The sequence below is a fragment of the Streptomyces bullii genome, from assembly GCF_042657145.1.
Taxonomy (GTDB): domain Bacteria; phylum Actinomycetota; class Actinomycetes; order Streptomycetales; family Streptomycetaceae; genus Streptomyces; species Streptomyces bullii.
The window spans coordinates 330357-387207 of record NZ_JBHSNY010000008.1 but is presented as its reverse complement, the minus strand read 5'-3'; the positions used below and the strand labels follow the sequence as shown (position 1 = coordinate 387207).

The window sequence follows — 56851 nt, the reverse complement described above, 5'->3', positions numbered from 1 at the left end:
GGAGGTCTCCAGCCACGCCCTAGTCCTCGGTCGCGTCGACGGCTGCGTCTTCGACATCGGCGTCTTCACCAACCTCAGCCCGGAACACATGGAGTTCCACTCCGACATGGAGGACTACTTCCGGGCCAAGGCGCAGCTGTTCACACCGCAGCGCAGCCGACTCGGCGTGGTCAACGTCGACGACGAGTACGGCCGCCGCCTCGCCAAGGAGGCCGGTGTCCCGGTCGTCACCTACTCCGCCGAGGGCCACCCCGACGCCGACTGGCGTGCCGAGGACGTCGCGGTGGGCCGTCTGGACTCGACGTTCACCGTCATCGGCCCCCAGGGCGAGCGGGTCAGCGCCAAGTCCCCGCTGCCGGGCCCGTTCAACGTGGCCAACACCCTCGCCGCGATCGTCGCCCTCGCCGCCGCCGGCCTCGACCCGCAGGCCGCCGCCGACGGTGTGGCCGCCGTACCGGGCGTGCCGGGCCGTCTGGAGCGCGTGGACGCCGGGCAGCCGTATCTCGCGGTCGTCGACTACGCCCACAAGACGGACGCCGTCGAGTCGGTGCTCAGGGCGCTCCGCAAGGTCACCGAGGGCAGGCTGCACGTCGTCCTCGGCTGCGGCGGCGACCGGGACCGGACCAAGCGCGCGCCGATGGGCGCCGCCGTGGCCCGGCTCGCCGACACGGCCGTACTGACCTCCGACAACCCCCGCTCCGAGGACCCGCTCGCGATCCTGGCCACCATGCTCCAGGGCGCCGCGTCCGTGCCCGCGCACCAGCGTGGCGAGGTGCAGGTCTTCGAGGACCGGGCCGCCGCGATCGCCGCCGCCGTCGCCCGCGCGCAGCCCGGCGACACCGTGCTGGTCGCGGGCAAGGGCCACGAGCAGGGCCAGGACATCGCCGGGGTGGTCCGTCCCTTCGACGACCGCCAGGTGCTTCGCGAAGCAATCCAGAAGACCCAGGGATGAAAATCCAGAAGACCCAGGGGATGAACTTGTGATCGCCCTCTCCCTCGCCGAGATCGCAGCAGTCGTCGGCGGGCAGACGCACGACATACCGGATCCGTCGGTCCAGGTGACCGGACCGGTCGTCCGGGACTCCCGCGAGGTGGGGCCCGGCAGCCTCTTCGCCGCCTTCGTCGGCGAGCGCGTGGACGGCCACGACTTCGCGCAGGCGGTCGTGGACGCGGGCGCGGTCGCCGTGCTCGGCTCCCGCCCGGTCGGCGTTCCCGCGATCGTCGTCGAGGACGTCCAGGCGGCCCTCGGCGCCCTCGCCCGGCACGTCGTCCAGCGCCTCGGCGCCACCCTCGTGGCCCTCACCGGCTCGGCGGGCAAGACCAGCACCAAGGACCTCATCGCGCAGGTCCTCCGGCGCAAGGCGCCGACGGTGTTCACGCCCGGCTCGCTCAACAACGAGATCGGGCTGCCGCTCACCGCGCTCAGCGCCACGGAGGAAACTCGTTTCCTCGTCCTGGAGATGGGCGCCCGCGGCATCGGCCACATCCGGTACCTCACCAGCCTGACGCCCCCGAGGATCGGGCTCGTCCTGAACGTCGGCAGCGCCCACATCGGCGAGTTCGGCGGCCGCGAGCAGATCGCCCAGGCCAAGGGCGAACTCGTGGAGGCGCTCCCGGAAGACGGCACCGCGATCCTCAACGCGGACGACCCGTTCGTCAGGGCCATGGCCTCCCGTACGAAGGCGAAGGTGCTTCTTTTCGGAGAGTCCGGCGAAGCGGACGTTCGCGCCGAGAACGTGCGACTCACGGACACCGGACAGCCCTCGTTCAGGCTTCACACACCCTCCGGTGCAAGCGATGTGACCATGCGCCTGTACGGTGAGCACCACGTGTCGAACGCGCTCGCCGCGGCCGCCGTCGCCCACGAGCTGGGCATGTCCGCAGACGAGATCGCCGTCGCGCTCTCCGAAGCGGGCTCCCTCTCCCGCTGGCGGATGGAGGTCACCGAGCGCCCGGACGGCGTGACGGTCGTCAACGACGCCTACAACGCGAACCCCGAGTCCATGAAGGCCGCTCTGCGCGCGCTGGCGGCGATGGGCAAGGGGCGTCGCACATGGGCGGTGCTCGGCAAGATGGCCGAGCTCGGGGACGAGGCGCTCGCCGAGCACGACGCGGTCGGACGGCTCGCCGTCCGGCTCAACGTCAGCAAGCTCGTCGCGGTCGGCGGCAGGGAAGCCGCCTGGCTGCAACTGGGCGCATATAACGAGGGTTCGTGGGGTGAGGAGTCGGTGCACGTGTCCGACGCACAGGCGGCGATCGACCTGTTGCGCAGCGAGTTGCGCCCGGGGGACGTCGTACTCGTGAAGGCGTCCCGTTCGGTCGGACTCGAGAGCGTTGCCCAGGCGCTGCTCGAGACCGGTGCCGAGGGTGAGGTTGCCGCCCGATGATGAAGCAGATCCTGTTCGCAGGAGTCATTGGCCTCTTCCTGACGCTGGTCGGCACCCCGCTGCTGATCAAGCTGCTCGCGCGCAAGGGCTACGGCCAGTACATCCGCGACGACGGCCCGCGTGAGCACGCCAGCAAGCGCGGTACGCCGACCATGGGCGGCATCGCCTTCATCCTGGCGACGATCGCGGCGTACTTCCTGGCCAAGGTGATCACCAGCGCCCTGGACGAGGAGGCCGACGCGGCCCCGACCTACTCGGGTCTGCTGGTCCTCGGCCTGATGGCGGGCATGGGTCTGGTCGGCTTCCTCGACGACTACATCAAGATCGTCAAGCGGCGTTCGCTGGGTCTGCGGGCCAAGGCGAAGATGGCCGGCCAGCTGATCGTCGGTATCGCCTTCGCGGTGCTTTCGCTGCAGTTCGCGGACGCCCGCGGCAACACACCGGCCTCCACCAAGCTGTCGTTCATCACGGACTTCGGCTGGACCATCGGCCCGGTGCTGTTCGTCGTCTGGGCGCTGTTCATGATCCTCGCGATGTCGAACGGCGTGAACCTCACCGACGGTCTGGACGGTCTGGCCACCGGTGCCTCCGTGCTCGTCTTCGGCGCCTACACCTTCATCGGCGTCTGGCAGTTCCAGGAGTCGTGCGCCAACGCCAACGACCTGACCAACCCCAACGCTTGCTACGAGGTGCGCGACCCGCTCGACCTCGCGGTCGTCTCCGCCGCGCTGATGGGCGCCTGCCTGGGCTTCCTGTGGTGGAACACCTCACCGGCCAAGATCTTCATGGGCGACACCGGTTCGCTGGCGCTCGGCGGTGTGCTCGCGGGTCTGGCGATCTGCTCCCGCACCGAGCTGCTGCTCGCCATCCTCGGCGGTCTGTTCGTCCTGATCACCATGTCGGTGGTGATCCAGGTGGGCTCCTTCCGCCTGACCGGCAAGCGCGTCTTCCGGATGGCGCCACTCCAGCACCACTTCGAACTCAAGGGCTGGTCCGAGGTCCTTGTGGTGGTCCGCTTCTGGATCATCCAGGGCATCTGTGTGATTGTCGGACTGGGCCTCTTCTACGCGGGATGGGCAGCGGACAAGTGACCTCCTCGGTGTCTTCGGAACGTCCTGAGTTCCAGGGCAAGCGCATCACCGTCGCCGGGCTCGGCGTCTCCGGCGTCCCGGCGGCCAAGGTGCTGCACGGCCTCGGCGCGCACGTCACGGTCGTCAATGACGGCGACGACGAGCGCGCCCGGGCCCAGGCGGCCGAACTGGAGGCCCTCGGCGTCACCGTCCGCCTCGGCGACGGCGACACCCTGCCCGAAGGCACCGAGCTGATCGTCACCGCGCCCGGCTGGAAGCCCGACAAGCCGCTGTTCACGGCCGCGGAGAAGGCGGGCGTGCCCGTCTGGGGCGACGTCGAGCTGGCCTGGCGCCTGCGCGGCCCGGACGCCGCCCCCTGGCTGGCCGTCACCGGCACCAACGGCAAGACCACCACCGTGCAGATGCTGGCCTCGATCCTGAAGGCGGCCGGACTGCGCACCGCCGCCGTCGGTAACATCGGCGTCTCGCTCCTGGACGCGGTCCTCGGCGACGAGCGGTACGACGTCCTGGCCGTGGAGCTGTCCAGCTACCAGCTCCACTGGGCACCCTCCCTGCGCGCCCACTCGGCCGCCGTGCTCAACCTCGCCCCCGACCACCTCGACTGGCACGGCTCCATGGAGGCGTACGCACGGGACAAGGGCCGCATCTACGAGGGCAACCGGGTCGCCTGCGTCTACAACGTCGCCGACAAGGCCACCGAGGACCTGGTCCGCGAGGCCGACGTCGAGGAGGGCTGCCGGGCCGTCGGCTTCACGCTCGGCACGCCGGCGCCCTCCCAACTCGGCGTCGTCGAGGGCATCCTGGTCGACCGCGCCTTCGTCGAGAACCGGCAGAAGAACGCCCAGGAGCTCGCCGAGGTTTCCGACGTCAACCCGCCGGCCCCGCACAACATCGCCAACGCCCTTGCCGCGGCGGCCCTCGCCCGCGCCTTCGGCGTGCCCGCCGCGGCCGTACGGGACGGTCTGCGGGCCTTCCGCCCCGACGCCCACCGGATCGCGCACGTGGCGGACGTGGAGGGAGTGGCGTACGTCGACGACTCCAAGGCGACCAACACGCACGCCGCGGAAGCCTCCTTGGCAGCGTACGAGTCGATCGTGTGGATCGCGGGCGGACTCGCGAAGGGCGCCACCTTCGACGAGCTCGTCGCCAAGTCGGCGAAGCGCCTTCGCGGGGCCGTGCTGATCGGCGCGGACCGTGCCCTGATCCGCGAAGCCCTCGCGCGACACGCGCCGGAAGTACCCGTCGTCGACCTCGACCGGACCGACACTGGGGCGATGCTCCAGGCAGTCCAGGAGGCGAAGCGGCTCGCGCAGCCCGGTGACACGGTGCTGCTGGCCCCGGCCTGCGCCTCGATGGACATGTTCGCCAACTACAACAAGCGCGGTGACGCGTTCGCGGAGGCGGTTCGCGAACTCGGCGCCTGACCCGGCCGCTCGCGCCGGGCGACCTTGGGAGGGACCCGTGGGACCCTTGAGGCCGACGTACCCGGTGAGGCCGACGTGCCCGGCGGCGGCGTTTTCGCTGACACCGACGAGCCACGGAGACGCCGATGCCCGGTAGCCGTACCGGTCGGCCGCCCGTGCAGCGGGCCGCACGCAGGCCCGCCGCGCCCCGGCCCGCGCGCGAGAACCCCGTCCTCGGCTTCCACACGCGCGTGCGCAGGGCCTGGGACCGCCCGCTGACCGCCTACTACCTGATCCTCGGCGGCAGCCTGCTGATCACCGTGCTCGGACTGGTGATGGTCTACTCGGCCTCCCAGATCACCGCGCTGCAGATGTCGCTGCCCGGGTCGTACTTCTTCCGCAAGCAGCTGCTCGCCGCCGTGATCGGCGCCGTGCTGCTGTACGCGGCCTCCCGGATGCCGGTGAAGCTGCACCGCGCGCTGGCCTACCCGATCCTGGCGGGCGCCGTCTTCCTGATGATCCTGGTGCAGATCCCGGGGATAGGGATGGCGGTCAACGGCAACCAGAACTGGATCTCGCTAGGCGGCTCCTTCCAGATCCAGCCCAGCGAGTTCGGCAAGCTGGCGCTCGTGCTGTGGGGCGCCGACCTGCTCGCCCGCAAACAGGACAAGAAGCTGCTGACGCAGTGGAAGCACATGCTGGTGCCGCTCGTGCCGGCGGGCTTCATGCTGCTCGGGCTGATCATGATCGGCGGCGACATGGGAACCGCGATCATCCTCACCGCGATCCTGTTCGGCCTGCTCTGGCTCGCCGGCGCCCCCACGCGGCTGTTCGTCGGCGTGCTGTCGATCGCCGCGCTGGTCGGCGCGGTCCTGATCACGTCCAGCTCGAACCGCATGGCCCGCCTGCAGTGCCTCGGCGCCACCGAACCCCAGTCCGGACCGGTCGACTGCTGGCAGGCCGTGCACGGCATCTACGCGCTCGCCTCGGGCGGAGTCTTCGGCTCCGGGCTCGGTGCGAGTGTGGAGAAATGGGGCCAACTCCCCGAAGCCCACACCGACTTCATCTTCGCCGTCACCGGTGAGGAACTGGGCCTGGCGGGGACGCTGTCAGTGCTCGCCCTCTTCGCGGCTCTAGGCTATGCGGGTATCCGCGTGGCCGGACGCACGGAGGACCCCTTCGTGAGGTATGCCGCGGGAGGCGTGACCACCTGGATCACGGCCCAGGCCGTGATCAACATGGGTGCGGTGCTCGGCCTGCTGCCGATCGCCGGCGTCCCCCTCCCGCTGTTCTCCTACGGGGGATCCGCCCTGCTGCCGACCATGTTCGCCATCGGGCTGCTGATCGCCTTCGCGCGCGAGGAGCCCGCTGCGCGGGCGGCGCTTGCGATGCGGCAACCCCGCTTTGGTAGAAAGCGGGGGGCCGGAGGCTCAGCGTTTAATCGGAGCCCTCGGAGATGGAACACGATGCGACGGCGCGCCTCGGCGGCGCGCTCGTCCGGAGAGCGGTGAATTTCGGTGCATGTCGTACTCGCCGGCGGAGGAACCGCGGGCCACATCGAGCCCGCGCTCGCCCTCGCGGACGCCCTGCGCAGGCAGGATCCGACCGTGGGCATCACGGCCCTGGGCACGGAGCGCGGCCTGGAGACACGTCTCGTACCCGAGCGTGGGTACGAACTCGCGCTGATCCCCGCGGTCCCGCTGCCACGCAAGCCCACCCCCGAGCTGATCACCGTCCCGGGCCGGCTGCGCGGCACCATCAAGGCGACCGAGCAGATCCTGGAGCGCACCAAGGCGGACGTCGTGGTCGGTTTCGGCGGCTACGTGGCCCTGCCCGGCTACCTCGCGGCCAAGCGCCTCGGCGTGCCGATCGTCATCCACGAGGCGAACGCCCGCCCGGGCCTGGCCAACAAGATCGGCTCGCGCTACGCCAGCCAGGTCGCCGTCTCCACTCCCGACAGCAAGCTGCGAGGCGCCCGCTACATCGGCATCCCGCTGCGCCGCTCCATCGCCACCCTGGACCGGGCCGCGGTGCGGCCCGAGGCCCGCGCGGCGTTCGGCCTCGACCCCAACCTGCCGACCCTCCTGGTCTCCGGCGGCTCGCAGGGCGCCCGCCGCCTCAACGAGGTCGTCCAGGCGGTCGCCCCCTACCTCCAGCAGGCCGGCATCCAGATCCTGCACGCGGTCGGTCCGAAGAACGAACTGCCGCAGGTCCACCAGATGCCTGGGATGCCCCCCTACATCCCGGTAAGTTACCTGGACCGGATGGACCTCGCGTACGCCGCGGCCGACATGATGCTCTGCCGCGCGGGCGCGATGACCGTCGCCGAGCTCTCCGCCGTCGGACTCCCGGCCGCCTACGTCCCGCTGCCCATCGGCAACGGCGAGCAGCGGCTGAACGCCCAGCCGGTGGTCAAGGCCGGCGGCGGTCTGCTGGTCGACGACGCGGACCTCACCCCGGAGTGGGTGCAGCAGAACGTCCTGCCCGTGCTCGCCGACCCGCACCGGCTGTACGAGATGTCCCGCGCCGCCGCCGAGTTCGGCCGCCGGGACGCCGACGACCTCCTCGTCGGCATGGTGTACGAGGCGATCGCCGCCAGTCGTGCACACCGCTAGGCACGTATGACGGAAGGCAGGCAGCGTGGCCGGATCGACGACCGCGGAGCGCGGTGAACGCCAGCAGGAGTCGTCCGGCCCGCCGCCCGTACGGCGGCGGTCCCACCTCCGTACGATCTTCATCCTGGTGCTCGCCCTGGTCTTCCTCGGGATCCCGACGGTCTGGCTGCTGTACGGCTCGAGCTGGCTGCGCGCCGAGCATGTGTCGGTGTCGGGGACACGCGTGCTGACACCCGCTCAGGTCCGCGAGGCCGCCGACGTTCCCCTGGGACAGCCGTTGATTTCCGTCGACACGGGCGCGATCGAGTCACGACTGCGGCAGAAATTGCCCCGAATTGACACGGTTGACGTGACCCGTTCCTGGCCGCATGGAATCGGGCTGAAAGTGGTGGAACGTACTCCGGTTCTCATTGTCCAAAAGGGCGGAAAGTTCGTCGAAGTGGACGATGAGGGTGTCCGTTTCGCTACGGTTTCTGAGGCTCCGAAAGGCGTGCCCACCCTGAAATTGACGCTGTCGCGGTCCGGCTCCGCCGCCGCGAGCCTGCGCCGCTTCGGTGAGGCGCGGCTCGTGCGCGAGGCGGTGCGGGTCGCCCGCGCGATTCCGGCCGCGGTCGCCCGTGACACCCGGACCGTCAAGGTGCGCTCGTACGACGCCATCTCACTGGAGCTGGGCGGCGGCCGTACCGTGGACTGGGGAAGCGGCGAGAAGGGCGCGGCCAAGGCGCGTACGCTCACCGCTCTGATGAAAGCCGCGCCGGGTGCGCGGCACTTCGACGTCAGCGTCCCCACCGCGCCTGCGTCATCAGGGAGTTGACGCACATCTGCGCAGGCCAGCACCCTGGTTGGGCGGCGCTACGGCTGATCACATAGGGTGAAAAGAAAAACGGGAGGTTCGGCGTGTTCGTTGAACGGGCGCCACTTGTCGACTTAGTGTCCTGTTCAGAAGACTTCAGGGAACAGGCACACTGGTAACCCTAAACTTCAGCGTTAGGGTTCGGGTCGGCGATACGGACCGTCCCATTCGGCATCAGTCGTCGGGTCGCGGGGCGCAGCGGCGTCACGGTGATTCGGCGACACGTAACTCGAGGCGAGAGGCCTTCGACGTGGCAGCACCGCAGAACTACCTCGCAGTCATCAAAGTCATCGGTGTCGGCGGCGGTGGTGTCAATGCCATCAACCGGATGATCGAGGTCGGTCTCAAGGGCGTCGAGTTCATCGCCATCAACACCGACGCGCAAGCTCTGTTGATGAGCGACGCCGACGTCAAGCTGGACGTCGGCCGTGAACTCACCCGCGGACTCGGCGCCGGAGCCAACCCGGCCGTCGGCCGCAAGGCCGCCGAGGACCACCGCGAGGAGATCGAGGAGGTCCTCAAGGGGGCCGACATGGTCTTCGTGACAGCCGGTGAAGGCGGCGGCACCGGCACCGGCGGCGCGCCCGTCGTGGCCAACATCGCACGCTCCCTCGGCGCCCTCACCATCGGCGTGGTGACGCGCCCGTTCACCTTCGAGGGACGGCGCCGCGCGAACCAGGCCGAGGACGGCATCGCCGAGCTCCGCGAAGAGGTCGACACCCTCATCGTCATCCCGAACGACCGGCTGCTGTCCATCTCGGACCGCCAGGTCTCGGTCCTCGACGCCTTCAAGTCGGCCGACCAGGTCCTGCTCTCCGGTGTCCAGGGCATCACCGACCTCATCACCACGCCCGGCCTGATCAACCTGGACTTCGCCGACGTCAAGTCGGTCATGTCCGAGGCCGGTTCGGCCCTCATGGGCATCGGCTCGGCCCGCGGCGACGACCGCGCGGTGGCCGCGGCCGAGATGGCGATCTCCTCGCCGCTGCTGGAGGCCTCCATCGACGGCGCCCGCGGCGTGCTGCTCTCCATCTCCGGCGGCTCCGACCTCGGCCTGTTCGAGATCAACGAGGCCGCCCAGCTGGTCAGCGAGGCCGCCCACCCCGAGGCCAACATCATCTTCGGCGCGGTGATCGACGACGCCCTCGGCGACGAGGTCCGGGTCACCGTGATCGCCGCCGGATTCGACGGCGGCCAGCCGCCGGCCCGCCGGGACAACGTCCTCGGCTCGTCCTCCGCCAAGCGCGAGGAGCCGGCCCCGGTACGGCAGACCGAGTCCCGCCCGTCCTTCGGCTCGCTCGGCAGCGTTACCCCCAAGGAGGACCCGGAGCCCGCGCCGGAACCGGTGAACGACATCCCGGTCGCCCCGCCGGTCACCCCCGCGCCGCGCACCTACTCGGACAGCGCGGCCGAGGAGCTGGACGTACCGGACTTCCTCAAGTGATGCTCCTGACGTGATAGGACAGCGCGAGAACGTGAGCGGCGCGCACTTCGCCTTCACCGACCGGTGGGGCGGGGTGAGCGCCGCTCCGTATGAGGAGCTCAATCTCGGCGGCGCGGTCGGCGACGACCCCGGTGCCGTGCGGACCAACCGGGAGCTGGCCGCCAAGTCGCTCGGTCTCGACGCGGGCCGGGTGGTCTGGATGAACCAGGTGCACGGAGCGGATGTGGCCGTGGTCGACGGTCCCTGGGGATCGTCGTCGCCGATCCCGTCGGTCGACGCGATCGTCACCGCCCGGCGCGGGCTCGCCCTCGCCGTGCTCACCGCCGACTGCGTGCCCGTGCTGCTCGCCGACCCCGTCGCGGGGGTCGTCGCCGCGGCGCACGCGGGCCGGCCTGGCATGATCGCCGGTGTCGTCCCGGCGGCGCTACGCGCGATGATGGAACTGGGTGCCGATCCGTCCCGGATCGCCGCCCGCACCGGACCGGCCGTGTGCGGCCGGTGCTACGAGGTGCCGGAGACGATGCGCGCCGAGGTGGCCGCCGTGGAGCCGGCGGCGTACGCCGAGACCAGCTGGGGCACTCCGGCGGTCGATGTGCGCGCCGGTGTGCACGCGCAGCTCGACCGGTTCGGGGTGCGCGACCGGGCGCAGTCGCCGGTGTGCACGCTGGAGTCGGGCGATCACTTCTCGTACCGCCGCGACCGCACCACCGGGCGGCTCGCCGGCTATGTCTGGCTGGACTGATGGGGCATGACGGACCGTAAGGACGAACTCGCCGCGAACCTGGCGAAGGTGGAAGAGCGGATCACCGCCGCGTGCGGGGCCGCCGGACGCGCGCGTGAGGACGTGACCCTGATCGTGGTCACCAAGACCTATCCCGCGAGCGATGTGCGGATCCTGTCGGAGCTCGGTGTGCGTCACGTCGCCGAGAACCGCGACCAGGACGCCGCCCCCAAGGCGGCGGAGTGCTCGGATCTTCCCCTTACTTGGCACTTTGTTGGTCAACTCCAGACCAACAAAGTGCGATCGGTGGTCGGTTACGCGGATCTTGTGCAATCCGTCGATCGTTCCCGACTTGTCACGGCCTTGTCGAAGGAGGCCGTCCGGGCCGGGCGCGAGATCGGGTGTCTCATCCAGGTCGCGTTCGACGCCACAGCGAGCGGACGAGGGGAGCGGGGTGGAGTGGCCCCCGAGGGAATCGAAGAGTTGGCCGATCTGGTCGCCGCGGCGCCGGGGCTGCGACTCGACGGGCTGATGACCGTCGCGCCGCTCACCGGGGAGTACGCGGGACGCGAACAGGCGGCGTTCGAGCGGTTGATGGATTTGTCGACTGACCTGCGCAGGGGTCATCCGGCTGCCACCATGGTCTCGGCAGGGATGAGTGCGGACCTCGAACAGGCCGTGGCCGCCGGGGCGACACATGTGCGCGTCGGCAGCGCGGTACTCGGAGTCCGCCCCCGGCTCGGGTAACGTCGCCAGGAAGTCGGACCACAGCAGAAAATATGGTCATTGCCGCCGAATAGCGGACTTGACGACCACGTGGATCGCGGGCACTTGGCAGTCGTCAGCCGATCCACCACAGAGCGGAGGACTCAGAGAATGGCCGGCGCGATGCGCAAGATGGCGGTCTACCTCGGCCTCGTGGAGGACGATGGGTACGACGGCCGCGGATTCGACCCCGACGACGACTTCGAACCGGAACTGGACCCGGAGCCCGAACGGGACCACCGGCGGCACGACCCGTCCCACCAACCGCATGTCTCACATCAGCCTCAAAGGGACGAAGAGGTGCGAGTCGTACAGCCGCCCGCGCCCCGCGAACCGGTCGCCCGTGCCGCTTCGCTGCCCGCGGAATCGGGCCGCCCGGCGCGCATCGCGCCCGTGGCATCCATCACACAAGAACGCGCAAGTCTGGAGAAGAACGCACCGGTGATCATGCCCAAGGTCGTGTCGGAGCGAGAGCCTTACCGGATCACCACGCTTCACCCGCGGACCTACAACGAGGCCCGTACCATCGGGGAACACTTCCGTGAGGGCACCCCGGTGATCATGAATCTGACTGAGATGGATGACACAGATGCGAAGCGACTTGTCGACTTTGCTGCCGGTTTGGTGTTTGGTCTTCACGGCAGTATCGAGAGGGTGACGCAGAAGGTGTTCCTGTTGTCTCCTGCTAACGTCGATGTCACGGCGGAGGACAAGGCCCGCATCGCAGAGGGCGGGTTCTTCAACCAGAGCTGAGACGCAACACCGGAAACAGAAGTACACAGCAGGGCACTGGGGAGAGGGAAGCGCAGGTCATGAGCGTGGTTCTGGATGTCATCTACATCGCGCTGATGTGCTTCCTCATCGTGCTCATCTTCCGGTTGGTCATGGACTACGTCTTCCAGTTCGCCCGCTCGTGGCAACCCGGCAAGGCGATGGTGGTCGTTCTGGAGGCCACCTACACTGTCACCGATCCACCGCTCAAGCTTCTGCGGCGGGTCATTCCGCCGCTGCGTCTCGGGGGCGTGGCGCTCGACCTGTCCTTCTTCGTACTGATGATCATCGTCTACATCCTGATCTCGATCGTGAGCCGGCTGTGAGCGATGTGAACTACGGTCTTGCCGAATGCCGACGACTACGTTGAGGTGAAGAGATGCCGTTGACCCCCGAGGACGTGCGGAACAAGCAGTTCACGACCGTCCGCCTCCGAGAAGGCTATGACGAGGACGAGGTCGATGCCTTCCTCGACGAGGTCGAAGCCGAACTGACCCGCCTGCTCCGAGAGAACGAGGATCTGCGCGCCAAGCTGGCCGCCGCCACGCGTGCCGCCGCGCAGAACCAGCAGAACATGCGCAAGCCTCCGGAGCAGCAGCAGGACCAGCAGCATCCTCAGCAGCAGGGCATGCGAGGTCCCGGGGCGCCCGTTCCCGCCGGCATATCGGGCCCGCCGCAGCAGCAGATGGGTGGCCCCATGGGTGGTCCGCCCCAGCTGCCGAGCGGTGCGCCGCAGCTGCCCGCCGGCCCCGGCGGACAGGGGGGCCCGCAGGGTCCCGGCGGCCCGATGGGGCAGGGTCCCGGCCCGATGGGCCAGGGTCCGATGCAGGGGCAGATGGGTCCGGGCCCGATGGGCGGTCCCATGGGTGGTCCCGGAATGCCCGGTCAGGGCCCTGGTGGCGACAGCGCCGCCCGTGTCCTGTCGCTGGCCCAGCAGACCGCCGACCAGGCGATCGCCGAGGCCCGTTCCGAGGCCAACAAGATCGTCGGCGAGGCGCGTTCGCGAGCCGAGGGTCTGGAGCGTGACGCCCGTGCCAAGGCGGACGCGCTGGAGCGGGACGCGCAGGAGAAGCACCGTGTCGCGATGGGCTCCCTGGAGTCCGCCCGCGCCACGCTGGAGCGCAAGGTCGAGGACCTGCGCGGCTTCGAGCGCGAGTACCGCACGCGGCTGAAGTCCTACCTGGAGTCGCAGCTGCGCCAGCTGGAGACGCAGGCGGACGACTCGCTCGCCCCGCCGCGTACGCCCGCGACCGCGTCCCTCCCGCCGTCCCCGGCGCCCTCCATGGCACCGGCCGGCGCGGGCGCCCCGTCGTACGGCGGCAACCAGACGATGGGCGGCAACCCGTCGCAGTCCGGTCCGTCCTACGGCGGTCAGCAGCAGATGTCGCCCGCGATGACCCAGCCGATGGCGCCGGTGCGGCCGCAGGGGCCGTCGCCGATGGGGCAGGCTCCCTCCCCGATGCGCGGCTTCCTCATCGACGAGGACGACAACTGACGGCCATGAGTACGGCGTAGACGTCGGCAGCGTTCAGGGCGAGGCCCCGGGTGAATCCCGGGGCCTCGCCCTTTGTTGCCACGCGCGTTCGGGGACGCGTACGCAACGCCGAAGGCCCGGCCCCACCAAGATTTTTGGCGGGACCGGGCCTTCGGCGTGTGCGCTACGCCCTGCGCAGGCGGAACGTGAGCGACAGGCCCTCGTCGGTGAAGGGCTCGCCGTAGCCGCCGTCCGCCTCGCCCTCGGCGAAGTCCGTCGCCAGGACCTCGTCGGCGATCAGGCCAGCATGCTCGGTCAGGGCCGCGGTCGTCGCCGGGTCGGTGGCCGTCCAGCGCAGGGCGATGCGGTCGGCCACGTCCAACCCGCTGTTCTTGCGGGCCTCCTGGATCAGGCGGATGGCGTCCCGGGCCAGGCCCGCCCGGCGGAGCTCCTCCGTGATCTCCAGGTCGAGCGCCACCGTCGCACCCGCGTCGGACGCCACCGACCAGCCCTCGCGCGGGGTCTCCGTGATGATCACCTCGTCCGGAGCCAGCGTGATCGTCTCGCCGTCGACCTCCACCGACGCGGTGCCCTCACGCAGGGCCAGCGACAGGGCGGCGGCGTCCGCGTTCGCGATGGCCTTGGCCACGTCCTGGACGCGCTTGCCGAACCGCTTGCCCAGCGCGCGGAAGTTGGCCTTGGCGGTGGTGTCCACCAGGGAACCGCCGACCTCGCTCAGCGACGCCAGGGACTCGACGTTCAGCTCTTCCGTGATCTGCGTGTGCAACTCGGGGTCCAGCGTGTCGAAACCCGTGGCGGCGATCAGAGCGCGCCGGAGCGGCTGGCGCGTCTTGACGCCCGACTCCGCGCGCGTGGCGCGGCCCAGCTCGACCAGGCGGCGCACCAGCACCATCTGCCGGGATAGCTCCGGGTCGATCGCCGACAGGTCCGCCTCCGGCCACGAGGACAGGTGCACCGACTCGGGCGCGCCCGGGGTGACCGGCACGACCAGGTCCTGCCAGACCCGCTCGGTGATGAACGGGGTGATCGGCGCCATCAGCCGGGTGACCGTCTCCAGCACCTCGTGCAGGGTGCGCAGCGCGGCCTTGTCGCCCTGCCAGAAGCGGCGCCGGGACCGGCGTACGTACCAGTTCGACAGGTCGTCGACGAACGCGGACAGCAGCTTGCCGGCGCGCTGGGTGTCGTAGCCCTCCAGGGACTGGGTGACCTGGTCGGTCAGCGCGTGCAGCTCGGACAGCAGCCAGCGGTCCAGCAGCGGGCGGTCGGCCGGGGCCGGGTCGGCCTCGCTCGGGGCCCAGCCGGACGTGCGGGCGTACAGGGCCTGGAAGGCGACCGTGTTCCAGTAGGTCAGGAGCGTCTTGCGGACGACCTCCTGGATGGTGCCGTGGCCGACGCGGCGGGCCGACCAGGGGGAGCCGCCGGCCGCCATGAACCAGCGGACCGCGTCGGCGCCGTGCTGGTCCATGAGCGGGATCGGCTGGAGGATGTTGCCCAGGTGCTTGGACATCTTCCGGCCGTCCTCGGCGAGGATGTGGCCGAGGCAGACCACGTTCTCGTACGACGACTTGTCGAAGACCAGCGTGCCGACCGCCATCAGCGTGTAGAACCAGCCGCGGGTCTGGTCGATGGCCTCGGAGATGAACTGCGCCGGGTACCGGCTCTCGAAGAGCTCCTTGTTCTTGTACGGGTAGCCCCACTGCGCGAACGGCATCGAGCCCGAGTCGTACCAGGCGTCGATGACCTCCGGCACGCGCGTGGCGGTCTTGCCGCAGTTGTCCTGCGGGCAGGCGAAGGTGACGTCGTCGATGTACGGGCGGTGTGGGTCGAGGCCCGACTGGTCCGTGCCGGTCAGCTCGGTCAGCTCCGTGCGGGAGCCGACGCAGGTGAGGTGGTCGTCCTCGCAGCGCCAGATCGGCAGCGGGGTGCCCCAGTAGCGGTTGCGGGACAGCGCCCAGTCGATGTTGTTGTTGAGCCAGTCGCCGTACCGGCCGTGCTTGACCGTCTCCGGGAACCAGTTGGTCTTCTCGTTCTCCTGGATGAGGCGGTCCTTGATCGCCGTGGTGCGGATGTACCAGGAGGGCTGCGCGTAGTAGAGGAGCGCGGTGTGGCAGCGCCAGCAGTGCGGGTAGCTGTGCTCGTACGGGATGTGCCTGAAGAGCAGACCGCGCTGCTGGAGGTCCTCGGTGAGTTTTTCGTCCGCCTTCTTGAAGAAGACGCCGCCGACGAGGGGGACGTCCTCCTCGAAGGTGCCGTCCGGGCGGACCGGGTTCACGACGGGCAGACCGTAGGAGCGGCAGACCTTGAGGTCGTCCTCACCGAAGGCGGGGGACTGGTGGACCAGGCCCGTACCGTCCTCGGTGGTGACGTAGTCGGCGTTCACGACGAAGTGCGTGCCGCCCTCAATCTCCGGGAACTCCACCAGTTCGAACGGACGTTGGTACGTCCAGTGCTCCATCTCGGCGCCGGTGAAGGTCTGGCCGGTGGTCTCCCAGCCCTCGCCGAGCGCCTTGGCGACCAGCGGCTCGGCGACGACCAGCTTCTCCGAGCCGTCCGGGCCCTTCGTCGCGACGACGTAGGTGACCTCCGGGTGCGCGGCGACCGCCGTGTTGGAGACCAGGGTCCAGGGCGTGGTCGTCCACACCAGGAGCGCGGCCTGGCCCGCGAGCGGACCGGAGGTGAGCGGGAAACGGACGTAGACGGACGGGTCGACGACCGTCTCGTAGCCCTGGGCCAGCTCGTGGTCCGACAGGCCGGTGCCGCAGCGCGGGCACCAGGGGGCGACGCGGTGGTCCTGGACCAGCAGGCCCTTGTTGAAGATCTCCTTCAGCGACCACCAGACGGACTCGATGTACTCGGGCTCCATGGTCACGTACGCCTCGTCGAGGTCGACCCAGTAGCCCATGCGGGTCGTCAGCTCGGAGAAGGCGCCGGTGTGGCGGAGCACGGACTCGCGGCACTTGGCGTTGAACTCGGCGATGCCGTACGCCTCGATGTCCTTCTTGCCGGAGAAACCGAGCTCCTTCTCGACCGCCAGCTCCACCGGGAGGCCGTGGCAGTCCCAGCCGGCCTTGCGGGCCACGTGGTAGCCGCGCATGGTGCGGAAGCGAGGGAAGACGTCCTTGAAGACGCGGGCCTCGATGTGGTGGGCGCCCGGCATGCCGTTGGCCGTGGGCGGGCCCTCGTAGAACACCCACTCGGGGCGCCCGGCGGACTGCTCGAGGCTCTTGGCAAAGATCTTCTGCTCGCGCCAGAAGTCGAGCACCGCGTGCTCGAGCGCGGGCAGGTCGACCTGGGCGGGCACCTGGCGGTACTGCGTCATCGATCTTCCTCCGGCGGACATGTTGCCTTCCGTCGGAGGGACGAGAGCTACGTCATTCCCTACGCCGCCTTCGGCGCGCTCCCGCGGTACCACCCTCCTTGGCCCTCCGGCGCCTGGTGCGCACCGGTGAGCCCCCTCATTGGGGTCGCGATGCCGGTTCTACTCACCGCGGCCGGTCCCCCACGGGGTTGCCTGCGGCTTTCTTCCGGCGGCTCCGGGGTGATCTTCACGTCGCGCTCGCCCCCGGGCTCACACCGTCCCCGGGTCGCTCTGGGCTGCGTACGCCGCTACTCGTCCCCATCCACGCTTTTCGCTCCGCCCAGTGTACGGCGCCGCGCGGACAGCGGCCGACCGGATTTCGGCGGGCCGGGGGCGGGCGTGGCGTATGGCGCTGGATGACCCGAATGCCACGGTACGCGTGTTCGGATCCTGGGACGTCGGGCTCGGCGGATTACCCGGCGGGGAGCTGGGCACAACGGATGCATGCTGGCCGCGCGGCATGCGCGAGGCGGGCGAATCGGGCGGTGTGCCCCGTTGCCGCGGGACTCGAGTCGATTTATCGTCCCAGCACGATTCGCGAGCAAGATCACAATATGTGAAGGGGCCGCGGCCATGGTGGCGAAGAAGACCGCCGTACAGCAGTCGGTGTCCGGCGGGTCCGGGAGCGCGGAGGCCTCCGGCGGTGTTCGGGGGTCCGGTGGTGTTGTTCGCGGGGCCGGTGGAGTTGGCGGTGCCGGTGGTGCTGCCAAGGGGGCGGACGGGAAGAAGAGCACGCAGGGAGGCGCGGCGGCGACTCGGGCGGCCCGGGTGGTGAAGACGGTGCGGGGGGCTGCGGCCCGGGGGAAGGGAGCGAAGGGGGCCGGTGAGAAGGGGGCGGTTGGGGGGAGCGTTTCCAAGGGGGCTGCGGCCATGGTGACTGGGCTGGTGAAGAGTGCGGCCAAGAAGGCGGCTGCCCGGAAGGCGGCTGCCGAGAAGCCGGATGTCGAGAAGCGGGGCGTGGAGGCCGCCGCCGAGCGGGCCGTCGGCGGGAAGTCGGCGGTGCGAGAGGCGGCGGCTGAGAGGCGGACGGCTGTGCAGGCGGCGGTCAAGAAGACGGCGGCTCGCAAGGCGAGCACCAAGGGGACGGCGAGCGCCAAGAAGGTGGCCAGCGCCAAGAAGGCGGTGCTCGGCAGGGCGGCGGCTGCGCTGGAGGCGGCGGCTTCTGAGGCGGTTGCTTCGAAGACGGCGGCGGGGAAGACGACGGCGGGGAAGGCGGCGGCGGGGAAGACGACGGCGGGGAAGGCGGCGGCGGGGAAGACGACGGCGGGGAAGGCGGCGGCTCCGAAGCGTGCTGCGGGCAAGAGGGCGGCCGGGAAGGAGATGGCCGGTGGGGGGATGGCCGCCACGGTGGCGGCTGGTGAGACGGTGGTTTCGAGGGAGGGTGCCAAAAAGTCGGCGGCCAAGGAGGTGGCGGCCAGGAAGGCGACGGCCACCGGGGCGAGCGCGAAGAAGACGGCTGCCGCGAAGGCTCCGGCTGAGAAGCCGGTGGCCGAGAAGTCGACCGCCAAGCAGTCGGCTGCCTCCAAGCCGGCTGCTCAGAAGGCACCGGCCGCGAAGGCCACAGCGACAAAGGCCGCCGCCAAGAAGACCCCGGCTGCCAAGGGCACCGCCAAGAAGGCGGCGGCCACGAAGGCGGAGGCCACGAAGGGCACGGCAGCCACGGCAACGGCAGCCAAGGCCGCGGCCACCTCCGCAAAGGCGCCGGTCAGAAAGGTCACAGCCAAGACGGCCACCCCAGCCAAGGCCGTGACCGAGCAAGCCACAACCGCAAAGGCCGCTGCCAAGGGGGCCAAGAAGACGCAACCCACAAAGGCCACGGTCGCCACGGCCACGGCCAGGAAGGCCACGGCCGCCAAGGACACGGCCAAGAAGGCGCAACCCACAAAGACCACGGTCAAGAAGGCCACGGCCACCACGCCCACAGTCACCGAGGACACGGCCGCCAAGCCCACGGCCAAGAAGGAGCGGGCCACGAAGGCCGTGGCCAAGCAAGCCACAACCACGAAGGTCACAGCAAAGAAGGAAGCGGCCGCCCGGAAGAGGGCGGCCGGGAAGAGCGCGGTCGCGAAGAGCACCACCAGGACCAGCGCGGTCACACAGGACAAGGCCGTGAGCAGGACGGCCGAGAAGGCGGGCGCGGCCGAGGCCGCGCAGCAGACGGGAGCGACGACGGTGGTTGCGAAGAAGACTCCTGGCACGGCCACGGCGGCGAAGACCGCCGTTCCGAAGGCACGGGTCGCCGCGGCGGAGCCGGGCGAGCTCGCCGTACGCCCCGGCGAGGACCCCTGGACCGCGGAGGAGGTCGACGAGGCGCGGTCCGAGCTGATGTCGGAGGAGACGCGGCTGCGCGAGGAGATCACGTCGTCGGAGCGGTCGCTCGCCGGTCTGATGCGGGACTCCGGGGACGGCGCGGGCGACGACCAGGCGGACACCGGCACCAAGAACATCACGCGGGAGCACGAGCTGGCGCTCGCGGCCAACGCGCGGGAGATGCTCACCCAGATCGAACGCGCCCTGGAACGCCTCGACGCGGGCACCTACGGCCTGTGCGAGAACTGCGGCAACCCCATCGGCAAGGCCCGCATGCAGGCCTTCCCCCGGGCGACCCTGTGCGTGGAGTGCAAACAGAAGCAGGAGCGCCGGTACTGATCAGCCGCCGGATGCCTCCTGAGCACGAGGGGCGCACAGGGTGTGCCGTACCCTCGTCCTCAGTCAGGTACCTAGGTTGAGGGACTCACGTGGCAGAGGCGGAGCGCATCATCGGTACGCCGGACACCCCGGACGCGGCACGGGCGGGGCAGGAGCAGCCCGGCGAGAGCGCGGCGTCGGGTGAGCGGTCCGGCGCCGAGCAGGCACAGACCCCGGTCGGCGGGTCCGGCGCCGATGAGACGACCGAGCCCGAGGCGGCGGCCGGGCAGCCCCGGGGCAGGCGCCGTATCGCCGTGCTGTTCACGGTCGCCGCGTTCGCGTACACCCTCGATCTGATCAGCAAGATCATCGTGGTCGAGAAGCTGGAGCACCACCCGCCGATCGAGATCATCGGGGACTGGCTGAGGTTCGAGGCGATCCGCAACGCGGGCGCGGCCTTCGGGTTCGGCGAGGCCTTCACCGTGATCTTCACCATGATCGCCGCGGTGGTGATCGTGGTGATCGCCCGCCTCGCCCGCAAGCTGTACAGCCTGCCCTGGGCGATCGCGCTCGGCCTGCTGCTGGGCGGTGCGCTCGGCAACCTCACCGACCGGATCTTCCGTTCTCCGGGTGTGTTCGAGGGCGCGGTCGTCGACTTCATCGCGCCCAAGCACTTCGCCGTCTTCAACCTGGCCGACTCGGCGATCGTGTGCGGCGGCATCCTGATCGTGCTGCTGTCGTTCCGGGGCCTGGACCCGGACGGGACCGTCCACAAGGACTGAGCGCGCGTACGGCCGTGTCGGAGGCGTCCGGCATACTCGACGGGTGAGCACGATTCCCGAGATCCGTACCCTGCCCGTGCCCGACGGTCTGGAGGGCGAGCGCGTCGACGCCGCCATCTCCCGCATGTTCGGCTTCTCCCGTACCAAGGCCGCCGAGCTGGCGGCGGCGGGGAAGGTCACGGTCGACGGGTCGGTGGTCGGCAAGTCGGAGCGGGTGCACGGCGGCGCCTGGCTCGAGGTGGAGATGCCACAGGCGCCCGCGCCGGTGCAGGTGGTCGCGGAGCCGGTCGAGGGGATGGAGATCGTCCACGACGACGATGACGTGGTGGTGATCGTCAAGCCCGTCGGGGTGGCCGCGCATCCGTCGCCGGGCTGGACCGGGCCGACCGTGATCGGCGGGCTGGCGGCAGCCGGCTACCGGATCTCGACGTCCGGCGCGGCCGAGCGGCAGGGCATCGTGCACCGGCTGGACGTGGGCACCTCCGGGCTGATGGTGGTGGCCAAGTCGGAGTACGCGTACACGTCGCTCAAGCGCCAGTTCAAGGAGCGCACGGTCGACAAGCGTTACCACACGCTCGTCCAGGGCCACCCGGACCCGACCAGCGGCACCATCGACGCTCCCATCGGCCGGCACCCGAACCACGACTACAAGTGGGCCGTCACCGCCGACGGCAAGCCCTCGGTCACGCACTACGACCTCATCGAGGCCTTCCGCGCGGCCTCGCTGCTCGACGTGAAGCTGGAGACCGGCCGCACCCACCAGATCCGCGTCCACATGGCCGCGCACCGGCACCCCTGCGTCGGCGACCTGACGTACGGCGCCGACCCCACGCTCGCCAAGCGTCTCGGCCTGACCCGCCAGTGGCTGCACGCCGTGCGGCTCGGCTTCGAGCACCCCGGCAGCGGCGAGTGGGTGGAGTTCGCCTGCGACTATCCGGAGGACCTCCAGAAGGCCCTGGACCAGGTCCACGAGGAGACGTACGCATGAGCCTGCCGCCGTCGTCGCCCTCGCCGTCCTCGTCGTACGTCGTGCGCGTCGCCGAGGACCCCGCCGACCGTGAGGCGTGCTTCGCGGTGCGCAAGGAGGTCTTCGTCGGCGAACAGGGCGTGCCCGAGGACATCGAGTACGACGCGTATGACGCCGGTGCCGTGCACGTGCTGGCGGTCCGGGAGGGGGTGGCGCTCGGCACCGGGCGGCTGCTGTACGGCGAGGCGGCGGCCGCGCAGAACGGCGGCGACCGGTCCGTCGGGTCCCTCGGGCGGCTCGCCGTGGCGAAGAGCGCGCGGGGCCTCGGCGTCGGGGCCGCGCTGGTGCGGGCCATCGAGGAGGCGGCACGCGCGCGTGGTCTGAGGGCGGTGGATCTGCACGCGCAGACGCACGCACTGGGATTCTACGAGCGGCTCGGGTACGAGGCGTACGGGCCGGAGTACCTGGAGGCGGGCATCCCGCACCAGGCGATGAGGCGTGCGCTGTAGCGCCGCGGCGCGCGTGCCGACAGGGCCGGAACACCGGTGAACAGCGCGGCGTGGCAGGCTTGAGTTCCGTTCTGTGCCCGCCTGACCTCCCGGAGCGCTGACCGTGGATCAGTTGGCCCTGCTGTTCGTGCTGTTGGTCGGGGCCGTGGTGAGCGTGCCGGTCGGGGACCGGCTGAAGCTGCCGGCGCCGGTGCTGATGACGCTGCTCGGCATCGTCCTCGCGCTGCTGGACTTCGTACCGAACGTCGATGTTCCGCCGGACCTGATCCTGCCGCTGCTGCTGCCGCCCCTGCTGTACGCGGCGGTGCGGCGGACCTCGTGGCGGCAGTTCGCGGCGAACAAGCGGCCGATCTTCCTGCTGGCGGTGGCGCTGGTCTTCGTCACGACGGCGTGCGTGGCGGTCGTGGCGAACGCGATCGTTCCGGGACTGCCGATCGCCGCCGCCGTCGCGCTCGGCGCCCTGGTCGCGCCACCCGACCCGGTCGCGGCGACCGCCGTCGCCGGGCAACTGGGGCTGCCCCGGCGGCTGGTGTCGATCCTGGAGGGCGAGGGGCTGTTCAACGACGTGACGGCCATCGTCCTGTACCACGTGGCGATCGCCGCCGCGGTCAGCGGCACCTTCTCGCCGTGGCGGGCCGGACTGGACCTGGTGCTGTCCGCCGTGGTGGCGGTGGCGGTCGGGCTCGCGCTCGGCTGGGGCGCGAACAAGCTGATGGACCTGCTCGGCGACCCGACCCTGCAGATCGGACTGACCCTGCTGGTGCCGTACGCCTCGTACGTGCTGGCCGAGGAGCTGCACGGCTCGGGGGTGCTCGCGGTGCTGACCACCGCGTTGTTCCTCACGGACTACGCGACCGACGCCGACGACGTCATGACGCGGCTCGCCGGGCACACCTTCTGGAACATCGTCGACACCCTCGTCACCGGCGTCGCGTTCGGGCTGGTCGGGCTGGAACTGCACAACGCGGTCCGGACGGCCTCCGGACGATGGGGCGAACTGCTCGGCTGGGCGGCGGCGGTCGTGGGCGTCGTGATCCTCGTACGGCTGCTGTGGCTGCTGCCGGCGACCTGGCTGACCCAGCGGCTGCACGCGCGGCGGGACCACGACGAGGACATCCCGATGAGCGCGCGCGAGACCGTGGTGATGTGGTGGTCCGGGATGCGCGGGGTGGCCTCGGTGGCGCTGGCACTGGCGATCCCGCTGGAGACCGACGACGGGGGCGCCTTCCCCAGCCGGGACGAGATCGTCTTCATCGCCTTCGGCGTGATCATGGCGACGCTGGTGGTGCAGGGGCTGACGCTGCCGTGGCTGGTGCGGCGGCTGGGGGTGCGGGCCGACACCGAGCGGGAGAAGGAGTTCGAGAAGCAGCTGGCGGTGCGGGCGGCCAAGGCGGCGAAGCGCAGGCTCCGCGAGATCGAGGCCGTGGAGGAGCTCCCGGAGGAGCTGTCCGAGCAGATGCTGCGGCGGGCCTTCGACATCGGGCTGCGGATCAGTCCCGACCTGGCGGAGGAGGAGCGGCGGGAGGCGTACCGGCAGCGGGCCCGGCGGCTGAAGCGGGTGCGACGGATCCAGGGGGAGATGCTGAGCGCGGCGCGCCACGAGGTGCTGGCGGCGCGCGGTGAACCGGGGGCCGACCCGGAGGTGGTGGACCGGGTGCTGCGCCATCTCGATGTGCGGAGTCTGCGGTGATGTGCGGCGTTCGCGGTGACCTTCCCGCCGTGGCGGTTGTCCGGCCGTAGGGTTTGATCATGACTCGCAACGTCGTGATCAGTGGTGGAGGAACGGGAATCGGGCTTGCCGCGGCGCAGGCGTTCGCCGCGGACGGGGACCGGGTGCTGCTGCTCGGGCGGCGGGCCGAGGTGCTGGAGCGGGCGGGCGTGCCCTACGCCCTCGTCTACGCGGCGGACCTCAGCAAACCGCGCGCTGTGCGCGGGGTGGAGCGGTTCGTGGCCAGGGAGTTCGGCACCGTGGACGTGCTGATCCACAGTGCCGGGGGCGCCGGGTACCTCGAACCGAAGGTGGACAGCGACGAGCCCCTCGACGTCGTCCTGCACAACTGGACCCTCAACTTCGGACTCAACACCCTGACCGCGGTCCTGCTCACCGAGGCACTGAAGGACCGGCTCGCCGACCCCGGCGGGCGGGTGCTGTTCCTCAGCTCCATCGCGGCGTACCGGGGCTCCGGGAGCGGGGCGTACGCGGGGTCCAAGGCCGCGCTGCACCCGTACGCCCACGATCTGGCCCGGCAGTTGGGGCCGCGCGGCGTCACCGTGAACGTGGTCGCGCCCGGCTATGTCGAGGACACCGAGTTCTTCGGGGACGTGATGGACGAGGAGCGGCGGGCCCGGCTCGTCGCCGAGACCTCGACCGGGCGGGCCGCGACGCCGGGGGACGTCGCGGCCACCCTGCACTGGCTCGCGTCCCACGCGGCCTCCCACATCACCTCGCAGATCATCCAGGTCAACGGCGGAGCCGAACGCGGCCACTGACAGCCGGTCAGCGCTCCGGACGCGGCGGCCCGTGGTAGCGGCGCTGGGCGGGCACGCCGTCCGGGGACGGGCGGTCGCCGTCGCGGCCCGGCGGCAGCACCGCGTCGGCCGTGTTGACCCGGGGCAGGGCGTACGGGTGCTCGTCGGCCAGCCAGCGGATCATCTGCTCGCGGACCGCGACCCGCACCGTCCACAGGTCGTCGGCGTCCTTGGCCGTCACAAGGCCCCGCACCTGCATCGTGTTCGGGGTGGTCTCCGTGACGGACAGGTCGTAGGCGCGGCCGTCCCAGGCGGGGCAGGCGCGCAGGACGTCGCGGAGCTTGTCGCGCATCGCGTCCAGCGGGGCCGTGTGGTCGAGGTGCCAGAAGACGGTGCCGGTCATCTGCGGGGTGCCGCGCGACCAGTTCTCGAACGGCTTGGACGTGAAGTACGACACCGGCATCGTGATGCGCCGCTCGTCCCAGGTGCGCACGGTCAGGAACGTCAGCGTGATCTCCTCCACCGTGCCCCACTCGCCGTCCACCACGACGGTGTCGCCGATGCGCACCATGTCGCCGAAGGCGATCTGCAGCCCGGCGAACATGTTGCCGAGCGTGGACTGCGCGGCTACACCGGCGACGATGCCGAGGATGCCGGCCGAGGCCAGCAGCGAGGCACCGGCCGCGCGGAACGTCGGGAACGTCAGCAGCATCGCCGCCACGGCGACCACGCCGACGATCGCGGAGACCACCCGCCTGATCAGCGTCACTTGCGTGCGCACCCGGCGGACCCGGGCCGGGTCCCGGTGGGAGCGGCCATTGGCGTACCGGCTGTAGGACGTCTCCACTATCGCGGCCGCGATGCGGATCACCAGCCAGGCGGCCGACCCGATCAGGACCAGCGTCAGCGTCCGGCCGAGGCCGACGCGGTGCTCCCGCAGCAGAGGGACCTCTTCCAACGCCCCTCTCAGCAGGGCCGCGCACAGGACGAGCTGGTAGGGGATGCGGCCACGGCGCAGCAGACCCCACAGCGGGGTCTCGTGGTGCCGTTCGTCCGCTTTGCGCAGCAGCAGGTCGGTGGCCCAGCCGATCACCAGCGTGAGCACGACCGAGCCACCGACCACGATCAGCGGTCGTAGCAGGTTCTCCATGCCTCGGAACCTAACCGGCACCCGGCGACACGAACATGTGACTTCGGGAACGTTCCGGGTAGTGCAACCGACCTGCGCTGTCACACCCGGCTGGCACCATGGCCTCATGAACATCATGCTCTTTCACTCGACCTATGGCCTCAGGCCCGCGGTGCGTGGGGCCGCTGACCGGCTGCGATCGGCCGGACACGAGGTGTGGACGCCTGACCTGTTCGACGGACGGACGTTCGAGACGGTCGAGGAGGGCATGGCGTACCAGGAGGAGATCGGCAAGGACGAACTGCTCAAGCGGGCCGTGCTGGCCGCCGCCCCCTACTCCGAGCGCGGGCTGGTGTACGCGGGGTTCTCGTTCGGCGCCTCCGTCGCGCAGACCCTCGCCCTCGGCGACGACAAGGCGCGCGGGCTGCTGCTCCTGCACGGCACGTCGGACATCGCGCCCAACGCGCAGGTGGACGACCTGCCGGTGCAACTGCACGTCGCCGAGCCGGACCCGTTCGAGACGGACGACTGGCTGACCGCCTGGTACCTGCGTATGGGCCGGATCGGCGCCGACGTGGAGGTCCACAGATACGCCGGGGCCGGTCACCTGTACACCGACCCCGACCTGCCGGACTACGACGAGGAGGCCGCCGAGGCCACCTGGCGGGTGGCACTCGGCTTCCTGGAGACCCTCTAGGCCCGGCCGGCCCCGGGCACCGGGCGGCCGGAGCGCGACCGGGCCGTCATTGGCCGAAAAACGTCACTGACTCGGCGTGGTCACACGGGGTCGTAGGAGCGCTCGATCTTCTGGGTGCCGCTGCGCGTGCGGTACGAACGGGCCCATGACGAGCCGGCGTCGCGTTTCGTACGGTCGGACAGGACGTAGTAGTCCATCTGCGCGCGCTCGGCGGTGAGATCGAGGACGCCGTAGCCGTGCCGGTCGGTGTCGACCCAGTGGACGTGCCGGTTGGCGGCGCGGATCAGCGGCGCGGCGACGGCCGAGACGGTCCCCTCGGGCGCCTTGACCATGTCGTCGAGGTTGTCGGAGGTGACCGAGGTGACGACGAACTCGGTGGCGGCGGAGGCGGACAGCGGGTACGTCCCGGCGTCCACCGGAACGTCGTTGGCCCACGCCATGTGGATGTCGCCGGTCAGGAAGACCGTGTTGCGGATGGCGTGGGAGCGCAGATGGGCCAGCAGCTCGCGGCGGTCGTCGGTGTAGCCGTCCCACTGGTCGGTGTTGAGGGCGAGGCCCTCCTGCGGCAGGCCCAGCAGTTTGGCGAGGGGCTTGAGCAGGTCGGCGGAGAGCGAGCCGATGGCGAACGGCGAGATCATCACCGAGTTGCCGACCAGCCGCCACGTGGTGTCGGACGTCTTCAGGCCGGCCTTCAGCCAGTCCAGCTGGGCGCGGCCGGTGAGCGTGCGGTCCGGGTCGTCCACCTCGCCGTTGCCGACCTTGACCTGCTGCGAGCGGAAGGAGCGCAGGTCGAGCAGGGACAGGTCGGCGAGCTTGCCGAAGCGCAGCCGGCGGTAGGTGGTGCCCGCGACCGCCGGACGGACGGGCATCCACTCGAAGTAGGCCTGCTTGGCGGCGGCCTGGCGAGCGGACCAGGCGCCCTCCGCGCCCTCCGTGTGGTTCTCGGCGCCGCCCGACCAGGCGTCGTTGGCGAACTCGTGGTCGTCCCAGATGGCGATGACCGGCGCCTTGGCGTGCAGCGCCTGGAGGTCGGGGTCCGTCTTGTACGTGGCGTGCCGGACGCGGTAGTCGGCGAGCGTGAGGATCTCGTGCGTGGGCGCGTGGGGGCGTACGACGGTGCCGCGGGTGCCGTACTGGCCGGTGCCGTACTCGTAGACGTAGTCGCCCAGGTGCAGCCAGGCGTCCAGGTCGCCGCGGGCCGCGAGGTGGCGGTAGGCGGCGAAGTGGCCGGCCTCCCAGTTGGCGCAGGAGACCACGCCGAAGCGGAGGTTGGCGACGGAGGCGCCGGCGGCCGGGGCGGTGCGGGTGCGGGCGGCGGGGGAGTCGGTGCCGCCGGCGGAGAAGCGGAACCAGTAGTCGGTGGCCGGTTCCAGGCCGCGGATGTCCGCCTTGACGGTGTGGTCGGAGGCGGCGGTGGCGACGGTGGAGCCCTTGGCGACGACGGTCGTGAACGCCTTGTCCTTGGCGACGACCCAGCTGACCTCGGTGTCCGGGCCGAGCCCGGAGCCGGGTATCGCCTCGGGCGTGGGCGTCACGCGGGTCCACAGCAGGACGCCGTCGGGCAGCGGGTCGCCGGAGGCCAGGCCGTGCAGGAAGGCGGGGGCGGCGGTGGCGGCCCGGGCGGGGAGGGCGGCGGCGAGCGGGCCGGCCAGGACGGCGGTCGCCGCCGCGGCCTTGACGACCGAACGGCGGCGCGGGGAGAGCGGGTTGGCTCTCGGAACGGGTGAGTCGGTGTGCTCGGGTGATCTGTATCGACTGGTCACGGCCGATCAGGTTACTGATCGGTATGGGCGAAGAGCGGGCGAACTCGCCAAAGTTCGCCCGCTCTTCGCCCGGGGGTTGACGCGGTGTCGGCTCAGCCCTTCAGCGCCGCGTCGATCACCGTCTTGAAGTCGGACGCCGTCATCGGCGGGTTGCCCTGGGCGGTCTGGAGCGTCTTGCCGTCCATCTTCAGGGTCGGGGTGCCCTGCACCCCGCTGTCGTCGAACTTCTGGGACATCTCCAGCGCCCACTTGTCGTAGGTGCCGTCCTTCACGTCCTTCTGGAACCGCGCGTTGTTCTTCAGGGCGCCGACCGTGTTCGCCACCTTGATCAGGTAGGCGTCGTCCTTGAACTTGTCGTCCGTCTCCTCGGGGTGCCACTGCGCCGAGTACAGCGCGGACTTGTACTGCAGGAACGCCTCCGGGCTGACGTTCAGCGCGGCGCCCAGGGCGCTGAGGGCGTTGCGGGATCCCTCGCCGTTCGTCGACCTGTCGATGAACGTGGCGCCGATGAACTGGACCTTGTACTTGCCGTCCTCGACGTCCTTCTCGACGGTCTTGCCGACGCCCTGCTCGAACTGGGCGCAGATCGGGCAGCGCGGGTCCTCGTACAGCTCCAGGGTCTTCTTCGCGTCGGCCTTGCCGATGACGACCGTGGTGCCGTTCTCGCCGCTGGTGTGGGCCGGCTTGACGAGCTTGTCGTCCTTCGCGGCCTCCCAGTAGCTCGGCTTGTTGGCCTGGACGACGGCGTAGCCGACGCCGCCGGCTATCGCCAGGACGCCGACGACGGAGCAGGCGACGACGATCTGCCGCTTGACCTTCGCGCGCTTGGCCGCGCGCTCGCGCTCGGCGCGCAGCCGCTCACGGGCCGCCGTCTTCGCCGTCTGGCTGTTCCGCTTGCTCATAGTGGTGTTCTCCATGGGGACGCGCACACGTCGTGTGCGGGATACGTAAGGGGGACTGCTGGTGCTCGGAGGGGGTCACGCGTGACGCAGGTGCTTCACGCGCAGACGACCGAGCGGGGCGGTCCCCGCCGTCCCAGGGAGTGCGTCAGGAGCAGGTCACGGGCGAGGGCCGTACGGCGGACGGTGCGCGGGGCCGGGCGGCGCACCGCCGGTGACCGCCGGACCGTCACCGCCGCGACCGCGAGCAGCAGCGGCCGGACCGCCGCCGAAGCGGTCACCGCCACGGCCCGCAGCAGCTGGGCCAGGGCCCGCTCGCCGCGGCGCAGCCAGGCGGCGGCGAGGAGGCCGACGCCGACGTGCGCGCCGAGCAGCAGCCAGGCGGTAGCCGGGCCGCCGTGGGCGAGTGCGGCCGCGAGCCGCTCGCCGCCGGCGCCGGACCCGGTGACCTGGGCCAGCGGGGTGCCCACGCTGGTGCCGTCGCCGCACAGCACGTCGAAGCCGACGGAGCGCAGCGGGCCGGCGACCGGGCCGCCCGCCCGGCCGTAGCAGACGTGCTGGCCGGTGGTGAAGACCGTGTCGGCGGCCAGCTCCAGTGGGATCAGCAGGGCGGCTATCCGCCCGAAGGAGCGCTCCCGGCCCGCCAGGGCGTACGCCGGCACGAACACGGCGGCGGCGATCGCGGCCACCGTGTTCAACGGCAGGGGGACCCGGGACAGCAGCACGTGCGACGCGGCGCTGAGCGTCACGACCACTGCCGTGAACAGCGCCGCGCGGACGGCTCTGAGCTGGGTTCCGGATATGTCCATGGCGGGAGAGAGTCTGTCACGGGAACCTGTAAGGGACCCCTAAAGGATGGATGTGAGTCAAGCGTGCCGGTGGGACGGCGACCGTCAAAGACCCGGAATCCGGCCGTTGCGGAACAGGTCGACGAAGATCTGGTGGTCGGCGCGTGCGCGTGCGCCGTAGCTGTGCGCGAAGTCGACCAGCAGGGGCGCGAAACCGTCCTCGTCGGCCGCGATCGCCGCGTCGATGGCCCGCTCCGTGGAGAACGGCACCAGGGACTCGCCGGACTGGTCGTCGGCCGCCGAGTGCATCGTGGCCGTGGCCCGGCCGAGGTCGGCGACCACCTGGGCGATCTCCTCCGGATCGTCGATGTCGCCCCAGTCGAGGTCGACGGCGTACGGCGAGACCTCGGCGACCAGCTGGCCCGCGCCGTCCAGCTCGGTCCAGCCCAGCCACGGGTCGGCGTGCGCCTGCAGGGCGCGCTGGGAGATCACCGTGCGGTGGCCCTCGTGCTGGAAGTAGTCGCGGATCGCCTCGTCCGTGACGTGCCGGGAGACGGCCGGGGTCTGGGCCTGCTTGATGTAGATCACGACATCGTTCTCCAGGGCGTCGCTGTGGCCCTCCAGGAGGATGTTGTACGACGGCAGCCCGGCCGAGCCGATGCCGATGCCCCGGCGGCCGACCACGTCCTTCACGCGGTAGGAGTCCGGGCGGGCCAGCGAGCTGTCCGGGAGCGTCTCCAGGTAGCCGTCGAAGGCGGCGAGCACCTTGTAGCGCGTGGCCGCGTCCAGCTCGACGGAGCCGCCGCCCGGCGCGAAGCGGCGCTCGAAGTCCCGGATCTCCGTCATCGACTCCAGCAGCCCGAAGCGGGTCAGCGAGCGCGCGTCCCGCAGCGCGTCCAGCAGCGGGCCCTGCGCGGTGTCCAGGGTGAAGGGCGGCACCTCGTCGCTCTTGGCGCCCGTGGCCAGGGCATGGATGCGCTCCCGGTAGGCGCCGGCGTAGATGCTCACCAGCTCGGTGATCTGCTCGTCGCTGAGCGCCTTCGCGTACCCGATGAGCGCGACCGAGGCGGCGAAGCGCTTGAGGTCCCAGGTGAAGGGGCCGACGTACGCCTCGTCGAAGTCGTTGACGTTGAAGATCAGGCGGCCGTTGGCGTCCATGTACGTGCCGAAGTTCTCGGCGTGCAGGTCGCCGTGGATCCACACGCGGGAGGTGCGCTCGTCCAGGTACGGGCCGCCCCGCTCGTCCTGGTCGAGATCGTGGTAGAAGAGGCACGCCGTACCCCGGTAGAACGCGAAGGCCGAGGCCGCCATCTTCCGGAACTTCACGCGGAACGCGGCCGGGTCGGCGGCCAGGAGCTGGCCGAAGGCGGTGTCGAAGACGGCGAGGATCTCCTCGCCGCGGTGCTCGTCGTTGAGCTGCGGGACCGACATCGCTGGGTGCCTCCTGGTGCATGACGTCTCGGGGACGGCTGGTCCGTCCCCTGCCTAACGTGCGACGGCCGGCGGGCGTGCCCGCGACCCCCGCACGAAGGTACGCGGGGATGGCCCTCGAGTGTCAGTGCCGAGGCATAGACTTCGACGCTGTCCCCCAGACTGTCCGCAGCCCGTCGGACCCTCGTCGGCGTACGTTTTTCTTGGAGGCTCCAGCCGTGTCAAAGCCGCCGTTCACGCACCTGCACGTCCACACCCAGTACTCGCTGCTGGACGGTGCCGCGCGGCTGAAGGACATGTTCAACGCCTGCAACGAGATGGGCATGACGCACATCGCCATGTCCGACCACGGCAACCTCCACGGGGCATACGACTTCTTCCACTCCGCGCAGAAAGCCGGGATCACCCCGATCATCGGGATCGAGGCATATGTCGCCCCCGAATCCCGGCGCAACAAGCGCAAGATCCTCTGGGGTCAGCCGCACCAGAAGCGGGACGACGTCTCCGGTTCCGGTGGGTACACCCACAAGACGATCTGGGCGTACAACAAGACGGGCCTGCACAACCTCTTCCGGCTCTCCTCGGACGCCTACGCCGAGGGCTGGCTGCAGAAGTGGCCCCGGATGGACAAGGAGACCATCGCCCAGTGGTCCGACGGGCTGGTCGCCTCCACCGGCTGCCCCTCCGGCGAGGTGCAGACCCGGCTGCGCCTCGGCCACTTCGACGAGGCGCTGAAGGCGGCCGCCGACTACCAGGACATCTTCGGCAAGGACCGCTACTTCCTGGAGCTGATGGACCACGGCATCGAGATCGAGCGCCGGGTCCGCGACGGCCTGCTGGAGATCGGCCGGAAGCTCGGCATCCCGCCGCTGGTCACCAACGACTCGCACTACACGTACGCGCACGAGGCGTCGGCCCACGACGCCCTGCTGTGCATCCAGACCGGCAAGAACCTCTCCGACCCGGACCGCTTCAAGTTCGACGGCACGGGCTACTACCTCAAGTCCACCGAGGAGATGTACGCCATCGACTCCTCGGACGCCTGGCAGGAGGGCTGCGCCAACACCCGGCTGATCGCCGAGATGGTCGACACCACGGGCATGTTCGAGAAGCGCGACCTCATGCCCAAGTTCGACATCCCCGAGGGCTACACCGAGGTCACATGGTTCCAGGAGGAGGTCCGCCGCGGCATGGAGCGCCGCTTCCCGGGCGGCGTCCCCGAGGACCGTCAGAAGCAGGCCGAGTACGAGATGGACGTCATCATCCAGATGGGGTTCCCGGGCTACTTCCTCGTCGTCGCCGACTTCATCATGTGGGCCAAGAAGAACGGCATCGCGGTCGGCCCCGGCCGAGGCTCCGCGGCAGGCTCGATCGTGGCGTACGCCCTCGGGATCACCGACCTCGACCCGATCCCGCACGGTCTGATCTTCGAGCGGTTCCTCAACCCCGAGCGCGTCTCGATGCCCGATGTCGACATCGACTTCGACGAGCGCAGGCGCGTCGAGGTGATCCGGTACGTGACGGAGAAGTACGGCGCCGACAAGGTCGCCATGATCGGCACGTACGGCACCATCAAGGCCAAGAACGCCATCAAGGACTCCGCGCGCGTGCTGGGCTACCCGTACGCGATGGGCGACCGCATCACCAAGGCGATGCCCGCCGACGTCCTCGGCAAGGGCATCCCGCTGTCCGGCATCACCGACCCCGAGCACCCCCGCTACTCGGAGGCGGCCGAGGTCCGGTCGATGTACGAGAACGAGCCGGACGTGAAGAAGGTCATCGACACCGCGCGCGGCGTGGAGGGCCTGGTCCGGCAGATGGGCGTGCACGCCGCCGGCGTGATCATGTCCAGCGAGACCATCACCGAGCACGTCCCCGTCTGGGTCCGGCACACCGACGGCGTGACCATCACGCAGTGGGACTACCCGAGCTGTGAGTCGCTCGGCCTGCTGAAGATGGACTTCCTGGGCCTGCGCAACCTGACGATCATGGACGACGCCGTCAAGATGGTGAAGGCCAACAAGGGGATCGACATCGATCTCCTGAGCCTCCCGCTCGACGACCCGACGACCTTCGAACTGCTCCAGCGCGGCGACACCCTCGGCGTCTTCCAGTTCGACGGCGGCCCCATGCGCTCCCTGCTCCGGCTGATGAAGCCGGACAACTTCGAAGACATCTCCGCCGTGTCGGCCCTGTACCGCCCGGGCCCGATGGGCATGAACTCCCACACCAACTACGCCCTCCGCAAGAACGGCCAGCAGGAGATCACGCCGATCCACCCCGAGCTGGAGGAGCCGCTCAAGGAGGTCCTGGACGTCACCTACGGCCTGATCGTCTATCAGGAGCAGGTGCAGAAGGCAGCCCAGATCATCGCGGGCTACTCGCTCGGCGAGGCCGACATCCTCCGCCGCGTGATGGGCAAGAAGAAGCCGGAGGAGCTGGAGAAGAACTTCGTCATCTTCCAGGCCGGCGCCCGCAAGAACGGCTACAGCGACGAGGCCATCCAGGCCCTGTGGGACGTGCTGGTCCCCTTCGCCGGCTACGCGTTCAACAAGGCCCACTCCGCCGCGTACGGACTGGTGTCGTACTGGACCGCCTACCTCAAGGCCAACCACCCCGCCGAGTACATGGCCGCGCTGCTGACCTCCGTCAAGGACGACAAGGACAAGTCGGCGGTCTACCTCAACGAGTGCCGCCGTATGGGCATCCGGGTGCTCCCGCCGAACGTCAACGAGTCCGAGTCGAACTTCGCCGCGCAGGGCGACGACGTAATCCTCTTCGGCCTCTCCGCGGTGCGCAACGTCGGCACGAACGTGGTCGAGTCGATCATCAAGTGCCGAAAGGCCAAGGGGAAGTACACCTCCTTCCCCGACTACCTCGACAAGGTCGAGGCGGTGGTCTGCAACAAGCGGACGACGGAATCACTGATCAAGGCCGGTGCCTTCGACTCGATGGGCCACACCCGCAAGGGCCTGATGGCGCAGTACGAGCCGATGATCGACAACGTGGTGGCGGTCAAGCGCAAGGAGGCCGAGGGGCAGTTCGACCTCTTCGGCGGCATGGGCGAGGAGACCAGCACCGAGCCGGGCTTCGGGCTGGACGTGGAGTTCTCCACCGACGAGTGGGACAAGACGTATCTGCTCGCCCAGGAGCGGGAGATGCTCGGTCTGTACGTCTCCGACCACCCGCTCTTCGGCCTGGAGCACGTCCTGTCCGACAAGGCCGACGCGGGCATCTCCCAGCTCACCGGCGGTGACTACTCCGACGGCTCCGTGGTGACCATCGGCGGCATCATCTCCGGCCTGCAGCGCAAGATGACCAAGCAGGGCAACGCCTGGGCCATCGCCACGGTGGAGGACCTCGCCGGCTCCATCGAGTGCATGTTCTTCCCGGCGACCTACCAGCTGGTGTCGACCCAACTCGTCGAGGACGCCGTGGTGTTCGTCAAGGGCCGGCTCGACAAGCGCGAGGACGTGCCGAGGCTCGTCGCGATGGAGCTGATGGTCCCGGACCTGTCCAACGCGGGCACCAACGCGCCCGTCGTGCTCACCATCCCGGCCGTCAAGGTCACCCCGCCGCTGGTCAGCCGCCTCGGTGAGGTCCTCAGCCACCACAAGGGCGACAGCGAGGTCCGCATCAAGCTCCAGGGCCCGACCAAGACGACCGTGCTGCGCCTCGACCGGCACCGGGTCAAGCCGGACCCGGCGCTCTTCGGCGACCTCAAGGTGCTGCTCGGGCCGTCCTGCCTGGCGGGCTGAGCGGCCGACGCGCGTGAGGGGCGCTCCCGAGCCCGGGTGCGCCCCTCATCTGTGTGCCCGGGGCTCCAAAACCCGTCGGGCGTCGGTCAGTTGTGGCCGAAGCTGCGCTTCCGCTTGCGGGACGCCACCTCACCGGGGGTCGTCTCCACGTCGGGCTGCGGCTCCGTCTCGGCGGTGGGGATCCGGTCCGCCCGCTGACCACGCTCGGTCGGCCGCTGCTTACGGTCACGGTTCTTGTTCTTGGCCATGGTGATGCCTCCTGGGGAATCTAGGGGCCAGGGCCGGGACCAGATTCACATAGGCTGACAACAGATGCATGTCGGACAATTACCGTGCGTGACAGGGCTGGTGTCGCGGGAACTCCACAAACGCCACGCCGAAGATCGAGTTCGGGCCGTTAACCTCCGCGCCGTCGGGCAGACTCGAAGGAAGCCCGAAGCAAACCTCCCGGGAAGAGGGTGAGTCGCGTGGACCGCTGCATCGTCCTGGTGGACGCCGGGTATCTGCTGGGAGCCGCGGCGAGTCTCCTCGCCGGGGAGCCCTCGCGGTCCCGCATCGCCATCGACCACGCCGCCCTCATCCAGGGGCTGCGCGAACGCGCCGAGGCGGACACCCAGCAGCCCCTGCTGCGCATCTACTGGTTCGACGGCGCGCCCGACCGCGTGCCGCAGCCCGAGCACCGCCGACTGCGCGTCATGCCCCGGGTCACCGTCCGCCTCGGTGCGCTGACCCGCAGTGACGGCCGCTGGGCGCAGAAGGGCGTGGACGCCGCCATGCACGCCGAACTGACCGAGCTGGCCCGCAACCGGGCCTGCTCCGACATCGTCCTCGTCACCGGCGACGGCGACCTGCTGCCCGGCATGATGGCCGCCAAGGAGCACGGCGTCGCCGTCCACCTGTGGGCCGTGCAGGCCGCCGACGGCGACTACAACCAGTCCGAGGACCTGGTCGCCGAGGCCGACGAACGGCGTGTCCTGGACCGTACGTGGATCACCAAGGCCGTCCGCGCCAAGGAGCTCACGGGGGTGTGCGCGCCGCCGCCCGCGCCCCGGCCCGAGATCGCCGCGATCCTGTCCGCGCCGCTGCCCGAGTCCGCGCTCGCGGCGACGGCCGAGCGGCCCGCCCCCCAGCCCCAGCACCCCGCCGCCACCGCCGCGCAGAACGGCACCGCCGACCGGGCCGTCCCCGCCACCAAGGGTGTGCCCACCCCGAAGGACCTGGCCGCCCTGCGCGCCCCCGGCGCCCAGCACCCCCAGCACCCGGCCACCGCCACCCTGCGCTGGTCCTCCGACAAGGGCTGGGTCGACCGGCCCGTCGCCGAGCCCCCCGAGGCCGCCTCCATGCCGACGCTCGCCCAGCTCACCACCGCCGAGCAGCGCTGGGCCGACCGGGAGGAGGACATCACGACGGTCGGCGGCGACCCGTACGAGGTGGGGCAGGTCTTCGCGCGGCGCTGGGTGGACCGGCTCGGCGACCGCAGCCACCTGCAGAAGCTGTCCGCGATGTACCCGCGCATCCCGCACCGCGTCGACGGGGAGCTCCTGCGCTACGCGGCCCGCTTCGGGCTGCTCGCCCACAAGGACGACCAGATCGACGAACGGGACCGGTACGCGATCCGGGCCGGGTTCTGGCGGGAGATCGACGTGCGCACGGGCGTCGAGCGCACGCCGGCCGACGGCTGACACGCGCTGGAGACGGCGCTTGAGACCGCGACTGAGCCGAACGACTGGGCCGAACGCCTGAGACGGCGCTTGAGCGGGCGACTCGGTCGGTGCCCGAGACCCTGCCTGAGCCGGGTCCGACGACGGGGCTGGAGCCCAGCGCGAGACGGTGCCTGGGCCGAGTGCGGGACGGTGCCCGAAATATTTACCGGTGGATTTCCCGTTGTCGACCGACCCGAGAACGGGCGGGGCTCCTCGACCCCGTAGTCTCGTCCCTTGTGAGTACGCGCGCGGCACAGGCATTTCGGCACGGTGGTGACGTCGTGTGTGCGGTGCGCGGGCTGACCAAGACCTATCCGGCGGTGCGCGGGCGGCGCGGCGTCCCCGCGACGCCCGAGGTCCGGGCCACCGACGACGTACGGCTGGACATCCGGCGCGGCGAGATCTTCGGCCTGCTCGGCCCGAACGGAGCCGGCAAGTCCACGCTGGTACGGCAGCTCACCGGCCTGATGCGGCCCGACCAGGGCAGCGTGGAGATCCTCGGCCACGACATCGTGCGCCACCCCGAGCGGGCCTCCCGGATCCTCGCCTACCTCGGGCAGGAGTCCACCGCCCTGGACGAGCTGACCGTGTCCCTCGCCGCCGAGACCACCGGGCGGCTGCGCGGCCTGGAAGCGCGGCAGGCGCGGGCCGAGCGGGACGCGGTCCTCGACGAACTGGGCCTCGCTCCGCTCGCCGGCCGCCCCCTGAAGAAACTGTCCGGCGGGCAGCGGCGGCTCGCCTGCTTCGCCGCCGCGCTGGTGGGGGAGCGGCCGCTGCTCGTCCTCGACGAGCCGACCACCGGGATGGACCCCGTGGCGCGGCGCGCGGTGTGGTCCGCCGTCGACCGCCGACGGGCCGAGCGCGGTACGACCGTGCTGCTGGTCACCCACAACGTCATCGAGGCCGAGACCGTGCTGGACCGGGTCGCCGTCCTCGACCGGGGCCGGGTCATCGCCTGCGACAGCCCGTCCGGGCTGAAGGAGAAGGTCGCCGGGGAAGTGCGCGTCGACCTGGTGTGGCGCGAGGCGGCCCCGCTGGACGTACCCGAGGTCGCCGCGCTGCAGGACCGCGCCGTGGAGTCGGGGCGCCGCTGGACGCTGCGGCTCGCGCCCGAGGAGGCCCGCGCGGTCGTCGCCACCGTCACCGGCGGGGCCGCCTTCGCAGCCCTGGACGACTTCACGCTCGCCACGCCCAGCCTGGAGGACGTGTACCTGGCGCTGGGCGGGGCCGCGCAGCAGGGGCTGGTGAAGGTGTGAGCACCGAGGCCTTGAGTGCGGGGAGCGCCGCGTCCGTACGGAACAGAGCGACTGCCGGAACTGGTGAAGGGAAGCAGCGCGACGTGAGTGTCGTATCCGCCGATGTCCTGCCGGGCAGTGCCCTGGCCGTGGAGGAGGCCGCCTGCGGCCCGGCCGAGCTCGGACCGCGGGCCCGGCTGTGGCCGTCGCTGGTGGCCGTGTACCGGGCGCAGCTGTCCCGGGCGCGTGTCGCGCGGATCCCGCTGCTGTTCGTGGCGACCTTCCAGTCGATCGGCATCATGATCCTGATGCGCGGCGTCGTGGACGGCGGGGGTGAGGCCAGAGCCGTCGTCGCCGGGTCGTCGGTGCTCGTCGTCGCCTTCGTCGCGCTGAACCTGCTCGCCCAGTACTTCGGGCAGCTGCGGGCCAGCGGCGGGCTCGACCACTACGCGACGCTGCCGGTGCCGCCGGCGGCCGTGGTGCTCGGGGCGGCGGGCGCCTACGCCTCCTTCACCGTGCCGGGGACCGTGGTGACGGCCGTCTTCGGGTGCGTGCTGTTCGGGCTGCCGCTCGCGCACCTGTGGATCCTCGTCGCCGTGATCCCGCTCGCGGGCGCGGCGCTCGCCGGGCTGGGGGCCGCGCTGGGGCTGCTCGCGCCGCGGCCGGAGCTGGCCACGCTGCTCGGGCAGCTCGGCATGTCGGCGGCGCTGCTGCTGGGCGTGCTGCCCGCAGACCGGATGCCGGAGGTGGTGCGTCTCGCGCGGGACCTGCTGCCGTCGACGTACGGCGTGGAGGCCTTCGCGCGCACCTTCGGGCCGGACCCGGACTGGGCCTTCGTCCTCGGCGACCTCGCGGTGTGCGGGGCCGTCGGGGTGATCTCGCTGGGCGTGGCGACCTGGGCGTACCGCCGGGCGGCCGTCCGGTGACGGCGGGGCGGTCCTCCGGTGACGCGCCCCACAGGCGTACCTGGCACGATGTCAGAGTGACCGCACCACTTACTCCACCTCCGCCACCGCATGAACAATCGACGTACCAGGGATGGCAGGTGCCGCCCGCCGGTCCCGGTGCCGTGGGATCCGCGTACCGACAGGACGGCCCGGGGATGAAGACCGAAGTGCGGGAGGCCGCCGTGACCACGGTGGCGGTGGCGCTCGGCGGGGTGCTGCTGGGGCTGCTGTGGTGGTGGCTGGCCCCGCGGGTGCCGCTGGTCGGTGACGTGACGGACGGGAACTGGGTCGTCTACCTCAAGGAGACCGAGGGCGAACAGGCGGTCGGGGTGGACGGGACGTTCACGCTGCTCGGGCTGGCCTTCGGTGCCGTGACCGCGCTGGCCGTCTTCGCCGTGCGCAGGCGCGGGGGCGTGCCGCTGGTGGTGGGACTGGCCCTCGGAGCGCTGCTCGGATCGCTGCTGGCATGGCGGGTCGGTGTGTGGCTCGGGCCGGCGCAGGATGTGATCGCCCATGCGAAGGACGTGGGCAAGGGGGTCACGTTCTCGGCGCCGATGAAACTGGGCGCCAAGGGGGCGTTGCTGGCCTGGCCCCTCGCCGGGCTGGTCGTCCACCTCGGGCTGACGGCGCTGTTCGGCCCGAGGGACCCGGAGCCGCAGGGGTACGGGCCGTACGGGGGAGTGCCGGCGCCGTAGGTGTGCCGTGGTCTTCGGTGCTCGGCGTGCGCCCCGGCAGGCGCGTGCGCGACCCCGGCGCTGCGGGGTGCCGCCCAAAGGTGACCGGGTGGCCGAGGGCACGCCTGCCTGCGGCGGGAGCGGTCCCGTCGTTGCGCTCCGGCGCTGCGGGATGCCGGCCAGAGGGCACGGGTGGCCGATGGGGTGGCAGATCTGCCCTAGCGGGGGGCGCTCCAGGTTCCGCGTCCCGCTCCTGCCGGGTGCTGACCAGGGGGCACGGGTGCGGATCGGGGGCACGCCTGCCTTCTGTCGGCGCGGCCCAGGCGCCGTGGTCTGGCGCTGCGGGGTGCCGTCCAGAGGTCACACGCGGCCGTTGGGGGCGGCACACTCGCCCGGCGCTGCCAGGTGCCTCGGCGCGGTCTAGGCGCCGCGCCCCGGCGCTGCGGGGTGCCGTCAGAGGTCACACGCCGCCATTGGGGGCGGCGCGCTTGGCGCCGCGCCCCGGGCGCTGCGCGGCGTGCCGCACGGACGTCACGCGCGGCCGATGGGGGCGAGGACCGCGTCCGTGAGGTTGGCCAGGTCGTCCGGGGAGAGTTCGACCTCCAGGCCCCGGCGGCCCGCCGAGACGCAGATGGTCTCGTGGGCGGAGGCCGACGCGTCGATGACCGTGGGGAGCCTCTTGCGCTGGCCGAGAGGGGAGATGCCGCCCCGTACGTAGCCCGTGGTGCGTTCGGCCAGGGCCGGGTCCGCCATCGCGGCCCGCTTGCCGCCCACCGCCGACGCCAGCGCCTTCAGGTCCAGCTGGCCCGCCACCGGGACCACGGCGACCGTGAGGGCTCCGTCGACGTCCGCAACCAGTGTCTTGAAGACCCGGTCCGGTGAGACGCCCATCGCCTCGGCCGCCTCCTCGCCGTAGGAGGGGTGGGAGGGATCGTGGTCGTAGGAGTGGACCGTGTAGCCGACCCCGGCCGCCGTGAGGGCCACCGTCGCGGGCGTGCCCCCGGACTGCTGCTGCTTCTTCGCCTTCTTCGCCATCCCGCCCAGTACCCCAGAGGATCGTGCGTCAGTTGAGACTCGTCGTGCCCCGCGTCAGATCCGACGCCGGCAACGACGGCAGACTACGGATGATGGCCGTCTCCGAGCGAAGGAGTTTCAGCTCGTCACGCAGGCGGGAGGCCGTGTCCGGCGCCTGGAGCAGGCGCTGCTTGGTCGGGGTGTCCAGCATCATCGCGGCAGCCACCAGGTAGGAGACGACACCCGGTTCGTCGGGCAGCTCGGCGTCGGCGGACAGCGACCGCTCCCGCGCACCCGCCAGCCGCTTCTGGTACTGGCGGAAGGAGCGCAGCACGCCCTCGGCCAGCGCGCCGGCCTCGTCGCCCGGCTCCTCGGCCAGCGGCGCCAGTTCGGCGGTCAGGAACGGCCCGGAGGCGTCGACCGAGAGCAGCCGTACCCGCGTCGTCCCGGTCGCCAGGACCTCGAAGGTGCCGTCGGTGTGCTCGCGGATCGTGGCCGCGTCCGCCACGCAGCCCACCTTGTGGAAGGACGTGAGCGGATCGGGGCCGAAGCCCGCTGCCGGCCCGCGCTCGGGCAGGGCCGTGGGATCCGGCATGCCGGGGGCGCTCGGCGCCACCTCGTGGCCGTCGCGGATCGCCACGACGGCGAACCGGCGCGGCTCGTCCTCCGGCGTCTTGAGCAGCTCGCGCATCATGGCCCGATAACGCTCCTCGAAGACGTTCAGCGGGAGCACGAGCCCCGGGAAGAGCACCGAGTTCAGGGGGAAGAGGGGGAGCCGGACGGTGGTCACGACGCAAGAGCCTAATGGTCGCCGACGCCGATCCGTCCGCCGTGCCCACGTGGTGGATGCCACGGGGGCCCTCCGGCCGCCGCGCCCCGGACGTCCTCGCGCATCCGCAGGAAGTGGCCGAGCGGGTCGTCCGACAGCCGGTCCCAGGGGAAGGAGGTGGCGTACGGGCCGTTCAGGCGCAGCTGCTCCACGGCGTCGGCCCAGCGCTCCAGGCGGACGAGGACGAACAGCAGCAGGTTCCGCATCCGGGCCGGCCAGGGGTCGGCCGACGGCAGCCGCGGGGACAGCGCGATCGCCCGGTCGGCCGCCGCGTCCAGCCGCTCGCGCGGCACCTTGGGCCCGCAGCCGTCGGTGAGGTAGGCGAAGGCGGCGTGCAGCGGGAGCGCCTGGACGAGGGCGTCGGCCGGGGCGTCCTGCGCGGCCCGGTCGGCGAAGTCGAAGCACTCGCGGTGCGAACCGTGCCAGGACTCGGCCAGGTACCGCAGGGCCGCCACATGGCAGCCGTAGTGGTGCGGAGCACGGCGTACCGCGGCCGCCCACAGCTCCTCGAAGTACTTGTGCCCGGCCTGGGCGCCGCGTGCGTGATCCAGCGCCACCCGCCACGGCACCGGGTCCCGGTCGTCGGCCCGGGCTGCGGCCGTGATCAGCGGGCTCACCTCGCGCAGCAGCTCGGCCCGGGCCGGGGACTGCCAGGCGCGGTCCACGGCCAGCTGGGCCACGACCAGCAGGGCGTCCGGGTCGTGCGGTGCGGCCGCGTGCCAGGCGTCCAGCCAGTCGGGGCGCGAGCGGGCGAAGGCGGCCAGCCGGGTCGCGTACCGGTCGCGGCGCTCCCACTCGGCACCCGCCCGGGTGGTGGCGAGCAGCCCGGCGGCGGGGGCGTACGAGTCGTCCGCGGCCCCGACCAGCGCGGGAGCCAGACGATCGTCGGGCGCGTCGAGGAACACCTCGTCGTCGGGGCGGGGCCCGGCGACGGGGCGGGAGACGGTCCTCGCCATCCGGGTCGTGCGGATGAAGGGGGGCAGCAGAGCCATGGTGCCGACCATTGAAAGACCGCACGTCACCACGGCGCCAGACCCTTCACCGAACTCGTCGAAGGTTGTACGCCACTTGGTCAAGGCGCGGCAAAATGGTGACCGTTCAACAACTGCTGTCACAGCAGCAACACGAACCGCCGCTAACCGCGCCGCAACAGCCGCGTCGCCCCCGCCGCCACCGTCGTCGCCAGCACCCACCCCAGCAGGACCATCACCGCGGCCAGCCACTGCCAGCCGCCGCGCAGCTGCCAGAAGCCCACCTGCCCCAGGTCGATCACCGGCAGCAGCAGGTCGAGGGCGAACAGGGCGGGGTCCCAGTCCGGATGCTCACCGGTCTTCAGCGGCGGGTGCTCGGCGTGCGCGAAGGCGTACGAGCTCGCCGCCCACAGCACCGCCATCCACACCGCCGCCCGGCCCGGCCGGTACCCGTAGGCGACCGTCCAGTCCTGCGCGTACCCCCACAGCTTGGCGGCCAGCGGCAGGCTCTCGCGGCGCCGGCGCTGCTTGGCGAGCAGCACCTCACGGGCGTCCTCGTCCTCCCCGCCGGCCCGCAGCACCGCCGCCAGCCGCTCGTACGGCTCCGGGTTGTACTCGGCGGTCGCGGCGGCCACCCACTCCAGCCGCTCGGCCAGTGGGAAGGGGCCGCGCGGCACGAGGTTCTCGTAGGCGAAGCCGCCCATGTGCAGCCGGCCCGGGCCCGGCCAGCTGTCCGCCCGGTCCATCAGGTTGACGATCCGCGCTCCCGACAGCACCACGCGCCCGCGTGCCGGCCGCTCCCCGAGGAAGCGCAGCTCCGGCGTCTGCACCCGGCGCAGCGACACCTCCTGGTCGTCGGTGAGGATGAACCGCGCCCGCTCGAAGTCGACCGCGTCCCCGAACCGGCCGTCGTCCAGCCGCACCCCGCCCCGGCACTCGAACCGCTGCACGCGCGTGCCGCGCGCCGGGGTCGTGCCGCTCAGCGTCTGGGCGCCCAGGCCCGCCGGCGTCAGGTACAGCGTCCGCTCGACGGTCAGCTGCGGGGCGTTCAGCGCGAGCCGCGCGTACGGGTTGAACAGACGGGCCCCGCGCAGGCTCAGCGACACGCCGATCTTCGCGCTGCGCAGGCTCAGCTCGCCGTGCGACTCCAGCATCTCCGCCTGTAAGTCCTGGCCGACGCTCATGCCGTCCCCGGCGATCGAGCGGCCGCTGCGGTCCCGGTACACGATCGCCTGGTTGAGCATCAGGTCGGTGCCGATCTGCGCGTCGGTGAGCCGGATGCCGTTGTGGAACCGGCAGCGCGGCAGGTGCAGATCGCCCTCGGTGTGCACCCGGGCCGCCTCCAGCCGCGGCACCGAGCAGTCCACCAGCCGTACGGTCGTGAAGCGGGCCTCCGGCAGCAGGACGTCCCGCTCGAAGCGGCAGCCCCGCATCTCCACGTACGGCACCACCGTGCCGCCCGCGAGGTCCAGCGAGCCGCTGACCTGCACGCCGACGAGCTTCAGCGACGACACCCGGCCCGCCAGCGCGGGCGGCCCGTCCAGGAGCAGCCAGCAGATGATCCGGGCCCGTACGGTGCGCTCGGGGCCCCAGGGATGCCCGCCGTGCGGATCGTCGACGACAGCGTCCCCGCTGCTCAGGTCGTACACGCTGCCGTTGCGGAAGGCCTGCCACATGCCGGCCTCCGCGGCGGTCAGGTCGTCCGGCAGCTCCCCGGCCCGCAGGCCGGCCCCCTCGGTCACAGCTCTGTCCTTCCTCCCTGGCTACTCGCGGGTCAGTGCCTCGTACAGGTGTTCATGCCCGCTGTGTGACGCACGGAACACTAGACGTGACGGCGATCTTCCGCTTTCCGGCGGCACGCCGTATCAGCCACTGGAACGTGCGGACGGCGCACGGGCGGGGTCTGAGAGAATTGAGCACGTGATCTCCCGAATCGATCTGCGCGGCGACGCCCTCCCCGAGGGCCCCGCCCTGCGTGACCTGCTGCCCCGAGCCGACTTCGACGTCTCGGCCGCCCTGGAGAAGGTGCGTCCGATCTGCGAGGCCGTGCATCATCGGGGCGACGCGGCGCTGATCGACTTCGCCGAGAAGTTCGACGGCGTGAAGCTCGACCAGGTCCGGGTGCCGGCCGCGGCGCTCACCCGCGCGCTGGAGGAGCTCGACCCGGCCGTGCGCGCGGCCCTGGAGGAGTCCATCCGCCGCGCCCGCCTCGTCCACCGCGAGCAGCGCCGCTCCACCCGCACCACCCAGGTCGTCCCCGGTGGCACGGTCACCGAGAAGTGGGTGCCGGTCGACCGGGTCGGGCTGTACGCGCCCGGCGGCCGGTCCGTGTATCCGTCCTCCGTGGTCATGAACGCCGTCCCGGCGCAGGAGGCCGGCGTCGAGTCGATCGCGCTCGCCTCCCCGGCCCAGGCCGACTTCGGCGGCCTGCCGCACCCGACGATCCTGGCCGCCTGCGCGCTGCTCGGCGTCGACGAGGTGTACGCGGCCGGCGGCGCCACGGCCGTCGCGATGTTCGCGTACGGCACCGAGACCTGCCCGCCCGCGAACATGGTCACCGGCCCCGGCAACATCTGGGTCGCCGCCGCCAAGCGCTACTTCACCGGCAGGATCGGCATCGACGCCGAGGCCGGCCCGACCGAGATCGCCATCCTCGCGGACTCCACGGCCGACCCGGTGCACGTCGCCGCCGACCTGATCAGCCAGGCCGAGCACGACCCGCTCGCCGCCGCCGTCCTCGTCACCGACTCCGCGGAACTGGCGGAAGCGGTGGAGAAGGAGCTGGGGCCGCAGGTGGAGGCCACCAAGCACGTCGACGACCGGATCGTCCCGGCCCTGTCCGGCAGGCAGTCCGCGATCGTCCTGGTCGACGGCATCGACGAGGGCCTGCGGGTCGTCGACGCGTACGGCGCCGAGCACCTGGAGATCCAGACGGCCGACGCCGCCGCCGTGGCCGACCGGGTCAGGAACGCCGGCGCCATCTTCGTCGGCCCCTGGGCCCCGGTCTCGCTCGGCGACTACGCGGCGGGCTCCAACCACGTCCTGCCCACCGGCGGCTGCGCCTGCCACTCCTCGGGCCTGTCCGTCCAGTCCTTCCTGCGCGGCATCCACGTCGTCGACTACACCAAGGACGCGCTGGCCGAGGTCGCGCACCACGTGGTGACGCTGGCGGAGGCGGAGGACCTGCCCGCGCACGGCGCGGCGATCAAGGCCAGGTTCGGCTGGAAGGTGCCCGAGAGCAAGTGAGCGACGTGAGGATCGACGATCTCCCCGTACGGGACGAACTGCGCGGCAAGTCCCCCTACGGCGCGCCCCAGCTGGACGTCCCCGTACGGCTGAACACCAACGAGAACCCCTACCCGCTGCCCGAGCCGCTGGTCGAGCGGATCACCGAGCGGGTCCGCGAGGCGGCCCGGAACCTCAACCGCTACCCCGACCGGGACGCGGTCGAGCTGCGCACCAGGCTCGCCGAGTACCTGACGAAGACCTCCGGATACGAGGTCGGCCCGGCCAACGTCTGGGCCGCCAACGGCTCCAACGAGGTCATCCAGCAGCTGCTGCAGACCTTCGGCGGACCGGGCCGCACCGCGATGGGCTTCGAGCCGTCGTACTCCATGCACGGCCTGATCTCGCGCGGCACCGGCACCGGCTGGCTCTCCGGCCCCCGGGGCGACGACTTCACCATCGACCTGGCGGCGGCGCGGGAGGCCATCGCCGAGCACCGGCCCGATGTCGTCTTCGTCACCACCCCCAACAACCCCACGGGCAACGCGGTCCCGCCCGAGACGGTCCTCGTGCTGTACGAGGCCGCCCAGGCCGCGAAGCCGTCCATGGTGGTCGTGGACGAGGCCTACATCGAGTTCAGCCACGGCGACTCGCTGCTGCCGCTCCTCGAAGGACGGCCGCACCTGGTCATCTCCCGCACGATGTCGAAGGCGTTCGGCGCGGCGGGCCTGCGCCTCGGCTACCTCGCCGCGGACCCGGCCGTCGTGGACGCCGTCCAGCTCGTCCGGCTGCCGTACCACCTGTCGGCCGTCACCCAGGCGACCGCGCTGGCCGCCCTGGAGCACACCGACACACTGCTGAAGTACGTCGAGCAGCTCAAGGCCGAGCGGGACCGGCTGGTCGCCGAACTGCGCGCGACCGGCTACGAGGTGACCGAGTCCGACGCGAACTTCGTGCAGTTCGGCAGGTTCCAGGACTCCCACGCCACCTGGCGGAAGATCCTCGACCGGGGCGTCCTGGTCCGGGACAACGGCGTACCGGGATGGCTGCGGGTCACCGCCGGCACCCCGGAGGAGAACGACGCGTTCCTCGACGCGGTACGTGAACTGAAGAAGGAGCAGAACGCATGACTCGCGAGGGACGCCTCGGCAGGATCGAACGCACCACCAAGGAGACCTCGGTGGTCGTCGAGATCAACCTCGACGGCACCGGCAAGACCGACATCTCCACGGGCGTCGGCTTCTACGACCACATGCTCGACCAGCTCGGCCGGCACGGTCTGTTCGACCTGACCGTGAAGACCGACGGCGACCTGCACATCGACTCGCACCACACGATCGAGGACACCGCCCTCGCGCTGGGCGCCGCCTTCAAGCAGGCCCTCGGGGACAAGGTCGGCATCTACCGCTTCGGCAACTGCACGGTCCCGCTGGACGAGTCCCTCGCCCAGGTCACCGTCGACCTGTCGGGCCGCCCCTACCTCGTGCACACCGAGCCCGAGAAGATGGCGCCGATGATCGGCGAGTACGACACCACGATGACCCGGCACATCCTGGAGTCCTTCGTCGCCCAGGCGCAGATCGCGCTGCACGTGCACGTGCCCTACGGGCGCAACGCGCACCACATCGTGGAGTGCCAGTTCAAGGCGCTGGCGCGGGCCCTGCGGTACGCGTCCGAGCGCGACCCGCGGGCGGCGGGCATCCTCCCGTCCACGAAGGGCGCGCTGTGAACGGCATCTCGACCCTGCTGATCGTCGTCGGCCTCTTCCTCGTCGGCGGGATCATCTCGTTCGTCAAGCAGAAGATGCCGGCGAGCCTGATCGTGCTGCTCTCCCTCGGCGCCGCGCTCTGTCTCGTCGCCGGTGTCCTGAGGCTGGAGGTGTGGAACTGATGAGCACCCCGAAGAAGGTCGTGGTGTTCGATTACGGCTTCGGCAACGTCCGCTCCGCCGAGCGTGCCCTCGCGCGCGCGGGAGCCGACGTGGAGATCACCCGCGACTACGACCGGGCCATGAACGCCGACGGGCTGCTGGTGCCCGGCGTCGGCGCCTTCGCCGCCTGCATGAAGGGCCTGAAGGAGGCGCGCGGCGACTGGATCGTCGAACGCCGGCTGTCCGGCGGCCGCCCCGTGATGGGCATCTGCGTCGGCATGCAGATCCTGTTCGCGCGCGGCATCGAGCACGGCGTCGAGACCGAGGGCCTGGCCGAGTGGCCCGGCGCGGTCGAGCCGCTGCAGGCCGAGATCGTGCCCCACATGGGCTGGAACACGGTGGACGTGCCGCCCGGCTCCGAGCTGTTCGCCGGCCTGGACGCGGACGCCCGCTTCTACTTCGTGCACTCCTACGCCGTCCACGACTGGCAGCTGGAGACGCACAACCCGGCGATCGCGGCCCCGAAGGTCACCTGGTCCACGCACGGCAAGCCGTTCGTCGCGGCCGTCGAGAACGGCGCCCTGTGGGCCACGCAGTTCCACCCCGAGAAGTCCGGCGACGCCGGAGCCCAGCTGCTGAACAACTGGATCGGAACCCTCTGATGTCCTCGAACCCCTCTGGGAAGCTCGAACTCCTCCCCGCCGTCGACGTCCGTGACGGCCAGGCGGTCCGCCTGGTGCACGGCGAGTCCGGTACGGAGACCTCCTACGGCTCCCCCCTGGAGGCCGCCCTGGCCTGGCAGCGGTCGGGTGCCGAGTGGCTGCACCTGGTCGACCTGGACGCCGCGTTCGGCACCGGGAACAACCGGGAGCTGATCGCCGAGGTCGCGAAGGCGATGGACATCAAGGTCGAGCTGTCCGGCGGCATCCGCGACGACGACACCCTCGCCGCGGCCCTCGCCACCGGCTGCACCCGCGTGAACCTGGGCACCGCCGCCCTGGAGACTCCCGAGTGGGTCGCCAAGGTCATCGCCGAGCACGGCGACAAGATCGCGGTCGGCCTCGACGTACGGGGCACCACCCTGCGCGGCCGTGGCTGGACCCGCGACGGCGGCGACCTGTACGAGACGCTGGAGCGCCTCAACAAGGAGGGCTGCGCCCGGTACGTCGTCACGGACATCGCCAAGGACGGCACGCTCCAGGGCCCCAACCTGGACCTGCTGAAGAACGTCTGCGCGGCGACGGACCGCCCGGTGGTCGCCTCCGGCGGCGTGTCGTCGCTGGACGACCTGCGGGCCATCGCCGACCTGGTCCCCCTCGGTGTCGAGGGCGCCATCGTAGGGAAGGCGCTGTACGCGAAGGCGTTCACCCTGGAAGAGGCTTTGGAGGCTGTGTCGTCATGAGCGATGCCGTGCGGCGCGTGCAGAGCGGAAGTCCCTGGGAAGAGAGTTTCGGTTTCGCGCGCGCCGTGGCGGCGGGCGATCGGGTGCTGGTGGCGGGCACGACGTCCTTCAAGGGCAGTGTGCTCTACGGGGAGGGCGACCCCTACGAACAGGCCAAGGTGGCCTTCACCAGCGCCCTGGAGGCGATCGCCGAGTTCGGGCTGGGGCCCGAGTCGGTGATCAGGACCCGGATGCACCTGGCGCACTCACGGGACGTCGACGAGGTGGGCCGCGCCCACAAGGAACTGTTCGACGCCGTGCGCCCGGTCACGACCGTGCTGGTCGTGGAGGGCTTCGTCGACCCGCGTGTCCTGGTCTCGGTGGAATTGGAAGCATTCAGAGAGCTTTAGAGGAGCCCGATTCATGACCCTGGCGGTCCGAGTCATCCCCTGCCTGGACGTGGACAACGGCCGGGTCGTCAAGGGCGTCAACTTCCAGAACCTGCGCGACGCGGGCGACCCCGTCGAGATGGCCAAGGTGTACGACGCCGAGGGCGCCGACGAGCTGACGTTCCTGGACATCACCGCGTCCTCGGGCAACCGCGAGACGACGTACGACGTGGTGCGCCGCACGGCCGAGCAGGTGTTCATCCCGCTCACCGTCGGCGGCGGCGTGCGCACCGCCGAGGACGTGGACAGGCTGCTGCGGGCCGGTGCCGACAAGGTCGGCGTCAACACGGCCGCGATCGCCCGCCCCGACCTCATCCGGGAGATCGCCGAGCGCTTCGGCCGGCAGGTGCTGGTGCTGTCGGTGGACGCGCGGCGCACGGACAGTGGTTCCTTCGAGGTGACCACCCACGGCGGCCGTCGTGGCACCGGCATCGACGCCGTCGAGTGGGCGCACCGGGCCGCCGAGCTGGGCGCGGGGGAGATCCTGCTGAACTCGATGGACGCGGACGGCACCAAGGACGGCTACGACCTGGAGATGATCGCCGCGGTCCGCAAGCATGTGACGGTGCCGGTCATCGCGTCCGGCGGCGCGGGCAAGCTGGCCGACTTCCCGCCGGCGATCGCGGCGGGAGCGGACGCGGTACTGGCCGCCTCCGTGTTCCACTTCGGGGACCTGCGGATCGGCCAGGTGAAGGAAACGCTGCGCGAGGCGGGCCATCCCGTCAGGTGACAACGACTGACGTCGACTGACATCGGCTGACGTCGGCTGACATCGACGAAGGTCCCGGCCGGGTGGCCGGGACCTTCGCTCGGCTGATGGGGCTGGTGACCTGTTGCCTGCCCGGTGGGCCCGCGCGGCGGTCAGCGCTGGGCGGCCTCCCCGCCCCGCGCACCCGCGCGACCCTCGCGCGCCGACCCGGCGGGCCCGGCCATGCCGCTCCGGCCGGGCTCGGCTCAGATCCCGAGCTGCTTGGTCTCGTGGAGCTTCGCGATCGCGTTCTCGTCGCCGTCCAGCTCCACCTTCGCGGCGTTCTGCCGGCCGTAGAGGAACAGGACCAGCTCGGACGGCTCACCGGTCACCGTGACCACCGGCGTACCGCGCTGGGCGACCGCCGTCTGGCCGTCCGGACGGCGCAGCACCAGGCCGGTCGGGACGCCCCGGCCCATCAGCCGGGCGCTGCGCTCCAGCCGGGACCACAGCGCGTCCTGGAAGACCGGGTCGAGCTCGCGCGGCGCCCAGTCGGGCTGGGCACGCCGGACGTCCTCGGTGTGGACGTAGTACTCGACGAGGTTCGACAGCTCGTCGACCGGCTTGAACGAGAAGGGCGAGAAGCGCGGCGGGCCCGTACGGATCAGCTGGATCAGCTCCTCGTACGGCTTCTCGGTGTACTCCGCCATCACCCGGTCCAGGCGCGGCGCGAGCTGCTTGATCAGTATCCCGCCGGCGGCGTCCGGGCGGCGCTCGCGCACCACGACGTGCGCGGCGAGGTCCCGGGTCGTCCAGCCCTCGCACAGGGTCGGCGCCTCAGGGCCCGCGGTCTCCAACAGATCGGCGAGAAGAAGTCGTTCACGCTTGGCATGGGTCGACATGGAGTCAGCCTACGACCGGGTATGCGCGACGCCCACCCGTCGCCGGGCACCGCCCCGCCGTTCGGCGCCCCGGGGCGCCGCCTCTTCCGATCGGTGGACACCGCGCCGGGCCTGTCGGCGCCGCGCGGCACAATGGTCGGCATGACCAGCTCGTCCTCCCAGCGGCCCAGCCGCCTCGCCCCGGAGATCGCCGCGCGCCTCAAGCGCAGCGCCGACGGCCTCCTGCCCGCCATCGCCCAGCAGTACGACACCGGAGAGGTGCTGATGCTGGGCTGGATGGACGACGAGGCGCTGCACCGCACGCTGACCACCGGTCGCTGCACGTACTGGTCGCGCAGCCGCCAGGAGTACTGGGTGAAGGGCGACACCTCGGGGCACGTCCAGCGGGTCAAGTCCGTCGCCCTCGACTGCGACGCCGACACGGTCCTCGTCAAGGTCGACCAGGTCGGCGCCGCCTGCCACACCGGCGCCCGCACCTGCTTCGACGCCGACGTGCTGCTCAAGGACGCCGGCAGCGGCGCCGGTTCCGGCGCACCCGCCTCGGATCAGTAAGGTCTGCCGCCATGGACCTCGAGACGTTCCGCAAGCTCGCCACCGACCGCCGGGTCATCCCGGTCACCCGCAAGCTCCTCGCCGACGGCGACACCCCGGTCGCGCTCTACCGCAAGCTCGCCGCCGAGCGCCCCGGCACCTTCCTGCTGGAGTCCGCCGAGAACGGACGCGCCGCGTTTCAGTGGTCCCGCTACTCCTTCGTGGGAGTGCGCAGCGCAGGCACCCTGACCGAACGCGACGGGCAGGCCCACTGGCTCGGCACCCCGCCCGTCGGCGTCCCGCTCGACGGCGATCCGCTCACCGCCCTGCGCGCCACCATCGAGGCCCTGCACACCCCCCGCGACCTCGCCCACGACCTGGGCCTGCCGCCCTTCACCGGCGGCATGGTCGGCTACCTCGGCTACGACATCGTCCGCCGCCTGGAGAAGATCGGCCCCGGCGAGCGCGACGATCTGAAGCTACCCGAGCTGACCATGCTGCTCACGAGCGACCTGGCCGTCATGGACCACTGGGAGGGCTCGGTCCTGCTGATCGCCAACGCGATCAACCACAACGACCTCGACACCGGCGTCGACGAGGCCTACGCGGACGCGGTCGCCCGCCTCGACGCCATGGAGGCCGACCTGTCGCGCGCGGTGGCCCAGCCCCCGGCCGTGCTGCCGCCCTCCGAACTGCCCGAGTACACCGCGCGGTGGGGCGGCCCCGACTTCCAGCAGGCCGTCGAGGACATCAAGGAGCGCATCCGGGCCGGCGAGGCCTTCCAGGTCGTCCCCTCCCAGCGCTTCGAAACGCCGTGCACGGCGAGCGCACTGGACGTCTACCGGGTGCTGCGGGCCACCAACCCGTCCCCGTACATGTACCTGTTCCGTTTCCCCTGCGGCGACGGAAGTGCCTTCGACGTCGTCGGCTCCTCCCCGGAGGCGCTGGTCAAGGTCGAGGACGGGCAGGCGATGGTCCACCCCATCGCCGGCACGCGGTGGCGCGGCGCCACCCCCCAGGAGGACCAGGCCCTCGCCGACGAACTCCTCGCCGACCCCAAGGAGCGCGCCGAGCACCTCATGCTTGTCGACCTGGGCCGCAACGACCTGGGGCGGGTCTGCGAGCCGGGCTCGGTAGAGGTCGTCGACTTCATGTCCATCGAGCGGTACTCGCACGTCATGCACATCGTCTCGACGGTGACGGGCCGGGTGGCGGCGGGCCGCACCGCCTTCGACGTGCTCACGGCCTGCTTCCCCGCCGGCACCCTCTCCGGCGCCCCGAAGCCGCGCGCCATGCAGATCATCGACGAACTGGAGCCGTCCCGGCGCGGGTTGTACGGCGGCTGCGTCGGCTACCTCGACTTCGCGGGCGACTCCGACACCGCCATCGCCATCCGTACGGCCCTGCTGCGGGACGGCACCGCGTACGTCCAGGCCGGTGCGGGCATCGTCGCCGACTCCGACCCGGTCGCCGAGGACACCGAGTGCCGCAACAAGGCGGCGGCGGTCCTGAGGGCCGTGCACACCGCGAACCGGCTGGGGCGGCAGGGCACGCCGCGGGGGCGGTAGGACGCGTCTCACGGAGCCCCGGGTGCGGGTTCGTCCGGGGTTCAGGCGATAGTGGAGTACGTGACTGCTGCACCTGAGCCCCGTTCCCAAGCCTCCGGATCCGCCCGGGCCGGCCGCCTGAGCCTCGCCGCCGCGCTGCTGTGCGGTGCGCTGGGCGCGGCCGTGGCGCTGCTCGCCACCCGGCAGCGCTGGTCGGAGGGCACCGCGACGGTGGCCGGCGGCGCGTTCCCCCTGACCGCCAAGGGCAGCGACGTCACGGGCGTCCCCGCGGCCCTGGCCATAGTGGGCCTCGCCGCGCTCGTCGCCGTGTTCGCCGTGCGCCGTGCCGGGCGCCTCGTGGTCGCCGTGCTGCTCACCCTGTCCGGCCTGGGCACCGTGGCCGCGGCCCTGCTCGGCGCCTCCGACAGCTCCGCCCTCGACGAGAAGGCCGCGCAGGCCTCCGGCGACACCGCCGCCACCGTGGACGCCCTCACCCACACGGCCTGGCCGTACGTCGCGGCCGTGGGCGGCGCCCTGATCCTCCTGGCGGGACTGCTCGCCCTGCGCTACGGCCGGCTGTGGCCCGCCATGTCCGGCCGGTACGAACGCGGCGGCGCCCCCCGTCCGCGCCGCCGCGCCCCGGCCGTCGACCCCGACCGGCCCGAGGAACTGTGGAAGGCGCTGGACCGGGGCGAGGACCCGACCGGGGCGTAGGCACGCCGAGGCGAGGACCCGGCCGGGCGCGGACACGCCGACCGTGAGGATGCCGCCGGGACGCGGGTCCGTCGGCCGTTCGCGCACGGGGACCAGCACGGGGGCCACCCCCGCTCACCGCACGCGCGCGCGTGCGGGACAATGAGCACGAGCGTCCTGCTCAGACACGCACACAGCAACGAGGAGCAAGCAATGGCGGGCAGCAGCCACGGTCACACCCCGGCCGCCTGGACCGGTGTCATCATCGCCTTCATCGGTTTCTGCGTCGCGGGCGCGTTCATGGTGATGGACCAGCCGGTGGGCTTCTGGGCCGGCATCGGCATCACGCTCCTCGGCGCTGTCGTCGGCGGCATCATGAAGAGCATGGGCCTGGGACAGCCGAAGGACGCCCACCCGGTGCACCGGCGGACCGGCGAGGGCGCGCCGGCCCGCGTCGACGCCTGATCCGCGCGGCACCGACCCGCCGACGACTGCGCCGAGGGGCGGTTCCGGCACACGCGTGCCGGAACCGCCCCTCGCGCGCGTGCGGGGCACAATGCCTGACGTGAACGCCGACCGTCAGAGGGTGACACGCAGCCTGCCGGGGCGCCTGGCCGTCCCCGCCGGGGTGCTCGCGGCCGTCGCCGGGGCCTTCGCGTACGTGGGGACGGTCGACCCCCACGAGCCCGGCCACTACCCGGTCTGCCCGCTGCTGCGCTTCACCGGCCTGTACTGTCCCGGCTGCGGCGGACTGCGCAGCGCGCACGACGTCGTCCACGGGCACGTCCTGGCCGCCCTGCAGGACAACGCGCTGGCCGTCCTCGGCTATCTGGGGTTCGCCGTGCTGTGGACCGTATGGGTGGTCCGCGCGGTGCGGGGCCGGCCGCTGCGCATCGAGCCCGGGCCGGTGCTGTCGTGGAGCCTCGGCGTGTTGCTGCTGGTCTTCACCGTTGTCCGGAACCTGCCGTTCGGTGGCTGGTTGCATCCTTGATCAACTGGCGGATGTCCAGGTAGTGGGACCGCCGTCAACCGGATGCGGGGCCTTCGCCCTCCTCCGGATACCATCGCAGTGACCATCGGTTTCGCCCGATGATCCGCCCGAGGAGGCGGACCCCGCGGCGGAAACGACCGCTTCGACTTACGACCGTCTGGAAGGGGGCCGCTCGCGTGAGTGTGCTCGACGAGATCATCGACGGAGTCCGTGCCGACCTCGCGGAGCGGCAGGCGCGCGTCAGCCTCGACGAGCTCAAGGAGCGCGCGGCGAAGGCTCCCGCGGCCAAGGACGGGGTCGCCGCGCTCAAGGGCGACGGCGTCAAGGTGATCTGCGAGGTCAAGCGCTCCAGCCCGTCCAAGGGCGCGCTCGCCGCGATCGCCGACCCGGCCGGACTCGCCGCCGACTACGAGGCGGGCGGCGCCGCCGTCATCTCCGTCCTCACCGAACAGCGCCGCTTCGGCGGCTCGCTGGCCGACCTGGAGGCGGTCCGCGCCCGCGTGGACATCCCCGTCCTGCGCAAGGACTTCATCGTCACCTCCTACCAGCTGTGGGAGGCCCGGGCGTACGGCGCCGACCTCGCGCTGCTGATCGTCGCGGCCCTCGACCAGCCGGCCCTGGAGTCGCTGATCGAGCGGGCGGTGTCGATCGGGCTCACGCCGCTCGTCGAGGTGCACGACGAGGAGGAGGTCGAGCGCGCGGTCGACGCGGGCGCACGGATCATCGGCGTCAACGCCCGCAACCTCAAGACCCTGGAGGTCGACCGCTCCACGTTCGAGCGGGTGGCGCCGGAGATCCCCGACGACATCGTCAAGATCGCCGAGTCGGGGGTCCGCGGCCCGCACGACCTCATCGCGTACGCCAACGCCGGCGCCGACGCGGTCCTGGTCGGCGAGTCCCTCGTCACGGGCAAGGACCCGAAGTCCGCGGTCTCCGACCTCGTGGCGGCGGGCGAGCATCCCGCATTGCGGCACGGCCGAAGCTGATCACCCGGTAGGCTGAGCCCCGATGACCGTCTCGATCACCTTGCCGACCAGGGACCCGTATGCCCGCCTCGCGCGCGGCTGCCGTCCCCGGGGCTGCCGCGCGCCCGCGCGCAGGGTGCACGGCCGCCGGGTCCGCTACGTGATCGGCGACGAACCTGGGCAGGTCAACGGCCGTCGATGGCAGCGCGCCCCTCAGGGGCGCGGGGAAACTGCGCGACAAGCCACAGTCGGCCGGTAGCCGACCGTCACAGCCCCGCCCCCACGGCGATCAGTGTCCAACACACACTCACCGTGAGGTTCCGCATGCCCAGCCAGTTCTTCATCCCTGACCCGGAGGGTCAGGTCCCCAGCGCCGAGGGCTACTTCGGCGCGTTCGGCGGCAAGTTCATCCCGGAGGCGCTCGTCGCCGCCGTGGACGAGGTGGCCGTCGAGTACGACAAGGCCAAGGCCGACCCCGAGTTCGCCCGTGAGCTCGACGACCTGCTCGTGCACTACACCGGCCGCCCGAGCGCCCTGACCGAGGTGCCCCGGTTCGCCGAACACGCCGGTGGCGCCCGGGTGTTCCTCAAGCGCGAAGACCTCAACCACACCGGCTCGCACAAGATCAACAACGTGCTCGGCCAGGCCCTGCTCACCAAGCGGATGGGCAAGACCCGGGTCATCGCCGAGACGGGCGCCGGCCAGCACGGCGTGGCCACCGCCACCGCCTGCGCCCTCTTCGGCCTCGACTGCACCATCTACATGGGCGAGATCGACACCCGGCGGCAGGCCCTCAACGTGGCCCGCATGCGCATGCTCGGCGCCGAGGTCATCGCCGTGAAGTCCGGCAGCCGCACGCTGAAGGACGCCATCAACGAGGCCTTCCGCGACTGGGTCGCCAACGTCGACCACACCCACTACCTCTTCGGCACCGTCGCCGGGCCCCACCCCTTCCCGGCGATGGTCCGCGACTTCCACCGCGTCATCGGCGTCGAGGCCCGCCGCCAGCTCCTGGAGCGCGCCGGACGCCTGCCCGACGCGGCCATCGCCTGCGTCGGCGGCGGCTCCAACGCCATCGGTCTCTTCCACGCCTTCATCCCCGACGAGGGCGTCCGCCTCATCGGCTGCGAGCCCGCCGGGCACGGCGTCGACACGGGCGAGCACGCCGCCACCCTCACCGCCGGCGAACCCGGCATCCTGCACGGCTCGCGCTCGTACGTCCTCCAGGACGACGAGGGCCAGATCACCGAGCCGTACTCCATCTCGGCCGGTCTGGACTATCCGGGCATCGGGCCGGAGCATTCCTACCTCAAGGACACCGGCCGCGGCGAGTACCGCGCGATCACCGACGACGCCGCCATGCAGGCCCTGCGCCTGCTGTCGCGCACCGAGGGCATCATCCCGGCCATCGAGAGCGCCCACGCGCTGGCCGGCGCGCTGGAGGTCGGCCGGGAACTCGGCGAGGACGGGCTGATCGTGGTCAACCTCTCCGGCCGCGGCGACAAGGACATGGA

53 protein-coding genes (2 of these 53 only partly in view) are annotated in these 56851 nt (G+C 71.3%); 41 read left to right on the top strand and 12 right to left on the bottom strand.

The features are described from left to right. The 13 genes from ACFPZJ_RS24660 to ACFPZJ_RS24600 form a co-directional block, all read left to right on the top strand. A protein-coding gene (locus tag ACFPZJ_RS24660; protein ID WP_381025528.1) for a UDP-N-acetylmuramoyl-L-alanyl-D-glutamate--2,6-diaminopimelate ligase crosses the window boundary here: on the top strand, positions 1-952 show its 3' portion. 569 nt of this gene lie to the left of the window's left edge; the window shows 952 of its 1521 coding nt (coding positions 570-1521); its start codon lies off the left edge, out of view; the stop codon is at positions 950-952. Between the two features lie 28 nt (positions 953-980). Further along, complete coding sequence (locus ACFPZJ_RS24655; protein ID WP_381025525.1) at positions 981-2387, top strand: UDP-N-acetylmuramoyl-tripeptide--D-alanyl-D-alanine ligase; 1407 nt, start codon at positions 981-983, stop codon at positions 2385-2387. Next, positions 2387-3478, top strand: coding sequence for a phospho-N-acetylmuramoyl-pentapeptide-transferase (gene mraY / locus ACFPZJ_RS24650; RefSeq protein ID WP_381025784.1), 1092 nt, complete (start codon positions 2387-2389; stop codon positions 3476-3478). Before ACFPZJ_RS24655 ends, mraY begins: the two co-directional genes overlap by 1 nt. Beyond that, the gene (murD, locus tag ACFPZJ_RS24645) at positions 3460-4902 is read left to right on the top strand and encodes a UDP-N-acetylmuramoyl-L-alanine--D-glutamate ligase (RefSeq protein ID WP_381025522.1); all 1443 of its coding nucleotides are present in this window, start codon (positions 3460-3462) and stop codon (positions 4900-4902) included. Before mraY ends, murD begins: the two co-directional genes overlap by 19 nt. A 125-nt stretch (positions 4903-5027) precedes the next feature. Further along, the gene (gene ftsW / locus ACFPZJ_RS24640) at positions 5028-6392 is read left to right on the top strand and encodes a putative lipid II flippase FtsW (RefSeq protein ID WP_381025520.1); all 1365 of its coding nucleotides are present in this window, start codon (positions 5028-5030) and stop codon (positions 6390-6392) included. A gap of 6 nt (positions 6393-6398) precedes the next feature. Next, the gene (gene murG, locus ACFPZJ_RS24635; protein ID WP_381025518.1) at positions 6399-7496 is read left to right on the top strand and encodes an undecaprenyldiphospho-muramoylpentapeptide beta-N-acetylglucosaminyltransferase; all 1098 of its coding nucleotides are present in this window, start codon (positions 6399-6401) and stop codon (positions 7494-7496) included. Positions 7497-7521: 25 nt separating this feature from the next. Next, positions 7522-8310, top strand: coding sequence for a cell division protein FtsQ/DivIB (locus ACFPZJ_RS24630; RefSeq protein WP_381025515.1), 789 nt, complete (start codon positions 7522-7524; stop codon positions 8308-8310). 289 nt (positions 8311-8599) lie between these two features. Further along, positions 8600-9793: a cell division protein FtsZ gene (gene ftsZ, locus ACFPZJ_RS24625; protein ID WP_381025512.1), complete on the top strand. Its 1194-nt coding sequence runs from the start codon at positions 8600-8602 to the stop codon at positions 9791-9793. A gap of 10 nt (positions 9794-9803) precedes the next feature. Further along, positions 9804-10535 carry a peptidoglycan editing factor PgeF gene (pgeF, locus tag ACFPZJ_RS24620; protein ID WP_381025509.1) on the top strand — a complete coding sequence of 244 codons (732 nt, stop codon included), beginning with the start codon at positions 9804-9806 and terminating at the stop codon, positions 10533-10535. A 6-nt stretch (positions 10536-10541) separates the two neighbouring features. After that, positions 10542-11261 (top strand): YggS family pyridoxal phosphate-dependent enzyme, encoded by a 720-nt coding sequence (locus ACFPZJ_RS24615; RefSeq protein ID WP_381025507.1) that lies wholly within the window; start codon positions 10542-10544, stop codon positions 11259-11261. 129 nt (positions 11262-11390) lie between these two features. Then, positions 11391-12032 (top strand): cell division protein SepF, encoded by a 642-nt coding sequence (locus ACFPZJ_RS24610; protein ID WP_381025504.1) that lies wholly within the window; start codon positions 11391-11393, stop codon positions 12030-12032. Between the two features lie 59 nt (positions 12033-12091). Beyond that, entirely contained in the window at positions 12092-12376 is a 285-nt protein-coding gene (locus tag ACFPZJ_RS24605; RefSeq protein WP_115908676.1) for a YggT family protein, read from the top strand. A gap of 53 nt (positions 12377-12429) precedes the next feature. Next, positions 12430-13545 (top strand): DivIVA domain-containing protein, encoded by a 1116-nt coding sequence (locus ACFPZJ_RS24600; protein WP_381025501.1) that lies wholly within the window; start codon positions 12430-12432, stop codon positions 13543-13545. Between the two features lie 163 nt (positions 13546-13708). On the opposite strand, the gene ileS is transcribed toward ACFPZJ_RS24600, so the two are convergent. After that, positions 13709-16864, bottom strand: a complete 3156-nt coding sequence (gene ileS, locus ACFPZJ_RS24595) for an isoleucine--tRNA ligase (RefSeq protein ID WP_381025499.1) — start codon at positions 16862-16864, stop codon at positions 13709-13711. Positions 16865-17773: 909 nt separating this feature from the next. Here ileS and ACFPZJ_RS24590 point away from each other — a divergent pair. The 6 genes from ACFPZJ_RS24590 (at position 17774) to ACFPZJ_RS24565 (ending at position 24279) form a co-directional block, all read left to right on the top strand. Further along, positions 17774-19552, top strand: coding sequence for a TraR/DksA C4-type zinc finger protein (locus ACFPZJ_RS24590; RefSeq protein ID WP_381025496.1), 1779 nt, complete (start codon positions 17774-17776; stop codon positions 19550-19552). Between the two features lie 89 nt (positions 19553-19641). Then, on the top strand, positions 19642-20313 hold the full coding sequence (gene lspA / locus ACFPZJ_RS24585) for a signal peptidase II (RefSeq protein WP_381025493.1): 672 nt from the start codon (positions 19642-19644) through the stop codon (positions 20311-20313). 43 nt (positions 20314-20356) lie between these two features. Then, positions 20357-21301 carry an RluA family pseudouridine synthase gene (locus tag ACFPZJ_RS24580; protein ID WP_381025490.1) on the top strand — a complete coding sequence of 315 codons (945 nt, stop codon included), beginning with the start codon at positions 20357-20359 and terminating at the stop codon, positions 21299-21301. Further along, positions 21298-21789 (top strand): GNAT family N-acetyltransferase, encoded by a 492-nt coding sequence (locus ACFPZJ_RS24575; protein ID WP_381025488.1) that lies wholly within the window; start codon positions 21298-21300, stop codon positions 21787-21789. The genes ACFPZJ_RS24580 and ACFPZJ_RS24575 overlap by 4 nt, the downstream gene beginning before the upstream one ends. Before the next feature lie 103 nt (positions 21790-21892). Beyond that, complete coding sequence (locus ACFPZJ_RS24570) at positions 21893-23479, top strand: Na+/H+ antiporter (RefSeq protein ID WP_381025485.1); 1587 nt, start codon at positions 21893-21895, stop codon at positions 23477-23479. Positions 23480-23538: 59 nt separating this feature from the next. Next, positions 23539-24279, top strand: coding sequence for an SDR family NAD(P)-dependent oxidoreductase (locus ACFPZJ_RS24565; protein WP_381025482.1), 741 nt, complete (start codon positions 23539-23541; stop codon positions 24277-24279). 7 nt (positions 24280-24286) lie between these two features. Here the strand turns inward: ACFPZJ_RS24565 and ACFPZJ_RS24560 are convergent, their stop codons facing one another. Beyond that, complete coding sequence (locus ACFPZJ_RS24560) at positions 24287-25408, bottom strand: mechanosensitive ion channel family protein (RefSeq protein WP_381025479.1); 1122 nt, start codon at positions 25406-25408, stop codon at positions 24287-24289. Here ACFPZJ_RS24560 and ACFPZJ_RS24555 point away from each other — a divergent pair. Then, positions 25407-26084 carry a dienelactone hydrolase family protein gene (locus ACFPZJ_RS24555; protein WP_381025476.1) on the top strand — a complete coding sequence of 226 codons (678 nt, stop codon included), beginning with the start codon at positions 25407-25409 and terminating at the stop codon, positions 26082-26084. The two genes, ACFPZJ_RS24560 and ACFPZJ_RS24555, sit on opposite strands and share 2 nt — an antisense overlap. Positions 26085-26164: 80 nt before the next feature. On the opposite strand, the gene ACFPZJ_RS24550 is transcribed toward ACFPZJ_RS24555, so the two are convergent. From ACFPZJ_RS24550 to ACFPZJ_RS24535, 4 genes are all read right to left on the bottom strand, one after another. Beyond that, positions 26165-27847 carry an alkaline phosphatase D family protein gene (locus ACFPZJ_RS24550; RefSeq protein WP_381025473.1) on the bottom strand — a complete coding sequence of 561 codons (1683 nt, stop codon included), beginning with the start codon at positions 27845-27847 and terminating at the stop codon, positions 26165-26167. A 92-nt stretch (positions 27848-27939) separates the two neighbouring features. Continuing rightward, the gene (locus tag ACFPZJ_RS24545; RefSeq protein WP_381025470.1) at positions 27940-28749 is read right to left on the bottom strand and encodes a DsbA family protein; all 810 of its coding nucleotides are present in this window, start codon (positions 28747-28749) and stop codon (positions 27940-27942) included. A gap of 95 nt (positions 28750-28844) precedes the next feature. Beyond that, on the bottom strand, positions 28845-29555 hold the full coding sequence (locus ACFPZJ_RS24540; RefSeq protein ID WP_381025468.1) for a hypothetical protein: 711 nt from the start codon (positions 29553-29555) through the stop codon (positions 28845-28847). Positions 29556-29639: 84 nt separating this feature from the next. Further along, positions 29640-30965 carry a DUF2252 domain-containing protein gene (locus ACFPZJ_RS24535; RefSeq protein WP_381025466.1) on the bottom strand — a complete coding sequence of 442 codons (1326 nt, stop codon included), beginning with the start codon at positions 30963-30965 and terminating at the stop codon, positions 29640-29642. Positions 30966-31183: 218 nt separating this feature from the next. Between ACFPZJ_RS24535 and dnaE the strand changes: the two genes are divergently transcribed. Next, positions 31184-34723 (top strand): DNA polymerase III subunit alpha, encoded by a 3540-nt coding sequence (gene dnaE, locus ACFPZJ_RS24530; protein WP_381025463.1) that lies wholly within the window; start codon positions 31184-31186, stop codon positions 34721-34723. Between the two features lie 86 nt (positions 34724-34809). Here the strand turns inward: dnaE and ACFPZJ_RS24525 are convergent, their stop codons facing one another. Next, positions 34810-34971, bottom strand: a complete 162-nt coding sequence (locus ACFPZJ_RS24525) for a hypothetical protein (RefSeq protein WP_381025461.1) — start codon at positions 34969-34971, stop codon at positions 34810-34812. Between the two features lie 219 nt (positions 34972-35190). Here ACFPZJ_RS24525 and ACFPZJ_RS24520 point away from each other — a divergent pair, with 219 nt between their 5' ends. From ACFPZJ_RS24520 to ACFPZJ_RS24505, 4 genes are all read left to right on the top strand, one after another. Beyond that, entirely contained in the window at positions 35191-36405 is a 1215-nt protein-coding gene (locus ACFPZJ_RS24520; protein WP_381025458.1) for an NYN domain-containing protein, read from the top strand. A gap of 302 nt (positions 36406-36707) precedes the next feature. Then, complete coding sequence (locus tag ACFPZJ_RS24515) at positions 36708-37682, top strand: ABC transporter ATP-binding protein (RefSeq protein ID WP_381025455.1); 975 nt, start codon at positions 36708-36710, stop codon at positions 37680-37682. An 83-nt stretch (positions 37683-37765) separates the two neighbouring features. Beyond that, positions 37766-38587, top strand: a complete 822-nt coding sequence (locus tag ACFPZJ_RS24510) for an ABC transporter permease (protein ID WP_381025452.1) — start codon at positions 37766-37768, stop codon at positions 38585-38587. Between the two features lie 56 nt (positions 38588-38643). After that, positions 38644-39303 carry an AAA family ATPase gene (locus ACFPZJ_RS24505; RefSeq protein ID WP_381025449.1) on the top strand — a complete coding sequence of 220 codons (660 nt, stop codon included), beginning with the start codon at positions 38644-38646 and terminating at the stop codon, positions 39301-39303. 510 nt (positions 39304-39813) lie between these two features. On the opposite strand, the gene ybaK is transcribed toward ACFPZJ_RS24505, so the two are convergent. The 4 genes from ybaK to ACFPZJ_RS24485 all read right to left on the bottom strand — a co-directional run bounded on the left by ybaK (position 39814) and on the right by ACFPZJ_RS24485 (position 43838). After that, positions 39814-40317: a Cys-tRNA(Pro) deacylase gene (gene ybaK, locus ACFPZJ_RS24500; protein WP_381025446.1), complete on the bottom strand. Its 504-nt coding sequence runs from the start codon at positions 40315-40317 to the stop codon at positions 39814-39816. 28 nt (positions 40318-40345) lie between these two features. After that, entirely contained in the window at positions 40346-41086 is a 741-nt protein-coding gene (locus ACFPZJ_RS24495) for an LON peptidase substrate-binding domain-containing protein (protein ID WP_381025443.1), read from the bottom strand. A gap of 11 nt (positions 41087-41097) precedes the next feature. Continuing rightward, positions 41098-42129, bottom strand: a complete 1032-nt coding sequence (locus ACFPZJ_RS24490) for a hypothetical protein (RefSeq protein ID WP_381025440.1) — start codon at positions 42127-42129, stop codon at positions 41098-41100. Between the two features lie 131 nt (positions 42130-42260). Beyond that, a complete protein-coding gene (locus ACFPZJ_RS24485; RefSeq protein WP_381025438.1) occupies positions 42261-43838 on the bottom strand; it encodes an oxidoreductase in 1578 nt (525 codons plus the stop codon). A 178-nt stretch (positions 43839-44016) separates the two neighbouring features. On the opposite strand from ACFPZJ_RS24485, the gene hisD reads away from it, so the two are divergent. From hisD to hisF, 8 genes are read left to right on the top strand one after another with little or no spacing between them, the layout of a single operon-like run. Then, positions 44017-45342 (top strand): histidinol dehydrogenase, encoded by a 1326-nt coding sequence (gene hisD / locus ACFPZJ_RS24480; RefSeq protein WP_381025435.1) that lies wholly within the window; start codon positions 44017-44019, stop codon positions 45340-45342. Further along, positions 45339-46451, top strand: a complete 1113-nt coding sequence (locus tag ACFPZJ_RS24475; protein ID WP_381025432.1) for a histidinol-phosphate transaminase — start codon at positions 45339-45341, stop codon at positions 46449-46451. The genes hisD and ACFPZJ_RS24475 overlap by 4 nt, the downstream gene beginning before the upstream one ends. Further along, on the top strand, positions 46448-47050 hold the full coding sequence (hisB, locus tag ACFPZJ_RS24470; RefSeq protein WP_381025429.1) for an imidazoleglycerol-phosphate dehydratase HisB: 603 nt from the start codon (positions 46448-46450) through the stop codon (positions 47048-47050). Before ACFPZJ_RS24475 ends, hisB begins: the two co-directional genes overlap by 4 nt. After that, the gene (locus ACFPZJ_RS24465; RefSeq protein ID WP_381025426.1) at positions 47047-47211 is read left to right on the top strand and encodes a hypothetical protein; all 165 of its coding nucleotides are present in this window, start codon (positions 47047-47049) and stop codon (positions 47209-47211) included. The genes hisB and ACFPZJ_RS24465 overlap by 4 nt, the downstream gene beginning before the upstream one ends. After that, positions 47211-47852, top strand: coding sequence for an imidazole glycerol phosphate synthase subunit HisH (hisH, locus tag ACFPZJ_RS24460; RefSeq protein WP_381025423.1), 642 nt, complete (start codon positions 47211-47213; stop codon positions 47850-47852). Before ACFPZJ_RS24465 ends, hisH begins: the two co-directional genes overlap by 1 nt. Then, a complete protein-coding gene (priA, locus tag ACFPZJ_RS24455; protein WP_381025421.1) occupies positions 47852-48592 on the top strand; it encodes a bifunctional 1-(5-phosphoribosyl)-5-((5-phosphoribosylamino)methylideneamino)imidazole-4-carboxamide isomerase/phosphoribosylanthranilate isomerase PriA in 741 nt (246 codons plus the stop codon). Before hisH ends, priA begins: the two co-directional genes overlap by 1 nt. Beyond that, positions 48589-48981: a RidA family protein gene (locus tag ACFPZJ_RS24450; protein WP_381025418.1), complete on the top strand. Its 393-nt coding sequence runs from the start codon at positions 48589-48591 to the stop codon at positions 48979-48981. The genes priA and ACFPZJ_RS24450 overlap by 4 nt, the downstream gene beginning before the upstream one ends. A gap of 13 nt (positions 48982-48994) precedes the next feature. Beyond that, a complete protein-coding gene (gene hisF / locus ACFPZJ_RS24445) occupies positions 48995-49750 on the top strand; it encodes an imidazole glycerol phosphate synthase subunit HisF (protein ID WP_381025415.1) in 756 nt (251 codons plus the stop codon). Between the two features lie 224 nt (positions 49751-49974). On the opposite strand, the gene ACFPZJ_RS24440 is transcribed toward hisF, so the two are convergent. Continuing rightward, positions 49975-50610 (bottom strand): TIGR03085 family metal-binding protein, encoded by a 636-nt coding sequence (locus ACFPZJ_RS24440; RefSeq protein WP_381025412.1) that lies wholly within the window; start codon positions 50608-50610, stop codon positions 49975-49977. 132 nt (positions 50611-50742) lie between these two features. On the opposite strand from ACFPZJ_RS24440, the gene hisI reads away from it, so the two are divergent. The 8 genes from hisI to trpB form a co-directional block, all read left to right on the top strand. Next, positions 50743-51162 (top strand): phosphoribosyl-AMP cyclohydrolase, encoded by a 420-nt coding sequence (gene hisI, locus ACFPZJ_RS24435; RefSeq protein ID WP_381025781.1) that lies wholly within the window; start codon positions 50743-50745, stop codon positions 51160-51162. A gap of 11 nt (positions 51163-51173) precedes the next feature. Further along, entirely contained in the window at positions 51174-52709 is a 1536-nt protein-coding gene (locus tag ACFPZJ_RS24430; RefSeq protein WP_381025409.1) for an anthranilate synthase component I, read from the top strand. A 51-nt stretch (positions 52710-52760) separates the two neighbouring features. Next, positions 52761-53402: a TIGR02234 family membrane protein gene (locus tag ACFPZJ_RS24425; protein WP_381025406.1), complete on the top strand. Its 642-nt coding sequence runs from the start codon at positions 52761-52763 to the stop codon at positions 53400-53402. A gap of 192 nt (positions 53403-53594) precedes the next feature. Further along, positions 53595-53846 carry an HGxxPAAW family protein gene (locus ACFPZJ_RS24420; protein ID WP_381025403.1) on the top strand — a complete coding sequence of 84 codons (252 nt, stop codon included), beginning with the start codon at positions 53595-53597 and terminating at the stop codon, positions 53844-53846. A gap of 91 nt (positions 53847-53937) precedes the next feature. Then, a complete protein-coding gene (locus tag ACFPZJ_RS24415) occupies positions 53938-54372 on the top strand; it encodes a DUF2752 domain-containing protein (RefSeq protein WP_381025400.1) in 435 nt (144 codons plus the stop codon). A gap of 176 nt (positions 54373-54548) precedes the next feature. Beyond that, positions 54549-55358 (top strand): indole-3-glycerol phosphate synthase TrpC, encoded by an 810-nt coding sequence (trpC, locus tag ACFPZJ_RS24410; RefSeq protein ID WP_381025397.1) that lies wholly within the window; start codon positions 54549-54551, stop codon positions 55356-55358. Positions 55359-55380: 22 nt separating this feature from the next. Continuing rightward, a complete protein-coding gene (gene trpM, locus ACFPZJ_RS24405) occupies positions 55381-55596 on the top strand; it encodes a tryptophan biosynthesis modulator TrpM (protein ID WP_381025394.1) in 216 nt (71 codons plus the stop codon). A gap of 65 nt (positions 55597-55661) precedes the next feature. Beyond that, positions 55662-56851 carry the 5' portion of a tryptophan synthase subunit beta gene (trpB, locus tag ACFPZJ_RS24400; protein WP_381025391.1) on the top strand. The gene runs 97 nt beyond the window's last position, so the window shows 1190 of its 1287 coding nt (coding positions 1-1190); the start codon lies at positions 55662-55664; the stop codon falls past the right edge of the window.

Excerpts from the sequence above, each read along its gene's own strand:
- mraY (WP_381025784.1), top strand. The coding sequence starts at position 2,387 with ATGAAGCAGATCCTGTTCGCAGGAGTCATTGGCCTCTTCCTGACGCTG.
- murD (WP_381025522.1), top strand. The coding sequence starts at position 3,460 with ATGGGCAGCGGACAAGTGACCTCCTCGGTGTCTTCGGAACGTCCTGAG.
- ftsW (WP_381025520.1), top strand. The coding sequence starts at position 5,028 with ATGCCCGGTAGCCGTACCGGTCGGCCGCCCGTGCAGCGGGCCGCACGC.
- ACFPZJ_RS24615 (WP_381025507.1), top strand. The coding sequence starts at position 10,542 with ATGACGGACCGTAAGGACGAACTCGCCGCGAACCTGGCGAAGGTGGAA.
- ACFPZJ_RS24610 (WP_381025504.1), top strand. The coding sequence starts at position 11,391 with ATGGCCGGCGCGATGCGCAAGATGGCGGTCTACCTCGGCCTCGTGGAG.
- ACFPZJ_RS24605 (WP_115908676.1), top strand. The coding sequence starts at position 12,092 with ATGAGCGTGGTTCTGGATGTCATCTACATCGCGCTGATGTGCTTCCTC.
- ACFPZJ_RS24600 (WP_381025501.1), top strand. The coding sequence starts at position 12,430 with ATGCCGTTGACCCCCGAGGACGTGCGGAACAAGCAGTTCACGACCGTC.
- ileS (WP_381025499.1), bottom strand. The coding sequence starts at position 16,864 with ATGACGCAGTACCGCCAGGTGCCCGCCCAGGTCGACCTGCCCGCGCTC.
- ACFPZJ_RS24590 (WP_381025496.1), top strand. The coding sequence starts at position 17,774 with ATGGTGACTGGGCTGGTGAAGAGTGCGGCCAAGAAGGCGGCTGCCCGG.
- ACFPZJ_RS24575 (WP_381025488.1), top strand. The coding sequence starts at position 21,298 with ATGAGCCTGCCGCCGTCGTCGCCCTCGCCGTCCTCGTCGTACGTCGTG.
- ACFPZJ_RS24565 (WP_381025482.1), top strand. The coding sequence starts at position 23,539 with ATGACTCGCAACGTCGTGATCAGTGGTGGAGGAACGGGAATCGGGCTT.
- ACFPZJ_RS24555 (WP_381025476.1), top strand. The coding sequence starts at position 25,407 with ATGCCTCGGAACCTAACCGGCACCCGGCGACACGAACATGTGACTTCG.
- ACFPZJ_RS24560 (WP_381025479.1), bottom strand. The coding sequence starts at position 25,408 with ATGGAGAACCTGCTACGACCGCTGATCGTGGTCGGTGGCTCGGTCGTG.
- ACFPZJ_RS24545 (WP_381025470.1), bottom strand. The coding sequence starts at position 28,749 with ATGAGCAAGCGGAACAGCCAGACGGCGAAGACGGCGGCCCGTGAGCGG.
- ACFPZJ_RS24540 (WP_381025468.1), bottom strand. The coding sequence starts at position 29,555 with ATGGACATATCCGGAACCCAGCTCAGAGCCGTCCGCGCGGCGCTGTTC.
- ACFPZJ_RS24535 (WP_381025466.1), bottom strand. The coding sequence starts at position 30,965 with ATGTCGGTCCCGCAGCTCAACGACGAGCACCGCGGCGAGGAGATCCTC.
- ACFPZJ_RS24525 (WP_381025461.1), bottom strand. The coding sequence starts at position 34,971 with ATGGCCAAGAACAAGAACCGTGACCGTAAGCAGCGGCCGACCGAGCGT.
- ybaK (WP_381025446.1), bottom strand. The coding sequence starts at position 40,317 with ATGGCGAAGAAGGCGAAGAAGCAGCAGCAGTCCGGGGGCACGCCCGCG.
- ACFPZJ_RS24490 (WP_381025440.1), bottom strand. The coding sequence starts at position 42,129 with ATGGTCGGCACCATGGCTCTGCTGCCCCCCTTCATCCGCACGACCCGG.
- hisB (WP_381025429.1), top strand. The coding sequence starts at position 46,448 with ATGACTCGCGAGGGACGCCTCGGCAGGATCGAACGCACCACCAAGGAG.
- hisH (WP_381025423.1), top strand. The coding sequence starts at position 47,211 with ATGAGCACCCCGAAGAAGGTCGTGGTGTTCGATTACGGCTTCGGCAAC.
- priA (WP_381025421.1), top strand. The coding sequence starts at position 47,852 with ATGTCCTCGAACCCCTCTGGGAAGCTCGAACTCCTCCCCGCCGTCGAC.
- ACFPZJ_RS24450 (WP_381025418.1), top strand. The coding sequence starts at position 48,589 with ATGAGCGATGCCGTGCGGCGCGTGCAGAGCGGAAGTCCCTGGGAAGAG.
- hisF (WP_381025415.1), top strand. The coding sequence starts at position 48,995 with ATGACCCTGGCGGTCCGAGTCATCCCCTGCCTGGACGTGGACAACGGC.
- ACFPZJ_RS24440 (WP_381025412.1), bottom strand. The coding sequence starts at position 50,610 with ATGTCGACCCATGCCAAGCGTGAACGACTTCTTCTCGCCGATCTGTTG.
- hisI (WP_381025781.1), top strand. The coding sequence starts at position 50,743 with ATGGTCGGCATGACCAGCTCGTCCTCCCAGCGGCCCAGCCGCCTCGCC.
- ACFPZJ_RS24430 (WP_381025409.1), top strand. The coding sequence starts at position 51,174 with ATGGACCTCGAGACGTTCCGCAAGCTCGCCACCGACCGCCGGGTCATC.
- ACFPZJ_RS24420 (WP_381025403.1), top strand. The coding sequence starts at position 53,595 with ATGGCGGGCAGCAGCCACGGTCACACCCCGGCCGCCTGGACCGGTGTC.
- ACFPZJ_RS24415 (WP_381025400.1), top strand. The coding sequence starts at position 53,938 with ATGCCTGACGTGAACGCCGACCGTCAGAGGGTGACACGCAGCCTGCCG.
- trpM (WP_381025394.1), top strand. The coding sequence starts at position 55,381 with ATGACCGTCTCGATCACCTTGCCGACCAGGGACCCGTATGCCCGCCTC.